47 protein-coding genes, 1 tRNA gene and 1 pseudogene (2 of these 49 cut by a window edge) are annotated in these 57,320 nt (G+C 70.9%); 24 read left to right on the forward strand and 25 right to left on the reverse strand.

From position 1 onward, the window contains the following. Positions 1-1,404, forward strand: the 3' portion of a protein-coding gene (locus ACIQWX_RS47965) for a hypothetical protein (protein ID WP_400886347.1). It extends 240 nt beyond the left edge of the window; only the last 1,404 of its 1,644 coding nucleotides appear in the window; its start codon lies off the left edge, out of view; it ends in the stop codon at positions 1,402-1,404. 10 nt (positions 1,405-1,414) lie between these two features. Here the strand turns inward: ACIQWX_RS47965 and ACIQWX_RS47970 are convergent, their stop codons facing one another. Both ACIQWX_RS47970 and ACIQWX_RS47975 read right to left on the reverse strand, forming a co-directional pair. Continuing rightward, the gene (locus tag ACIQWX_RS47970) at positions 1,415-3,484 is read right to left on the reverse strand and encodes an ATP-binding protein (protein ID WP_400886349.1); all 2,070 of its coding nucleotides are present in this window, start codon (positions 3,482-3,484) and stop codon (positions 1,415-1,417) included. Positions 3,485-4,423: 939 nt separating this feature from the next. Next, complete coding sequence (locus ACIQWX_RS47975; protein WP_400886352.1) at positions 4,424-5,203, reverse strand: NAD(P)H-binding protein; 780 nt, start codon at positions 5,201-5,203, stop codon at positions 4,424-4,426. A gap of 67 nt (positions 5,204-5,270) precedes the next feature. Between ACIQWX_RS47975 and ACIQWX_RS47980 the strand changes: the two genes are divergently transcribed. After that, on the forward strand, positions 5,271-5,630 hold the full coding sequence (locus tag ACIQWX_RS47980; protein ID WP_400886354.1) for a winged helix-turn-helix transcriptional regulator: 360 nt from the start codon (positions 5,271-5,273) through the stop codon (positions 5,628-5,630). Here ACIQWX_RS47980 and ACIQWX_RS47985 read toward each other — a convergent pair. The 3 genes from ACIQWX_RS47985 to ACIQWX_RS47995 form a co-directional block, all read right to left on the reverse strand. Beyond that, positions 5,609-7,171, reverse strand: coding sequence for a carbohydrate-binding protein (locus ACIQWX_RS47985; protein ID WP_400886357.1), 1,563 nt, complete (start codon positions 7,169-7,171; stop codon positions 5,609-5,611). The genes ACIQWX_RS47980 and ACIQWX_RS47985 overlap by 22 nt on opposite strands. Positions 7,172-7,286: 115 nt before the next feature. Beyond that, positions 7,287-7,733 carry a nuclear transport factor 2 family protein gene (locus ACIQWX_RS47990; RefSeq protein WP_400886611.1) on the reverse strand — a complete coding sequence of 149 codons (447 nt, stop codon included), beginning with the start codon at positions 7,731-7,733 and terminating at the stop codon, positions 7,287-7,289. Between the two features lie 5 nt (positions 7,734-7,738). Then, on the reverse strand, positions 7,739-8,614 hold the full coding sequence (locus ACIQWX_RS47995) for a TIGR03619 family F420-dependent LLM class oxidoreductase (RefSeq protein ID WP_400886360.1): 876 nt from the start codon (positions 8,612-8,614) through the stop codon (positions 7,739-7,741). Between the two features lie 147 nt (positions 8,615-8,761). Between ACIQWX_RS47995 and ACIQWX_RS48000 the strand changes: the two genes are divergently transcribed. Further along, positions 8,762-9,571 (forward strand): hypothetical protein, encoded by an 810-nt coding sequence (locus ACIQWX_RS48000; RefSeq protein WP_400886363.1) that lies wholly within the window; start codon positions 8,762-8,764, stop codon positions 9,569-9,571. Positions 9,572-9,635: 64 nt separating this feature from the next. On the opposite strand, the gene ACIQWX_RS48005 is transcribed toward ACIQWX_RS48000, so the two are convergent. Further along, positions 9,636-10,442, reverse strand: coding sequence for an Fpg/Nei family DNA glycosylase (locus ACIQWX_RS48005; RefSeq protein WP_400886367.1), 807 nt, complete (start codon positions 10,440-10,442; stop codon positions 9,636-9,638). Continuing rightward, positions 10,442-10,915 carry a ribose-5-phosphate isomerase gene (locus ACIQWX_RS48010; protein ID WP_400886369.1) on the reverse strand — a complete coding sequence of 158 codons (474 nt, stop codon included), beginning with the start codon at positions 10,913-10,915 and terminating at the stop codon, positions 10,442-10,444. The genes ACIQWX_RS48005 and ACIQWX_RS48010 overlap by 1 nt, the downstream gene beginning before the upstream one ends. Before the next feature lie 45 nt (positions 10,916-10,960). Between ACIQWX_RS48010 and ACIQWX_RS48015 the strand changes: the two genes are divergently transcribed. Continuing rightward, positions 10,961-11,683, forward strand: a complete 723-nt coding sequence (locus ACIQWX_RS48015) for a 2-phosphosulfolactate phosphatase (RefSeq protein ID WP_400886371.1) — start codon at positions 10,961-10,963, stop codon at positions 11,681-11,683. Further along, positions 11,680-12,489 (forward strand): MBL fold metallo-hydrolase, encoded by an 810-nt coding sequence (locus tag ACIQWX_RS48020; RefSeq protein ID WP_400886374.1) that lies wholly within the window; start codon positions 11,680-11,682, stop codon positions 12,487-12,489. The genes ACIQWX_RS48015 and ACIQWX_RS48020 overlap by 4 nt, the downstream gene beginning before the upstream one ends. Positions 12,490-12,525: 36 nt before the next feature. Here ACIQWX_RS48020 and ACIQWX_RS48025 read toward each other — a convergent pair whose 3' ends face one another. Further along, a complete protein-coding gene (locus ACIQWX_RS48025; RefSeq protein ID WP_400886377.1) occupies positions 12,526-13,146 on the reverse strand; it encodes a DsbA family protein in 621 nt (206 codons plus the stop codon). Between the two features lie 162 nt (positions 13,147-13,308). Between ACIQWX_RS48025 and pepN the strand changes: the two genes are divergently transcribed. Then, positions 13,309-15,876, forward strand: coding sequence for an aminopeptidase N (gene pepN, locus ACIQWX_RS48030; protein ID WP_400886614.1), 2,568 nt, complete (start codon positions 13,309-13,311; stop codon positions 15,874-15,876). A 255-nt stretch (positions 15,877-16,131) separates the two neighbouring features. Here the strand turns inward: pepN and ACIQWX_RS48035 are convergent, their stop codons facing one another. Together ACIQWX_RS48035 and ACIQWX_RS48040 are read right to left on the reverse strand one after the other, a co-directional pair. Further along, the gene (locus ACIQWX_RS48035; protein WP_400886380.1) at positions 16,132-16,620 is read right to left on the reverse strand and encodes a DUF5130 family protein; all 489 of its coding nucleotides are present in this window, start codon (positions 16,618-16,620) and stop codon (positions 16,132-16,134) included. Beyond that, positions 16,607-16,861, reverse strand: a complete 255-nt coding sequence (locus ACIQWX_RS48040; protein WP_400886382.1) for a hypothetical protein — start codon at positions 16,859-16,861, stop codon at positions 16,607-16,609. The genes ACIQWX_RS48035 and ACIQWX_RS48040 overlap by 14 nt, the downstream gene beginning before the upstream one ends. A 278-nt stretch (positions 16,862-17,139) precedes the next feature. Between ACIQWX_RS48040 and ACIQWX_RS48045 the strand changes: the two genes are divergently transcribed. After that, complete coding sequence (locus ACIQWX_RS48045) at positions 17,140-17,511, forward strand: hypothetical protein (RefSeq protein ID WP_400886385.1); 372 nt, start codon at positions 17,140-17,142, stop codon at positions 17,509-17,511. Between the two features lie 253 nt (positions 17,512-17,764). Here ACIQWX_RS48045 and ACIQWX_RS48050 read toward each other — a convergent pair whose 3' ends face one another. Next, positions 17,765-18,262 carry an HNH endonuclease gene (locus tag ACIQWX_RS48050; RefSeq protein ID WP_329044121.1) on the reverse strand — a complete coding sequence of 166 codons (498 nt, stop codon included), beginning with the start codon at positions 18,260-18,262 and terminating at the stop codon, positions 17,765-17,767. Positions 18,263-18,653: 391 nt separating this feature from the next. Here ACIQWX_RS48050 and ACIQWX_RS48055 point away from each other — a divergent pair, with 391 nt between their 5' ends. Then, positions 18,654-19,595: a mechanosensitive ion channel family protein gene (locus ACIQWX_RS48055; RefSeq protein WP_400886389.1), complete on the forward strand. Its 942-nt coding sequence runs from the start codon at positions 18,654-18,656 to the stop codon at positions 19,593-19,595. Positions 19,596-19,597: 2 nt separating this feature from the next. Here ACIQWX_RS48055 and ACIQWX_RS48060 read toward each other — a convergent pair whose 3' ends face one another. Beyond that, the gene (locus ACIQWX_RS48060; protein ID WP_400886391.1) at positions 19,598-20,110 is read right to left on the reverse strand and encodes a hypothetical protein; all 513 of its coding nucleotides are present in this window, start codon (positions 20,108-20,110) and stop codon (positions 19,598-19,600) included. 101 nt (positions 20,111-20,211) lie between these two features. On the opposite strand from ACIQWX_RS48060, the gene ACIQWX_RS48065 reads away from it, so the two are divergent. Both ACIQWX_RS48065 and ACIQWX_RS48070 read left to right on the forward strand, forming a co-directional pair. Next, the gene (locus ACIQWX_RS48065) at positions 20,212-20,613 is read left to right on the forward strand and encodes a globin (RefSeq protein ID WP_285985256.1); all 402 of its coding nucleotides are present in this window, start codon (positions 20,212-20,214) and stop codon (positions 20,611-20,613) included. After that, entirely contained in the window at positions 20,610-22,160 is a 1,551-nt protein-coding gene (locus ACIQWX_RS48070) for a glycoside hydrolase family 13 protein (RefSeq protein WP_400886394.1), read from the forward strand. Before ACIQWX_RS48065 ends, ACIQWX_RS48070 begins: the two co-directional genes overlap by 4 nt. Here ACIQWX_RS48070 and ACIQWX_RS48075 read toward each other — a convergent pair. The 8 genes from ACIQWX_RS48075 to ACIQWX_RS48110 form a co-directional block, all read right to left on the reverse strand. After that, complete coding sequence (locus tag ACIQWX_RS48075) at positions 22,157-22,570, reverse strand: hypothetical protein (RefSeq protein WP_400886397.1); 414 nt, start codon at positions 22,568-22,570, stop codon at positions 22,157-22,159. The two genes, ACIQWX_RS48070 and ACIQWX_RS48075, sit on opposite strands and share 4 nt — an antisense overlap. A 70-nt stretch (positions 22,571-22,640) precedes the next feature. Next, a complete protein-coding gene (locus ACIQWX_RS48080; protein ID WP_400886399.1) occupies positions 22,641-22,889 on the reverse strand; it encodes a hypothetical protein in 249 nt (82 codons plus the stop codon). A 53-nt stretch (positions 22,890-22,942) separates the two neighbouring features. Further along, on the reverse strand, positions 22,943-23,578 hold the full coding sequence (locus tag ACIQWX_RS48085) for a hypothetical protein (protein WP_400886402.1): 636 nt from the start codon (positions 23,576-23,578) through the stop codon (positions 22,943-22,945). Beyond that, positions 23,571-23,990 (reverse strand): acyl-CoA thioesterase, encoded by a 420-nt coding sequence (locus ACIQWX_RS48090; RefSeq protein WP_400886404.1) that lies wholly within the window; start codon positions 23,988-23,990, stop codon positions 23,571-23,573. The genes ACIQWX_RS48085 and ACIQWX_RS48090 overlap by 8 nt, the downstream gene beginning before the upstream one ends. Then, entirely contained in the window at positions 23,987-28,972 is a 4,986-nt protein-coding gene (locus ACIQWX_RS48095) for an NAD-glutamate dehydrogenase (RefSeq protein WP_400886406.1), read from the reverse strand. The genes ACIQWX_RS48090 and ACIQWX_RS48095 overlap by 4 nt, the downstream gene beginning before the upstream one ends. 581 nt (positions 28,973-29,553) lie before the next feature. Continuing rightward, complete coding sequence (locus tag ACIQWX_RS48100) at positions 29,554-32,202, reverse strand: hypothetical protein (protein ID WP_400886410.1); 2,649 nt, start codon at positions 32,200-32,202, stop codon at positions 29,554-29,556. A gap of 16 nt (positions 32,203-32,218) precedes the next feature. Further along, positions 32,219-33,895 (reverse strand): energy-dependent translational throttle protein EttA, encoded by a 1,677-nt coding sequence (gene ettA / locus ACIQWX_RS48105; RefSeq protein WP_400886412.1) that lies wholly within the window; start codon positions 33,893-33,895, stop codon positions 32,219-32,221. A gap of 117 nt (positions 33,896-34,012) precedes the next feature. After that, positions 34,013-36,031 carry a cytochrome c oxidase assembly protein gene (locus ACIQWX_RS48110; RefSeq protein ID WP_400886415.1) on the reverse strand — a complete coding sequence of 673 codons (2,019 nt, stop codon included), beginning with the start codon at positions 36,029-36,031 and terminating at the stop codon, positions 34,013-34,015. A gap of 56 nt (positions 36,032-36,087) precedes the next feature. On the opposite strand from ACIQWX_RS48110, the gene ACIQWX_RS48115 reads away from it, so the two are divergent. Then, on the forward strand, positions 36,088-36,726 hold the full coding sequence (locus ACIQWX_RS48115) for a phosphoglycerate mutase family protein (protein WP_400886418.1): 639 nt from the start codon (positions 36,088-36,090) through the stop codon (positions 36,724-36,726). On the opposite strand, the gene ACIQWX_RS48120 is transcribed toward ACIQWX_RS48115, so the two are convergent. After that, positions 36,700-37,851 carry a sensor histidine kinase gene (locus ACIQWX_RS48120; RefSeq protein WP_400886617.1) on the reverse strand — a complete coding sequence of 384 codons (1,152 nt, stop codon included), beginning with the start codon at positions 37,849-37,851 and terminating at the stop codon, positions 36,700-36,702. The genes ACIQWX_RS48115 and ACIQWX_RS48120 overlap by 27 nt on opposite strands. Positions 37,852-38,137: 286 nt before the next feature. On the opposite strand from ACIQWX_RS48120, the gene ACIQWX_RS48125 reads away from it, so the two are divergent. The 3 genes from ACIQWX_RS48125 to ACIQWX_RS48135 are packed head-to-tail and all read left to right on the forward strand — an operon-like array spanning position 38,138 to position 41,057. Then, positions 38,138-39,421: an MDR family MFS transporter gene (locus tag ACIQWX_RS48125; RefSeq protein WP_400886421.1), complete on the forward strand. Its 1,284-nt coding sequence runs from the start codon at positions 38,138-38,140 to the stop codon at positions 39,419-39,421. Then, a complete protein-coding gene (locus ACIQWX_RS48130) occupies positions 39,418-39,696 on the forward strand; it encodes a hypothetical protein (RefSeq protein ID WP_400886423.1) in 279 nt (92 codons plus the stop codon). Before ACIQWX_RS48125 ends, ACIQWX_RS48130 begins: the two co-directional genes overlap by 4 nt. Next, positions 39,696-41,057, forward strand: a complete 1,362-nt coding sequence (locus ACIQWX_RS48135; RefSeq protein WP_400886426.1) for a YcaO-like family protein — start codon at positions 39,696-39,698, stop codon at positions 41,055-41,057. Before ACIQWX_RS48130 ends, ACIQWX_RS48135 begins: the two co-directional genes overlap by 1 nt. Before the next feature lie 3 nt (positions 41,058-41,060). Here the strand turns inward: ACIQWX_RS48135 and ACIQWX_RS48140 are convergent, their stop codons facing one another. After that, entirely contained in the window at positions 41,061-42,224 is a 1,164-nt protein-coding gene (locus tag ACIQWX_RS48140; protein WP_400886428.1) for an MFS transporter, read from the reverse strand. Positions 42,225-42,310: 86 nt separating this feature from the next. Here ACIQWX_RS48140 and ACIQWX_RS48145 point away from each other — a divergent pair. The 4 genes and pseudogenes from ACIQWX_RS48145 (at position 42,311) to ACIQWX_RS48160 (ending at position 45,618) form a co-directional block, all read left to right on the forward strand. Further along, positions 42,311-43,328, forward strand: a pseudogene (locus ACIQWX_RS48145) (substrate-binding domain-containing protein). A 174-nt stretch (positions 43,329-43,502) separates the two neighbouring features. Beyond that, positions 43,503-43,877 carry a peptidase inhibitor family I36 protein gene (locus ACIQWX_RS48150; protein ID WP_400886430.1) on the forward strand — a complete coding sequence of 125 codons (375 nt, stop codon included), beginning with the start codon at positions 43,503-43,505 and terminating at the stop codon, positions 43,875-43,877. Positions 43,878-45,025: 1,148 nt separating this feature from the next. Beyond that, positions 45,026-45,102 (forward strand) — tRNA-Arg (locus ACIQWX_RS48155). A gap of 312 nt (positions 45,103-45,414) precedes the next feature. Next, entirely contained in the window at positions 45,415-45,618 is a 204-nt protein-coding gene (locus ACIQWX_RS48160) for a hypothetical protein (protein ID WP_400886433.1), read from the forward strand. A 222-nt stretch (positions 45,619-45,840) separates the two neighbouring features. Here the strand turns inward: ACIQWX_RS48160 and ACIQWX_RS48165 are convergent, their stop codons facing one another. Further along, positions 45,841-46,191 carry a hypothetical protein gene (locus ACIQWX_RS48165; protein WP_400886436.1) on the reverse strand — a complete coding sequence of 117 codons (351 nt, stop codon included), beginning with the start codon at positions 46,189-46,191 and terminating at the stop codon, positions 45,841-45,843. A gap of 307 nt (positions 46,192-46,498) precedes the next feature. After that, positions 46,499-47,887, reverse strand: a complete 1,389-nt coding sequence (locus ACIQWX_RS48170) for a nucleotide disphospho-sugar-binding domain-containing protein (protein WP_400886439.1) — start codon at positions 47,885-47,887, stop codon at positions 46,499-46,501. A gap of 669 nt (positions 47,888-48,556) precedes the next feature. On the opposite strand from ACIQWX_RS48170, the gene ACIQWX_RS48175 reads away from it, so the two are divergent. The 3 genes from ACIQWX_RS48175 to ACIQWX_RS48185 all read left to right on the forward strand — a co-directional run bounded on the left by ACIQWX_RS48175 (position 48,557) and on the right by ACIQWX_RS48185 (position 53,282). Beyond that, positions 48,557-50,656, forward strand: a complete 2,100-nt coding sequence (locus tag ACIQWX_RS48175; RefSeq protein ID WP_400886441.1) for a peroxidase family protein — start codon at positions 48,557-48,559, stop codon at positions 50,654-50,656. 35 nt (positions 50,657-50,691) lie between these two features. Further along, positions 50,692-51,807 carry a hypothetical protein gene (locus ACIQWX_RS48180; protein WP_400886443.1) on the forward strand — a complete coding sequence of 372 codons (1,116 nt, stop codon included), beginning with the start codon at positions 50,692-50,694 and terminating at the stop codon, positions 51,805-51,807. A 233-nt stretch (positions 51,808-52,040) separates the two neighbouring features. Continuing rightward, positions 52,041-53,282, forward strand: coding sequence for a cytochrome P450 (locus ACIQWX_RS48185; RefSeq protein WP_400886446.1), 1,242 nt, complete (start codon positions 52,041-52,043; stop codon positions 53,280-53,282). Positions 53,283-53,426: 144 nt separating this feature from the next. Here the strand turns inward: ACIQWX_RS48185 and ACIQWX_RS48190 are convergent, their stop codons facing one another. Beyond that, positions 53,427-53,687 carry a phosphopantetheine-binding protein gene (locus ACIQWX_RS48190; RefSeq protein WP_400886448.1) on the reverse strand — a complete coding sequence of 87 codons (261 nt, stop codon included), beginning with the start codon at positions 53,685-53,687 and terminating at the stop codon, positions 53,427-53,429. A gap of 240 nt (positions 53,688-53,927) precedes the next feature. Between ACIQWX_RS48190 and ACIQWX_RS48195 the strand changes: the two genes are divergently transcribed. The 3 genes from ACIQWX_RS48195 to ACIQWX_RS48205 form a co-directional block, all read left to right on the forward strand. Beyond that, positions 53,928-55,427, forward strand: a complete 1,500-nt coding sequence (locus tag ACIQWX_RS48195; protein WP_400886450.1) for a tryptophan 7-halogenase — start codon at positions 53,928-53,930, stop codon at positions 55,425-55,427. A 14-nt stretch (positions 55,428-55,441) separates the two neighbouring features. Continuing rightward, positions 55,442-56,782, forward strand: a complete 1,341-nt coding sequence (locus ACIQWX_RS48200; protein WP_400886453.1) for a condensation domain-containing protein — start codon at positions 55,442-55,444, stop codon at positions 56,780-56,782. Between the two features lie 178 nt (positions 56,783-56,960). After that, positions 56,961-57,320 carry the 5' portion of a dihydrofolate reductase family protein gene (locus tag ACIQWX_RS48205; protein WP_400886454.1) on the forward strand. 234 nt of this gene lie beyond the right edge of the window, so only the first 360 of its 594 coding nucleotides appear in the window; it begins with the start codon at positions 56,961-56,963; its stop codon lies off the right edge, out of view.

Consider the following 57,320-nt stretch of genomic DNA (forward strand, 5'->3'; position numbering starts at 1 on the left):
GTCGTTGCGCCGCACGGAGCCGGCTACAACCGGCTGGTGCCGTCGTCGACCGAGAGCGACGAGCACCCGACCGGCCTGGCGCCGATCCAGCTGACCACACCCTCCGGTGAGATCATCCCGCAGGTGATCGTCATGTCCCACGAGGACCAGATCGCGCTGCTGGCGGCGAGCGTGCCAGGCGCGGTCGGTCGGGCGGTGGTGGTCGGTGATCCGGTGTTCGACCGGATCGTCGCCTCGAAGAAGAGGCGGGAAGAGTTCCGGGATCGCTTTAAGGTCCGGCCCGGGCAGAAGCTCGTCGCCGTTACCTCGACGTGGGGCAAGAACGCCACTATGGCGACCGCGAAGCGGCTGATCCAGCTTCTCCTGGGGCAGCTGCCCATGGACCAGTACAGGGTGCTGCTAATCATGCACCCGAACATCTGGTCGGCGGACTCGCCAGCGGCGGTCAAGGACAAGCTGCGGGACGAACTCGACAGCGGGCTGGTGATCGTTCCGCCGCGGACCCCGTGGGAAGCAGGTCTGATCGCGGCCGACATCACACTGGGTGATCACTCGTCACTCTCGATCTACGCGGCGTCGATCGGGTGCCGTTTTCTGCTCGCTTCCGACGGGAGAGAGGAACTGGTGCCGGATTCGCCCCTGGCGCGGCTCTGCGCGCAGGCGACCATGCTCGACGTGGACGGCGACCTCCGCCGGCAGATCGAGGACCACCTCTCCCTGCCTCCCCGGTTTTCCGCCGATGAGATCGCGAGCACGATCTTTCAGGAGAAGGGGAAGTCCTGGGCGAACCTGCGTGCCGTCGTGCGAGGCGCGGCGGGACTTCCTGATCTCGCGGAGCCGCCCCGGATGACGCCGGTCGACGACCCGGAGCCCGACTTCGGCCGCCGGACGACGAACTGGCTCGCCACCGCGACATTCGGTGCGAGCGGCCGGACCGGAACCGACAGGGTCCACATCGAACGGTATCCCGGCGTCGTCGCCAGGACAGGGCTCTACCCTGAGGCCTGGCAAGTGGCCGATCACGCCGAAGTGGACAACGCGCGGACGCTCGGCTGCGAGATCCTCCTGCACACGCACCCGCTCGACCGGGTGGCGGGCGAGAAGTGGGCGGTCGAGGTCCTCGGGACCGAAGATGAGCACGGCACGGCGGGGGCCGAGGTGCCTTCCGTGGTACGCAGCGCCGGCTTGGCCGCCTACCGCCACGCGGGTGGATGCGCGATCCGGTTCGTCCGCGGGGTCTCCGATGGTCCGCGGCTCGAAACCGATACGGCGGACGTGTTCTCCGCGGCCGTGGTGCTGTACCGCCTGTGGTACGACGGGCATCCCCTGGACCGGCCGGGCACCATCAGCTACTGCTACCGGGACGGCGAGATCGAGAAGTTCTGCTACCGTCCGTCCCGGTGAACCCCGGCGCTCACGGCCGTTCCTCATCCAGCAGGCTCTTGGCCACGTGGACCAAGGGACTTCCAGCAGCCTCGTACAGCTGGACGAGCCGCTCGGCGGAGTCGTGCAGCAGTTCCCGGTCGTTGTCGTGCTGGGCGACCTTCACGAGAATCTCCAGGGCCTGGGCTTCCTTCACCGGTAGCTGGTTGCTGCGGGTCGTCAGCACCGCGGAGCCCAGCACCGACCGGGCGTCGTCGAAGCGCGCGAGGCTCTCGTAGGCGCTCCCGAGGGCGATCCCTACCTTCGCCGTGCACATGCTGTCCTGGATGCGCTCCGCGATGGTCATAGCCTCGGTGAGCGTGCGCAGGCCATCGTCCGTGCGACCGGCCTGGACCAGCATGTCCCCCAGCTGGTAGGTCTGGATGACCACACCGCGATCACTGCCCAGCTGGTGGTTGAGATCGCGTGCTCGCCGGAGGTTCGCTTCCGAGGCGTCGAACCTTCCCAGTGCTCGGAAGAGCAATCCTCGCGATTCGAGAACGACCGCTTCCGAACGCAGGTCGCCTTGGGCGACCGAGATCGCCGCCGCCAGCTGTTCGTCGGCGGATTCGAAATCGCGCAGGTCGATGAACGCTCTCGCGAGCTGGTTGCGAATCCGGGCTTCGGCCGGACGGTTACCGCACCGACGGGCTCCGTCCACGCCGAGCCTGTGCGTGTCCACCCAGTCCGAGTAGACCTTCATGTTGTAGTAGAAGGCCCACAGCGATTCGCAGAACATCCACACCGTCTCGTACATCTCGAGACGCCAGGCTTCGTGCACGGCGGCCAGCAAGTTGGACTGCTCGGCGGAAAACCAGGCCATGGCCGACTGACCGGTGAACTCCGGATCGGATTCGGCGCGATCACGATCGGAGACCCGCCAGCGGCCTTCGCCCATCACCGCCCGATCGGCTGCGGCGGCCGCTCGGGCGTACCACTCGACCATGAGCCGCACGGCGACGCCGACAGCCGGCGTCGATTCGTCGCGTTCGACCATGGTCCGCGCGTGCAGGTGGACCAGATCATGAAAGCGATAACGGTCGTCGCCGGATTCCTGGACGAGGTTCGACGTCAGCAGCACACCGAGCAGACCGTCAGCGGTGTTCGTGGTCAGACCGGCCATCGCCGCCGCCGTTTCCAGAGAAAACCGTGGACCGGGATGGAGCCCCAGCAACCGGTACAACCTGCGGGCTCCCTCGGGCAGTTCGCTGTATGCCGCGTCGAACATGGCCCGGACCCCGTCCTCACCCTCGAACGCCAGTCTTTCCAGCCGTTGCCGATCGTCCTGCAGGTAGCGTATCAGTCGTGGTATAGACCACTGTTTGCGCATTGTGAGCTGAGCGCCGGCCACGCAAAGGGCCAGCGGAAGCCCGCCGCACAACCGGACGAGGTCGCCGATGCACGCGTGGTCGTCGGTGTGCAGAGCGGGAAGTATCTCGGCGATCAGCTGCCGACCGTCCGGTGCCGTCAGCGGATCGACATCGATGAATTCGGCACCTTCGGTGATGAGGCCGCCGAGCTTGCGGCGGCTGGTGACCAAGACGACGCTCGCGCTGGAGCCTGGGATCAACGGACGCACCTGGGCGGCCTGGTCCGCATTCTCGAGCACGACCAGCAGCCGCTTGGTCAACGTCCGGGACCGGAACATGGCGGCGCGTTCCGGGAACGACGACGGCACGTAGTCCTCGCGGACGCCGAGGCCGCGGAGAAAGCTGCCGAGCACCTCGGACAGTTCGACACCGCCGGGACGCCGGTAGTCGGCGAGGTTGACGTACAGCTGACCTTCGGCGAAGCGGTCGCGGTAGTTGTGCGCCCACGTCAATACGGCCGCGGTCTTTCCGACACCGCCGAGTCCGCTCAACGCGATCACGGTCGCGCGGCCGTGGCTCGCTCCGGTCACCTTGTCCGAAATCGTCGACAGTTCACTGGTGCGGTTGACGAACAATGGTGGTGGCGGTGGAAGCTGCTGCGGGATCTCGCGCAGCTGCGCGGGTCCCGCTGGTCTGCGAGTACGATGAGTGATCGGTACTGGAAGCCTCTCCGGCTCCGTCTCAGCGCTCATTCGCTCGCTCCCCGCCGAGTGACTTCAACGCCGTCCGACGATCTGGAGCCTCCCACCCTACCGTGCTTCGGTGGTCGCTCTCCAGGGTCGATCCCATTTGCCGGAACATAACCCACCCTGGGTAGCACAACAAACAGAGATCCGCGCATTTGCGCCGGTCTCATTGCCCCATCGTGGTCACCGTTCAGGGCAAAAGGGGCAGCTGCGTGCCGACGGGCTGCGGTAACGCAGCGCTTCCCACCATGTCCGCCAGCCACTCGTGAGCGTTCACTTGAGTCACACCTCTGGCCCGGGCGTTCGTCGTCACGTCGCTCCAGGGTAACCCTTTTCCCTGAGAAGGTGCACGTGCATAGGCGTGAGCACGCAAACCGATGCGCGATGACGCACTCCTTTCGGGTGGACCAGGCCGCGCTATCGGCGGTGCGCGATCGCGGATTGCAGTGGATTAGTGCACACCATAGAGGCTGAAGAGGGGTCCCAGACGGTGGACGCGCTGACCTCGTTCGGGTGGCATCCATGGCGCTCACGCCTTCTGAGTGTCCTTCGGGGAGGGGATGGTGGTCATGAACCTGGAGTCGCGCCGCGTCCGGTTGTTGCTACAGCGATTACAGTGAGGAACCGAAGCTTGACTGCGTGGAGTCAGTGTCGCGCGGGGAAAGTGAAGTCCGGAACACCTCGATGAGAATCCCGGCAGACCCTAGATGTTATCTTATTGATACATGTTCGTGCCTTGAGCGTAATAAACAGTCGGGTTGGCGGCGACCAGTTCACAGCTTCGAAGTCACCGTACTCGAGGTGATCGAATCCGTCAGAAGGTTGATGACATTTCGCTTCGAAAATCGCGACTGCCGTGATCTGTCGATGAGGAGATCGCTGCTCGGTGAAGGAGCCCGCGCACCACCGGCTCGCCCGTCCCGACGTCTACATAGGACAGCTTGGTCACTTGAACGCCACCGCGTTCCTGGCCACCCACTCCGAGAAGGGACGCGGTGGGCGGCCCAGCACCCTTGCCACGTCCGGGCTCACCCGCTGCTCCGCCGGCGACGGTGTCCCCAAGATGTCCAGTGTTGCCTCCGCCACCTCGGGCGGCATGAACTCAGTGAATGAAGAAAGCGCTTCCGCGCGCGTTTGCGCGATGAACCGCACCGGCTCGCCCAGTGCCTCTCCGATTGCCGCCGCCTGGTCGCGAGGGGAAACCGACACCGGGCCCGTCAGTTCGTACGTGCGGCCTGCGTGCGAGGCGTCCAGGAGCGTCGCCGCTGCCACCTCTGCGATGTCCGACGGGTCGATCAGCGGCAAGCCCACGTCGCCGAACGGGGCCGCCAAAGAACGGGATGACCGCACGCTTTCCGCCCACTGCAACGCGTTCGATGCGAACCCACCCGGGCGCAACACCGTCCACTGAAGACCCGAGCCGCGCACTTCGTCCTCGAACAACGACGGGTGACGGCCGGTTCCGACACCCTGCGACGACAGCAGCACGACACGCGCGCCGTCGATCTGGTCCAGTACCGGCGCAAGCGGCCCCCGGAACCCCGGCGGCAGCAGCAAGAACACCGCCGACGCCCCCTCGAAAGCCGGACGCAACGTTGCCGCGTCCGTCAAGTCGGCCGGTACCGGCCCGCGGCGGGACACCGGCCGGACCTCCTCGCCCGCCGACTCCAAAGCCGCCACCAGCGGCCGTCCGATGTTGCCCGTAGCTCCCGTTACGACGATCATGGGAACGACGCTACATTCCGACGTATAGTAGGTACCTAGAGGAAAGTAATGGCTGGAGGCGCCGAAAGTGACCGGAACCACACCCGAGCTGGCCTGCCCGATCGCTCCCGTGGTCGACATCGTCTTCAGCCGGTGGACCACGCCGATCCTGTGGACGCTCAACGAATACGGGCGTCAGCGGTTCGTCGAACTCGAACGCCGCATCGCCACCATCACCCCGAAAGTGCTCACCCAACGACTTCGGCAGATGGAACGCGACGGCCTGGTCACGCGGACCTACCACGCCGAAGTCCCGCCGCGCGTCGAGTACGAGATCAGCGAACTCGGGCGCAGCCTCGGCCCGCTCTTCGCCAGCCTCGCCGACTGGTCGCCCAACCTCGACAAAGTCGAAGCCGCGCGACAGGCCTACGACGCCAAGTCGAGGTAGTCCAGGTTCGCCGGGCCGTCGGCCGTCGTCGCCGTCAAGCGGACCGTGTGCGGGCCCGCGCCCAATGCCACCGGACGCGACACCGTGCTCCACGTCGTCCACGCGCCGGTCGGTGGGAACGGCACACCCGTGGCGACGACCGTGCCGTCCACTGAAATGTCCACCGGGCGCGTCGCCGTTGTGCCGTTCGCATAGCCGAACGTCAGCGCCGAAGCCGGTCCCGTCACCTGCCACTCGACGTAGCTGCCGGCCGCGTTCGCGCCGTTCGCGAAGCCCGTTCCCGAGAACCCCGCGTGGTTCGAGTCGACCGTGCCGCCCGCCGACAGCGAAGCCGCCTCGGCCTCGTAGCGAGAAGTACCCGAGGAGACGCGGTACAGCACCGTCGCGTGCGAGGGCACCGACGCGCTGATCGTTCCCGACGTCGTGCGGACGGCCTTGCTCCACAAGTCCTTCAGCGTGTACGACGGCGCGCTGCCGATCCCCGTCGCCGACGCGGTGGTGCTGATCGTGGCCGTGGCGGCGGTTTCGTTGGACAGCGCCACCGCGCGGTCGCCGTTGGCCAGGACCTTGCTGTAGACGACGAGCCCGGCGTCGGCGCGCAGCACCGTCGCCTGCTTGCCCAGCGGGTCCTGGTCGAGCGCGATCACGTCGGTGTTCTTGAGGATCGAGAAGCTGTCGTCGGACGCCTTGCGCAGGTCGCTGCCGATGAGCAGCGGCGCGGCCATCATCGCCCAGAGGCTGAAGTGCGTGCGGTACTCCGCCGCGGTCATGCCGCCGTTGCCGACCTCCAGCATGTCCGGGTCGTTCCAGTGCCCGGGACCGGCGTACTGCGCGAGGCCGCGGTTGGCCTGCGCCTTGCCGATCATGCTCGACCACTTGTCGGAGATGTCACCGGTGGTGCGCCACAGGTTGCCGACCGGTGCGGCCCACGTCCACGGCTTGTTCTGGCCCCATTCGCAGATCGAGTACGCGATCGCGCGGCCGGACTTCGCGAGCGCGTCCCGCATCGCCTTGTACCGCTGCTGCGCGTCGACGCCCTGGTTGTTGCAGTTGTCGTACTTCAGGTAGTCGACGCCCCAGGAGGCGAAGAGGTTCGCGTCCTGCTGCTCGTGGCCGAGCGCGCCCGGGAAGCCCGCCTTGTTGCACGTGTGCGTCCCGGCGCTGGTGTAGATGCCGAACTTCAGCCCCTTGCCGTGGACGTAGTCGGCGAGCGCCTTGATGCCGTGCGGGAAGCGCGCCGGGTCCGGGACGAGGTCGCCCTTCGCGTCGCGGTCCGGCAGCGCCCAGCAGTCGTCGATGTTGACGTACGTGTAGCCGGCGTCCTTGAGGCCCTTGCTCACGAAGATGTCGGCGATACCTCTGATCATTGTTTCGTTGAAGTCGGCCTTGCACTGCGTGGAGTTCCAGTTGTTGAACCCCATCGGCGGCGTGCGCAGGAGCCCGTTCTCCAGCGCGGAAGCCGGGGTTTGACCGAGCACGGTGCCGCTGGCCGCGAGCGCGAACGCGGCCGCCGCGACCGCCGTGCGCCGAAGGAAGGACATGCTTGCTCCCTGGTGAGACGTCGGAGGTCTACACCAGTTAGTAAAGAGTCCTGCCTAACCGGAGGTCAAGAGATCATGTATCAGATATGAAATTCGGTTTCCGCTGGCCGGGACGCTAGTCCGTTACCTGCCGGGCGGTCGCCATCGCGCGCTCGGTCTCCCAGAACGCCCGCATCGATGTGATCAGCCCGTCTTCACCGACGCGGTAGACGAACACCCCGTCGGTGTCGACGCGGTAGCCGCCCGGCAGGTACGTCGTGATCGTGCCGACGTTGGCGCACTCGTCGCCCGCCGCGTGCGAGTCGCGGATCGTGAACTGGAAGCGCTCGACGTTGGCGATCGTCTTGTCCCAGAACGCGCTGATCCCGTCGCGGCCGTGGTGCCCCTTGCCCTCCTCGTCGAAGAACGACGGCCCGACGGGGTCTTCGACGACGCCGTCCGGAGCGAAGAGCGCCAGCCACGCCTCTTTGTCCCCCGCCGTCACCGCGGTCATCGACGCGAACGCCGCGCGCCGCGCGGGCGGCTGCTCCGCCGCCGTGTCCCAGCTGACCTGCACGCCCACGTCAGTCACCCCTCGAACTTCGCGATGATCTCGGTGCCGAACTTGCGGATCGCTTCGAGCTTCGGCTCGACCGGCGCGTCGAACCCGACGCCGTCGAACACCCACGGCATCGTGATGACGTCGGTGACGCCGACCTCGGCCTGCTCGCGGTAGCCGTTGAGGCCGAACTTGTCGATGCAGACGGCCTGGTACTCGAACGGGTCGTCGGCGCGGCCGCGCTCGGCCAGCAGCTCCTTGATGCGCGCGATGGTGTCGCGCAGTTCCTCGAGCTTCATCATCGCCGAGGACCAGCCGTCGGCGACGCGAGCCGCGCGCTTCAGCGCGACCTCGGTGTGGCCGCCGATGTAGAAGGGCACCCGCGACGGCGGCGCCGGGCTCATCTGGATCTTGTCGAAGTCGTAGAACTCGCCGTGGTACTCGACCATCCCGCCGTCGAGGATCAGCCGGAGGACGTCGATGGCCTCGTCGACGCGCTTGCCGCGCCGCTCGAACGGGACGCCGCAGTACTCGAACTCCTGCGGCAGCCAGCCGACGCCGAGCCCGAGGCCGAACCGGCCGCCGGTCAGCACGCTCGCCGAGCCGACCTGGCGCGCCAGCAGCACCGGGTTGCGCGAGCCGAGCTTGAGCACGGACGTGTAGAAGTGGATCCGGCTCGTGACCGCGCCCATCGCGGCGGTCGCGACGAGCGGATCCACCCAGGGTGTCTCCGCGGTCCAGAACCGGCTGCCGTCGGGGGTGTACGGGTAGTCCGTGTCCACCGTTTCGGCGTAGAAGAGCGAGTCCGGCAGGGCGATGGAGGCGAAGCCGGCCTCTTCGGCGGCCCGGGCGAGCTCGCCCAGCTGATCGAGGGGGTTCATCGCGATCGACAGGGTGAACTTCATGGTGTCGAACTATAACGTGTTCTAGTTTCTTCGGCCAGCTCTCACGGTGTGCCGGATCACTCGCCGGGAACCCTGCGCGTAGCGTCCGCGTTGTCCGGTTCAAAGGTGACTACCGGTCACCGAGCCCCGAACTTCTGGGAGTGGTCCATGGGCACCGCGATCTTCCTGATCGTGCTCGTCGTCGTGATCGTCGGTGGCGGCCTCTATTTCTCGCGGCAGCGCGCCGCGGCCCGGCAGCGGGAGCTCGACGACGCCAAGGCGGATGCCCGGCGCCTGGTCGAGCGGCTCGGCGGCCAGGTACTCAACCTCAGCGGCAACGACACCGCGTCGATGCAGGCGATGGCCGACGCCGCCGAGCGCTACAACGCGGCCGGTTCGCAGATGGAACAGGCCCGCACGATCGAGCAGGCCCGGCTGGTGAAGGACACGGCCGTCGAAGGCTTGTACTACGTCCGCGCCGCGCGGGTCGCGATGGGCATGGACCCCGGCCCGCAGCTGCCGGAGGAGGCCGAGCGCGAGCGCGCCGGCAAGGTCACCGAGCGCCGCGACGTCGACGTCGAGGGCCAGCACTACGCGGCCTCGCCGGACGCCGGTCAGGACACGCCGTACTACTACCCGGGCGGCCGCGTGGCCGGGCGGCCGGTGCCGCAGGGCTGGTACAGCGAGCCGTGGTGGAAGCCCGCGCTCGTCGCCGGTGCCTGGGGCCTCGGGTCGATGTTCCTCTTCAGCGCGATGTTCTCCGGCATGGGCGGCATCGCCAGCGCCTCGGCGTGGGAGTCGGGCTACGACGCGGGCCAGCAGGACGCGCTCGAATCCGGTGACGCGGGCGGCGACGGCGGCGGCGACATGGGCGGCGACGGTGGCGGCGACATGGGTGGCGGCGACTGGGGCGGCGGCGGTTTCGACGGCGGCGGCTTCGACGGTGGAGGCTTCGACGGCGGCGGTTTCGACTTCTGACGCGCGTCCGCACGTAGTGAATGACTCATTCATGTCGCCTGGCGACATAAATGAGTCATTCACGTCAGTTCTGGCAGCTGGGGCACCAGTACAAGTTGCGGCCCACCAGCTCCGAGTTCGCCACCGGCGTCCCGCACACCAGGCACGGCTCGCCGGCCCGGCGGTAGACGTAGACCTCGCCGCCGTGGCGGTCGACCCGCGCCGCGCGGCCCATCGCCTCCGGCAGGTGCTCGGGCCGGACCGTGTCGATGCGGCCGACGCGGACGCCGTCGCGCATCAGGACCACCAGGTCGGCCCACATGTCTTCCCACAGCCCGCGGTCCAGCGCGCGGCCCGGGGTCAGCGGGGCGACGCCGTGGCGGAACAGCACCTCGGCGCGGTACACGTTGCCGACGCCCGCCAGCACCGCCTGGTCCATCAGCAGCGCCGCGATCGACGTCTTCGAGCGTGAAATGCGCTCCCACGCCTGCTCGGGCTTCGCGTCGCGGCGCAGCGGGTCCGGCCCGAGCCGGGCCTTGATCGCGTCGGCCTGGTCCGGCGAAAGCAGCTCGCACCGCGTCGGCCCGCGCAGGTCCGTCCAGTGCGTCTTCCCGGCCAGCCGCAGCCGGACCTGGCCCACCGGCTCCGGCGCGGGCAGCGGCGATTCGCCGAACGTGCCGTAGAGGCCCAGGTGGATGTGCACGATCCCAACCGGGCCGTAGTCGTGGAACAGGTGCTTGCCGTACGCCTGCGCGCCGACGAACACCCGACCGTCCAAACGGGACGCCTCGGCGGCGAACCGGCCCTGCGGGCTGCTCACCGCGACCGGGGCGCCGGCGTACCGGCGCTTGTGCAGCCGCGCGAGCCGGTGGAGCGTGTGCCCCTCGGGCATCAGGCCTCCGGCAGCGCCGGCGGCGTCCCGGTGCGCTCGTAGTCCAGCAGCTGCTGCACGCGGCGGGCGTGCCGCTCCTCCGGCGAGACCTCGGTCGCCAGGAAGGCTTCGACGATCTCGGTGGCCTGCTCGGCGGTGTGCATCCGGGCGCCGACGCCGATCAGCTGGGCGTGGTTGTGCTCGCGGCACAGCTGGGCGGTCTCGACGCTCCACGCGAGGCCGGCGCGGGCGCCGGGGACCTTGTTGGCGGCGATCTGCTCGCCGTTGCCGGAACCGCCGACCACGATGCCGCGGCTGCCTTCGTCGGCCACGACGCGCAGCGCCGTCTCGACGCAGAAGGCCGGGTAGTCGTCGGCCGCGTCGTAGACGTGCGGACCGATGTCGGTGACCTCGTGGCCCTGCTTCTCCAGGTGAGCCACCAGGTGGTTCTTCAGCTCGTAACCGGCATGGTCGGATCCCAAGTAGACACGCACGGCTGGGAGTCTGCCACCAGGTCCGGTTTCGGGCATGCTCCGGGGGTGGGCATCTGGGAGCAATCCGGCTACGACGTCCGGCTCGACTGGGGCAGCGAAGGCGTGGCCGCGCTCGGCCGGGAATGCGCCGTGCTGGTCGTCGTCGACGTGCTTTCCTTCGGCACCACCACGGATCTCGTGGTCGGGCGCGGCGGGCGCGTGCTGCCGGTGCGGTGGCGCGACGAACGCGGGGTGGCCCAGGCGCGGGCGGCCGGCGCGGTCGTCGCGGGCGAGGGCGCGTTCACCCTCCGGCCGTCTTCTGTGACGGAGATCCCGCCCGGCACGCTGCTCGCGCTCCCCTCGCCCAACGGCGCCACGCTGTGCGACGCCGCCGCGGCGACCGGCGCGCACGTCCTCGCCGGCTGCCTGCGCAACGCCTCCGCCGTCGCCGCGAAGGCGCACGAGCTCGGCGGCCCGGTTGGGCTGATCGCCGCCGGGGAACGCTGGGGTGTGGACATCTTCGGCGACGGCGAGACGTTCGGGCCGCTGCGCCCCTGCGTCGAAGACCAGACGGGCGCCGGTGCGATCGCCGCCGCCCTGGCCGAGCTGGGTCTGAAGCTGTCGCCCGAAGCCGCGCTCGCCGCGCGGTCGGTGGACGTCGAAGCCCTGGCGACGTGCGTCTCCGGCCGCGAGCTGACCGAGGCGGGCCACGGCGGCGACGTCGCCCTGGCCTCCCGGCTCGACGTGAGCGATGCTGCCCCGATGCTGCGCGAAGGAGTACTGGCATGACCGGCCGCTGGATCGAGGTCGCCGACGGCGTGCACGCGCGCCGCTACGAGGAGCTGGACCTGACCGTCGGGCTGGTGCTCGGCGCCGACCGCTGCCTGGTCGTCGACACCCGCGGCGACCTGGAGCAGGGCGCCGAGCTGGCCGCGGCGGTCCGCGAGCTGACGCCGCTGCCGTGGGCGGTCGCCTACACGCACGCGCACTTCGACCACACCTGGGGCACCGAAGCGTTCGGCCCGTGCGCCGTCTGGGCCCACGAAGGCTGCCGCGCCGAACTGGCCGAGTCCGCCGAGGACGACCGGGCGAAGTGGATCGCCTACTACCGCGAACAGGGCAAGGCGGACACCGCCGACGCGATCGCGCGCACCACGTTCGTCGCGCCGGACCACCTGTTCACCGACCGGACCGAGCTCGACCTGGGCGGCCGGACGGCCGTCCTGCTGCACCCCGGCCGCGCCCACACCGGCCACGACGTCGTCGTGCACGTGCCGGACGTGGACGTCCTCTTCGCCGGCGACGTCGTCGAGAACGCCGAGCACGGCTTCAGCGCGTTCTCCTTCAGCGCCGGCTCGGACCTGACGGCCTGGCCGGACACGTTCGACCGGCTCCTCGAGCTGCGGCCGCGGGTGATCGTGCCCGGCCACGGCGACCCGGTGGACGCCGACTTCGTTCGCTACCACCGGCACGGCCTGCACGAGCTGATCGCGCTCAAGGCCGCCATGGGCCGCGGCGAGACGACCGAGGTGGCCGCCGTGGCAGCCTCCCGCTACCCCAGCGACGTCACCCTGGCCGCCCTCGCCACCCCCTGACGCGGCACTTTCACGTGAAAGTGCCGCCTGCGGGCCTCAGTCGAAGTTCAGCTCGCCCGTCCGGGTGCGCTTCAGCTCGAAAAAGTCCGGGTAGCTCGACAGCGCGACGGCGCCGTCGAACACCTTCAGGGCGTCTTCGCCGCGCGGGATCGAGTTGAGCACCGGGCCGAAGAACGCGACGCCGTCGATGTGGATCGTCGGGGTGCCGACGTCCATGCCGACCGGGTCCATGCCCTCGTGGTGGCTCTTCTTGAGCGCCTCGTCGTACTCGGTCGAGTTCGCGGCGTCGTACAGCTCGGCCGGCGCGCCGATGGCGGCCAGGGACTCCTTGATGACGTTGTCGAGGTCCTTGTCGCCCTGGTTGTGGTAGCGAGTGCCGAACTCGGTGTAGTAGTCGCGCAGCACCTCTTCGCCCTTGAGCTGCGACAGCGCGACCGCCACGCGCACCGGCCCCCAGCCCTTCGCCAGCTTCTGCTTGTACTCCTCGGGCAGCTCGTCGCGGCCGGAGTTCAGCACCGACAGGCTCATGATGCGGAAGTTCAGGTCGAGGTTGCGGTGCTTCTCCACCTCGAGGATCCAGCGCGAGGTGATCCAGGCGAAGGGGCAGATCGGGTCGAAGTAGAAGTCGACCTTCGTGGGCTGCTCGGCAGCGGTCATCAGGCACTCCTGTGCGAAGTCAGGTCCGGTCCCGGGGGCGGGCACACCCCCACACGACGGGCCAACACCGCCGGGCCCGGGCTTGTTCCCCATCGCCCGTCACCCCGTCCCCATGATTGGATGCGGGGAGTTGAAAACCGATACCAACGACCAGAGGTGCCTGTGCCCGCCCCCAACCTGACCCGCGACCAAGCCAAGCTGCGCGCGGACCTGCTCGACGTCACCGGATACGACATCGAGCTGGACCTCACCGACGGCCACGGCGGTCCCGGGGAGAAGACCTTCGCGTCGACGACGACCGTCCGCTTCTCGAGCGCCCGGGCCGGCGAAGACACGTGGGTCGACATCGTCGCCGACCGCGTGCACTCGGCCACCCTGAACGGCGCGGACCTCGACGTCGGCGCGTACGTCGAAGACAAGGGCATCGCGCTCGCCGGCCTGGCCGAGGCGAACGAGCTCACGGTCACCGCCGACTGCCGGTACATGAACACCGGCGAGGGCCTGCACCGGTTCGTCGACCCGGTCGACGACGGCGTCTACCTGTACACGCAGTTCGAGACGGCCGACGCCAAGCGCATGTTCGCCTGCTTCGACCAGCCCGACCTCAAGTCCGTCTACCGGCTCACCGTGATCGCGCCGAAGGACTGGAAGGTCATCTCGAACACCGCGGCCGAGTCCACCGAGGAGACGCCCGAAGGCGCCGTCCGGACGGTGTTCAAGGAGTCCGAGCGGCTCTCGACGTACCTGATCGCGCTGATCGCCGGGCCGTACGCCGAGTGGTGCGACGAGTACACCGACGAGCACAAGACCATCCCGCTGGGCGTCTACTGCCGCGCGTCGCTGGCCGAGCACATGGACGCGGACAAGCTGTTCACGGAGACCAAGCAGGGTTTCGCGTTCTACCACGAGAAGTTCGGCACGCCGTACCCGTTCTCCAAGTACGACCAGCTGTTCGTGCCGGAGTTCAACGCGGGCGCGATGGAGAACGCCGGCGCGGTGACCTTCCTCGAGGACTACGTCTTCCGCAGCCGCGTCACCCGCTACGCCTACGAGCGGCGCGCCGAGACGCTGCTGCACGAGATGGCGCACATGTGGTTCGGCGACCTGGTCACCATGCGCTGGTGGGACGACCTGTGGCTGAACGAGTCGTTCGCGACCTTCGCCAGCGTGCTCGCGCAGGCCGAGGCGACCGAGTACAAGAACGCGTGGACCAGCTTCGCGAACATCGAGAAGTCGTGGGCCTACCGGCAGGACCAGCTGCCCTCGACGCACCCGATCGCGGCCGACATCGTCGACCTGCACGCGGTCGAGGTCAACTTCGACGGCATCACCTACGCCAAGGGCGCGAGCGTGCTCAAGCAGCTCGTCGCCTACGTCGGGCTCGACCACTTCCTCGACGGACTGAAGGTGTACTTCGGCAAGCACGCCTGGGGCAACGCGACCCTGGCCGACCTGCTGGGCGCGCTGGAGGAGGCGTCCGGGCGCGACCTGTCGTGGTGGAGCGCGCAGTGGCTGGAGACGACCGGGCTCAACTCGCTGAGCCCGCGCTACGAGGTCGGCGCGGACGGGACGTTCACCTCGTTCGCCGTCGTGCAGTCCGGCGCGAAGCCGGGCGCCGGTGAGCTGCGCACGCACCGCGTCGCGGTCGGGATCTACGACGAGGACGGCTCGGGCAAGATCGTCCGGACCCAGCGCGTCGAGCTGGACGTCGACGGCGAGCGCACCGAGGTGCCGGACCTGGTCGGGCGGCCCGCGGGCAAGCTCGTGCTGGTCAACGACGACGACCTGACGTACTGCACGATGCGCCTCGACCCGGCGTCGCTGACGACGCTGATCGACCGCGTCGCCGACATCACCGAGCCGCTCCCCCGGACGCTGTGCTGGTCGGCGGCGTGGGAGATGACCCGCGAGGCCGAGCTGAAGGCCCGCGACTTCGTCACGCTGGTGCAGCGCGGCATCCACACGGAGACCGAGGTCGGCGTGGTCCAGCGGCTGCTGCTGCAGGCCCAGACGGCGCTGAACTCCTACGCCGAGCAGTCGTGGGCGGCGTCGACCGGCTGGCCGGCGTTCACCGCGCGGCTGCTGGAGCTGGTCCGCGGCGCCGAGCCGGGTTCGGACCACCAGCTGGCGTTCGTGAACTCGCTGTCGGGGTCGGTGCTGGACGACGCCACTTTGGCCGTGGTGGCCGGCTGGCTGGACGGGTCGGCGCCTTTGGAAGGTCTGACCGTGGACACGGACCTGCGCTGGCGCCTGCTGCACGCGCTGGTGGCGCACGGCAAGGCGGCGGCGTCCGAAATCGACGCCGAGCTGGCCCGCGACAACACGGCCACGGGCCGCCGCCAGGCCGAGCGCGCGCGTGCGTTGCGCCCGACGGCGGAGGCCAAGGCCGACGCGTGGCAGCGCGCGGTGTACGACGACGAGCTGCCGAACGCGGTCAGCGACTCGCTGATTTCGGGCTTCTCGCACCCGGGCCAGAAGGCGCTGCTGGGCTCGTACGTCGGGCAGTACTTCGAGGTGATCGACGAGGTGTGGCAACGGCGGTCCAGCGAGCGGGCGCAGCCGATCGCGATCGGGCTGTACCCGTCGTGGGCGGTGGCCCCGGAGACGGTGACGGCTTCGGACGAGTGGCTGAAGGGTGAGCACTCGCAGGCTCTGCGGCGGTTGGTTTCGGAGGGCCGGGCGGGGATCGTGCGCGCCTTGGCGGCGCGGGACTTCGACGCGCAGGCCTGAGTTCGGCCGGCCTGAGTTCGAGCGGCGGCGGGTCGTGCTCCGGCACGGCCCGCCCTCCCTGGGGGCTGCCCCCGCTTCCAGCGTATCGGCGGTGGCCGACGAAAAGGCCCGGACGAGCGCACGCGCGGCCCGGTTGTCCACATCACGGCGAAGATGTGGACAACCGGGCCGCTGGACATCAAAGAGCCCCGCACCAGCCGGTGCGGGGCTCTTCACGTCTACGTCAGCCGGGGTGCAGTACCCAGCGAACCACCGTCAGCGGGGCGCGGGGCCCGCCTGGTCGGACAGCATGCGCAGCGCGTTGACCAAGCCGTTGACCAGCCCGCGCACCAAATCGCCCTCCTTGAAGGACGCCACCATGCTCGCCACCGCCAGCTTGCACCCGCGGTCGGGCAGCCGGACGTACGCCGTCTTGCCCGTCACGATCTCGATCAGCTTCTCGCCCGGCGAGACCGCGATCAGGACCGAGTTCGCCGGGTCCGCCGTGGTCGAGTGCAGCTTCTCCGCCGCCACCCGGCTGTCCGCGCCCAGCTCGCCGAGGTACAGGCTGAAGTCCAGGCCCGTCTCGCGGCTCGCGAACGTCAGCGCCTCGTCGAGGCGGGCCAGCTGGCGCGTGTTGAACGGGCTCGTCGGCGCCTCGGGCTCGTACATCTTCGCGGCCGACACGCGGCCACTCGACGTCAAAGCCTCGCCGTATCCCAGTTCGGACTCGTCGACGCGCCTCGTCAGCTCACCAGTTGCCACGAGCGCCTCCCGCCGCGGTCGGGGCGCCCTCGGGCGCGCTGTTCTCGGCGCCGGCGTGCCGGTGCCCCGCGCCCACCCCTTCGGGGTTGGCGCTCCACCACATGGCCGGGTACTCCCAGGCCTGGCCGGACCGGTACCGCGGGGCGCCGGCGGACCTGCGCCGGAGCGTCAGCAGCCCGGCGAGACCGTAGATGGCCAGCGGGATCACGGCGAAGACCACGATCGTCTCGACAACGTTCACGGCGCTGAGCGTATCGGATGACCTCCGCGCCCACCGCGCGCGGCGCACTCGACCGTTCGTCGTAAGCCGAGTGCCGTCCGCCGCTTGGCTCGCGGCCACTGGAACGTTGGGGCGAAGACCGTCGGGCCGAAAGGTTGCAACTCAACGTACAGGCGGCCGCACCCGCCGCTGTCGTCTTGTCGCAGCCTTGAAATCCTCGTAGCTTTTTCACCTGTACGGGCCTTGCGCCCCGCTCCCCAGCCCCAGCAGGTAACGCACCGGTCCCAGGAGGCCTTGCCATGAACAGCGCCCACACCCCCGCACAGGCGATCACCGAGACCTTCTCGTCACCGAGCGACACCGAATTCGTGCCCGGCACCCGTGTGACGGCGGGCACAAGGGTTACCCGGGGTACACGCGTCACTCGCGGTACACGGGTGACGGCGGGCACGCGCGTCACCTGCGGCACCCGGGTGACGGCCGGCACGCGCGTCACGCGGGGTACGCGGGTCACCAGGGGCACCCGGGTCACGATGGGCACGCGCGTCACGGCGGGCACGCGCGTCACCTGCGGCACCCGGGTCACGCGAGGCACCCGCGTGACCCGCGGCACGCGCGTCACCATGGGGACCCGCGTCACCTGCCAGAGCGACTACGCGCTCGCTGCCTGAACCCGTACTCCAGGGCCGCACGCACTACCTGAACACGCGCAAGCACCCGGCTCGCCCCGGCCGCCGCACAGGCAGCCGGGGCGCCGTTATGCGTGGGCTCCGCCACCCGGAGCCCCCGAAAGAAGTCAGCGTTCTCCGGGGCTCCGCCCCGAGCCGGGGGCTCCGCCACCCGGAGCCCCCGAAAAACAGGTCAGCGTTCTCCGGGGCTCCGCCCCGAGCCGGGGGCTCCGCCACCCGGAGCCCCCGAAAGAAGTCAGGCGGCGGAGCCCAGATACGGACGCCAGAGCGGATCGGCCTCCTTGGAGTGCGCGAGCAGCCGCCAGTGCGGGCCGTGGGGCGCCCGCGGGACGACGCGCAGCCGCCAGCCGATCTCCGAGAGCAGCCGGTCCGCCTTGCGGTGGTTGCACTTGGCGCAGCAGGCGACGCAGTTGGTCCAGGCGTGAGGTCCGCCACGGCTGCGCGGGATGACGTGGTCGATCGTCTCGGCCCGCCCCCCGCAGTAGGCGCAGCGGTACCGGTCGCGGTGCATCAGCCCGGCGCGGGTGAGCGGCACCTGCGCCCGGTAGGGCACGCGCACGTACGTGCTGAGCCGGATCACCGACGGCACCGGCAGCGACACCTTGGCCGAATGCAGCTCGATGCCGCCCGGGTCGCCGTGCACCACCTCGGCCTTGCCGCACATCACCAGCACCACGGCCCGCCGCAGCGGTAGCGCGGTCAACGGCTCGAAAGTGGCGTTGAGCAGGAGCACGCGGCGCCGGCCCCAGGCCGGGGCGGCTCTACTACGCTGTCCGGGCGGGCGGTTGACTCCCCCTGGGCGGTTCCCCGCTCCGGCCGGGACGGGACCGCCGGATGCGGTACCCCCCGGATAGGCGCGCAGGACCACCTCTGGCGTCTCGTCGGCCATGGCTTGGCCGGAGGCGCCGCGGGGGCTGGGTTGTCGGTCTGGCACTCGACCACCTCCAGGGGCGTAGGCATAGTCGACCACAGAACAGGCCCCCAGCGCACGTGTGTTACAAGACGTGTCACATCCGCGCGACCCAACATCCACTTGAAGTTGGGCAGACCGACCTGATCGGAAGGATGATCGAACTCCCGTGTCCCCCTTGCTCCCCTCAGCCAAGCCGCCGTGCGTCGACGACGTGAGCACCTTCTGTCACCAGGTGTATCTGGCGACGAACAACGAGTGGCTGGCGGGTTCGGCGAACTGGCTCCTGACCAAGCCGCTCAAGATCCTGATGATCATCGTGATCGCGTTCGTCGTCCGCCTGCTCCTGCGGCGGCTGATCAACCGCGTCACCACCCTGCCGCGCGGCAGCGGGAAGCTCCCCGCCCTGCTGCGCCCCCTGCGTGAGCGCGCCCCCGAGGTGCTCGGCTCCGCCGTCATCGAACGCCGCCGCCAGCGCGCCCAGACCATCGGCTCGGTGCTCAAGTCGATGTCGACGTTCCTGATCTACGGGCTCGCGTTCATCCTCGTGCTGGGCGAGCTGGGCCTGAACCTCGGCCCGATCATCGCGTCGGCCGGCATCATCGGCGTCGCGATCGGGTTCGGCGCGCAGAACCTCGTCAAGGACTTCCTGTCCGGCATCTTCATGATGGTCGAGGACCAGTACGGCGTCGGCGACGTCGTGGACATCGGCGAGGCGACCGGCACCGTCGAGGCGGTCGGCCTCCGGATCACCACGCTGCGCGACCTCAAGGGCACGGTCTGGTACGTCCGCAACGGCGAGGTGCTGCGCGTCGGCAACTCGAGCCAGGGCTTCGCGGTCGCGGTCGTCGACGTCCCCCTCGGCTACACCGCCGACGTCGAGCGCGCGACGACCGTGCTCGGCGAAGCGGCTTCAACAGCGACGGAAAGCGACGCGCTGAAGGACAACGTCCTCGAGCCGCCGGAGATGCTCGGCGTGGAGAGCGTCAGCCCGGAGGGGCTCCAGCTGCGCCTGACCGTGAAGGTGCGGCCGGGCAAGCAGTGGGCGGTCCAGCGGGCGCTGCGTGCCCAGCTGCTGGCGGCCCTGGAAGAGGCCGGTTTCGAGCCCCCGCTCGGCCGCCTGTTCCCCAGCGCGGCGCCGGCCATCGAGAAGTGACGTCAGCCTGAGTGGTACTCGCGCAGCCCGGCGAGCCGGGCGGCCCGGTCGTGTTCGAGACCGGGGTCGTGCGCCAAGTGGTCACGCAGGTCGGCCACCACTTCGTCCCGGTCGGGGTGGTCGCTGCGCTCGACGTGCTCGAGCGTCGCGGCCACCCCGGCGGGGAACAGCAGGAAGGCGTCGAGCCCGCACGACGTGTCGAAGCTCGTGTACTTGGCTTCGCTGAGCTGCCAGACGTCCCCGGCTTCGCCGCACTCGTTCAGCAGCAGCGCCGCCAAGCCGAGGCTGTCCGCGTAACCCCAGTCGTCGTCGTGCAGCCGGATCTCCTGGTCCAGCAGGTACCGGAGGAACCCGGCGTCGGAGTCCCGGCGGTCCCGCAGCAGCAGGCCGAGGACGGCTTCCCGGGCCGCGTGGTGGGCGTCGCCGGGATCGCCGTCATCGTCGAGGACCCCGGCGAAGGCGAGCTCCTCCCACCGTTCCGGGTGGTCCCGCCAGGCGTCGAGTTCGGTGGTCACGGTCGGAAACCGTAGCCGGACGCCGTTACGCTGGGAAACGGGTTTGCGACCTACCGGAAGGAACGGGACCGGGCGTCGGGAACCCGTACCGGAAGGGCAAAATGGAAGGCGTGTCTGCAGTGAGCGAACCGGCGAACCTCTACGAAGCGGTGGGCGGCGAACCCACGTTCCGCCGGATCGTCGGGCGGTTCTACGAGGAAGTCGCGCGTGACGAGGTCCTGCGCCCGCTCTACCCCGAGGAGGACCTCGGCCCGGCCGAGGAGCGCTTCCGGCTGTTCCTGATGCAGTACTGGGGCGGCCCGCACACCTACTCCGACCAGCGCGGGCACCCGCGGCTGCGGATGCGGCACGCGCCGTTCAAGATCGGGCCGATCGAGCGGGACGCCTGGCTGCGCTGCATCCGGATCGCCGTCGACGAGGAGAACCTGGAAGAGCCGTACCGCGGGCAGCTCTGGGCGTACCTGGAGATGGCCGCGCACAGCATGATGAACAGCTTCGTATGAGACAGGACGCCTGGTGGCGAGAGGCCGTCTTCTACCAGGTCTACGTGCGCTCGTTCGCCGACTCGGACGGTGACGGCGTCGGAGACCTGGAAGGCATCCACTCCAGGCTCGGTTACCTCGAGCTGCTGGGCGTGGACGCGCTGTGGCTGACCCCGTTCTACCGGTCCCCGATGGCCGACCACGGCTACGACATCGCCGACCCGCGGGACGTCGACCCGATGTTCGGCACCCTCGGCGACTTCGACGTGCTGCTGACCGAGGCGCACAAGCGGAACATCAAGGTCACCGTCGACGTCGTGCCCAACCACACCAGCAACCAGCACGCCTGGTTCAAGTCCGCGATGGCGGCCAAGCCGGGCAGCCCGGAGCGCGACCGCTACATCTTCCGCGACGGCGTCGGCCCGAAGGGCGAGGACCCGCCCAACAACTGGGTCAGCGCGTTCGGCGGCCCGGCGTGGACGCGCGTGCCCGACGGCCAGTGGTACCTGCACCTCTTCGCCCCGCAGCAGCCGGACCTCAACTGGACCAACCCCGAGGTCGCCGCCGACCTCGAACGCACCCTTCGGTTCTGGCTCGAACGCGGCGTCGACGGCTTCCGCATCGACGTCGCGCACGGCATGGCCAAGCCGCCCGGCCTGCCGGACATGGACCCGCGCGCGAACGCGCTCGGGCCGAGCCACTACTACGACCCGCGCTGGGACCACGACGGCGTCCACGAGATCCACCAGATGATCCGCAAGGTGCTCGACGAGTTCCCGGACGCGATGGCCGTCGGCGAGATCTGGGTGACCGACGAGGAACGCCTGTCGCGCTACCTGCGGCCCGACGAGCTGCACCTCGCGTTCAACTTCCGCCTGGTGCTCACGCACTTCGACGCCGACGCCATGCGCACGGCCATCGAGCGCTCCCTGACGGTCCCGGCCCGCACGGGCGCGCCGGCGACGTGGACGCTCGGCAACCACGACGTCTGGCGGCAGGTCAGCCGCTACGGCGGCGGGGCGGCCGGCGTGCGGCGCGCGCGGGCGATGGCGCTCGTGGAGCTGGCCCTGCCGGGCGCGGTGTACCTGTACAACGGCGAAGAGCTGGGGCTGGCGAACGTCGAGCTGGCGCCGTCCGACATGGCCGACCCGCGCGCGAAGACGAGCGGCGCGGAGTTCGGCCGCGACGTCTCCCGCGTGCCGCTGCCGTGGGAGGGCGACCTGCCGCCGTTCGGGTTCTCACGCAACCCGCGGACGTGGCTGCCGATGCCGCCGGCGTGGTCCGGGCTGACGGTCGAGAAGCAGATCGAGGACGCGGATTCGACGCTTTCCCTGTACCGGCAGGCGATCGAGCTGCGCAAGACGCATCCGGCGTTCGGCGGCGACGAGCTGGAGTGGTACGGCGCCCCGGCCGGTTGCTTCGCGTTCCGGCGCAAGGGCGGTGGGCTGGTGTGCGCGTTGAACACGTCGGCGTCGCCGATCGCGCTGCCGCCGGGTGAGGTGCTGCTGTCGAGCAGCCCGCTGGTGGAGGGCAAGCTGCCGGCGGATTCGGCCGCCTGGCTGGTTTAGAGCGGCACCCACCGGCCGGGCTTGACGACGTCGGCCGGCTCGGGGGCGGGGCCGCGCGCGAGCTGGTTGACGCGCTGGTGCGACAGGCCGAGCAGGTCGGCGATCGCGCGCTGCGAGAGCTGGCCGTTCAGCGTGGAGACGAGCCGGGCGCGGACGCCTTCCCGCCACTCGGCGACGTCCTCGGCGATCCGGTGCGCCTCCTGGTACTGCAGGACGAGGTCGGTGGCGTCCTGGTCGTCGAACTCGTAGCGCCAGCGGAGGTAGAACCGCTCGGGTGGGAGGCCGGTCAGGTTCGCGATGATCTTGCGCATGCCCGGGTCGACGTCGGGGAACCGCTTGAACTCGCCCGCGGCTTCGACGCCGTCGGCCGCCTTCGCGATCCACTGGCCGGCCTCGCGGGTCACGGTCACGGTGAACGCCGGAAACCTCATCGCTCGCCTCTCGCCGTCCCTCCCACGGGAAGGCGCGGACTCTAGCACGTCAGCCGCTTTGGTCGCCCGAGCCGTCGTCGAACGCGCCGCTCGCGAGCCACGCGACGAGCGCAGCGGCCTGGAGGTAGGGCGCGGCTTGGGCGGCCGCCCGGCCCGCCGCTCGCGCGCGGCCCCACCTCTCAGGACGCTCGGCGCGCTCCGGCGCCTGCTCCCCCGGCGGACGGTCGCGCCGCCACGGCGTCTCCTCGGCGCGGACACCGTCGAGGAACTCCGCGGTCGGGTCGTCGTCCGGGGGCATGCTTCCAGGGTGCCACCGCCCGGTGAAGAGCGGTGGCCGCCGTAAGGAATCCGTCAGAACAACAACGGCAACAACGCGTGCCGCCGCCGCACGATGGCGCCGTACCGCGCGTCCAGGCGCAGCCACGAATCCGTCGCCGACACGCGGACGACGTCCTCGGTCAGGTCCGAATCCACGAACCCCATCCCGGACATCGCGAACAGGCAGCGCATCTGGACCTTGACCTCGGTCGCTTCGCCGGACACCGTCAGCACCGCCTGGTCCATCAGCGACGCCGGTGGGTTGCCGTGCGGACCGGCGTTGTCCCGGGCCAGTGTCACGCCCCGGTCGGCCAGCTCCGCGACGACGCGCGCCGGCAGCTCGTCGACCAGCGGCCAGCGGCCCGACGGGGGCAGCTCGCCGTGCCACAGCAGGTCACGGGCCGGGCCCGGGTCCATCTTCGGGCCGCCCGCCACCGTCAAGGCCGCCAAGAGCTCGTTGCCGGACACCGTGACGTCGCCGGGGGTGACGTCACCGGCGACCGCGCGCGTCGCGAAGCACTCGAACGGCGTCGCCGTCCATGCCTCGACCACGCCGTCACCGCGCTGGCGCAGCCGGACGGCGGTGGCGCCGTCCAGCCGGACCGCGCGGGCGACGAACGCGCCGAGGGTCTCCCGGTCGGCCGCGTCCGGCACGAACAACTCAGGCATCCGCGAACCCCTGCTTCAGAAACTCCGACTCGGCGGGGCTGAGCCTACGCGGCCGCAGCGCGACCGTGTCGTACGGCGCCAGCACCGTCTCCGCCGTCACCGCCACCGGGTCGTCCGCGGCCGGCCCGGTGTGGACCCGGTAGGCCAGCGTGAAGCTCGCCGCCCGCAGCTCCGTCAGGTCGATGTCCACGCGCAGCTGCTGCCCCGACACCACGATCGGCGCCTTGTAGGCCACCTCCAGCTTGACCACGACGATGCCCTTGGGCAGCTGCTCGAGCCCGGCCACGACGGCCCCTTCGAACAGCAGCGGGATCCGCGCCTCTTCGAGCAGCGTCACCATCTTCGCGTGGTTGATGTGGCCGTAGACGTCCATGTCCGTCCAGCGCGGGCGGACGTGCGAAACGTAGGTCACCGCACCGTGCTCCGGATCTGCCGCGCGGCCACCGAAAGCGTCGCCAGGTCGAGCCGGCCGGAGTTGTGGATCTCTTCCAGCGCGACGCGCGCCCGCTGCAGGCGTGAGGAGTTCGTCTTCTCCCACTGGGCGATCTTCGCGTCCCCGGACGAGCCGGGGTCGCTGTGCCGCAACGCGTCCAGCGTGATCGCGCGCAGCGAACCGTAGACGTCGTCGCGCAGCGAAAGCCGGGCGAGCGCGTGCCAGCGGTTGCCGCGTTCGAGCGCGCTGATCTCGGTCAGCATCTTGTCGACGTCCAGGTGGTCCGAAAGCGCGTAGTACAGCTCCGCGGTCTCGGCCGGGCTGTGCGTCGCGTCGACGCCGATCTGCTGCTCGGCGAGCTCGGCGACCTCGGTGACGTCCAGCAGGCCGAACGTGTGCAGCAGCAGCGAGACGCGGCGGGCCAGCCCGTCCGGCACGTTCGCGGCGATCAGCTCGCTCACGTGCTTCTCCACCGACTCCGCTTCCCGGCCGCGCAGCAGGTCGCCGATCTTCGGGACCAGTTCGCCCAGCACACGGCCGAAGCGCTTGATCTCCGACAGCGGCGCCAGCGGTTGCGGCCGGTTGGTGAGGAACCAGCGCGCGGCCCGGTCGAGCAGCCGGCGCGTCTCCAGCACCATCGCGTCGGCGACGTCGGTGTGCACGACGTTGTCGAGCGCGTCGATCTCCTGCCACAGGGCCGGCAGGTCGAACACGCGCGTGACCACGGCGTACGCGCGCACCGCGTCGGTCGCGGTCGCGTTCATCTCCTCCATCAGCCGGTAGACGAACGAGATGCCGCCGCCGTCGACCACCTCGTTGGCGATCAGCGTGGTGATGATCTGGCGGCGCAGCGGGTGTTCGCCGATCGCGGAGCCGAACCGCTCCTGCAACGGCTTCGGGAAGTACTCGGGCAGCCGGGCCGCGAACACCTTCGAGTCGGGCAGGTCGCTGGCCAGCAGCTCGTCCTTCAGCTCCAGCTTGACGTGCGCGAGCAGCGTCGCCAGCTCCGGCGAGGTGAGGCCCTTGCCCGCCTTCTCCAGCTCGCGGAACTCCGAGTTGCTCGGCAGCGCTTCGAGCTTGCGGTCGAACGCGCCCGCCGACACCAGCGCCTGCACCTGGCGCGCGTGCACCGACAGCATCGGCGCGGCGTGCGCCCGGCTGACGCCGAGGACGGCGTTCTGCCGGTAGTTGTCCTTGAGCACCAGGGCGCCGACCTCGTCGGTCATCTCTTCCAGCAGCTCGTTGCGCTGCTCGCGCTCCAGCTTGCCGGTCTGCACGAGGTGGTCGAGCAGGATCTTGATGTTGACCTCGTGGTCGGAGCAGTCGACGCCGGCCGAGTTGTCGAGCGCGTCGGTGTTGATCTTGCCGCCGCCCCGGGCGAACTCGATCCGGCCCAGCTGGGTGAGGCCGAGGTTGCCGCCCTCGCCGAAGACCTTGACGCGCAGCTGCTTGCCGTCGACGCGGATGGCGTCGTTGGCCTTGTCGCCGGCCGCGGCGTGGGATTCGGTCTCCGCCTTGACGTAGGTGCCGATGCCGCCGTTCCACAGCAGCTCGACCGGGGCCAGCAGGATGGCCTGGATGAGGTCCATCGGCGCCAGCGCCGTGACGCCTTCTTCGAGGCCGAGCGACGCGCGGACCTGCGGGCTGATCGGGATCGACTTCGCCGTGCGCGGGTAGATCCCGCCGCCTTCGCTGATCAGCGAGCGGTCGTAGTCGTCCCAGGAGCTGCGCGGCAGGTCGAAGAGACGCCGGCGCTCGGCATACGACGTCGCCGCGTCCGGGTGCGGGTCGAGGAACACGTGCATGTGGTTGAACGCCGCGACGAGCCGGATGTGCTCGGACAGCAGCATGCCGTTGCCGAAGACGTCGCCCATCATGTCGCCGATGCCGACGACGGTGAAGTCCTCGGTCTGGGTGTCCTTGCCCAGCTCGCGGAAGTGCCGCTTGACGCTCTCCCAGGCCCCCTTCGCGGTGATGCCCATGGCCTTGTGGTCGTAGCCGACCGAACCGCCGGAGGCGAACGCGTCGCCGAGCCAGAAGCCGTACTGCGCCGAGACCTCGTTCGCGATGTCGGAGAACTTCGCGGTGCCCTTGTCGGCGGCGACGACCAGGTACGAGTCGTCGGCGTCGTGCCGGACGACACCCGGCGCGGGCACGGTCTTGCCCTCGATCCGGTTGTCGGTCAGGTCGAGCAGGCCGGAGATGAACATGCGGTAGCAGGCGATGCCCTCGTTGAGCTGGGCGTCGCGGTCGATGCTCGCGTCGCCGGTCGCGGCGGGCGGGCGCTTCACGACGAAGCCGCCCTTCGCGCCGACCGGCACGATCACCGCGTTCTTCACCGCCTGCGCCTTGACCAGGCCGAGGATCTCGGTGCGGAAGTCCTCACGCCGGTCCGACCAGCGCAGGCCACCGCGCGCGACCTCGCCGAAGCGCAGGTGCACGCCTTCGACGCGCGGCGAGTACACGAAGATCTCGAACCGCGGCCGCGGCTCGGGCAGGTCGGGCACGCCGGCCGGGTCGAGCTTGATCGCCAGGTACTGCCGGGAGTTCCCGTCGTGGTCGCGGACGTGGTAGTTCGTCCGCAGCGTGGCCCGGATGACGGCCATCAGCCGGCGCAGGATGCGGTCTTCGTCGAGGCTGGTGACCTCGTCGATCATCGCGCTCAGCTCGCCGGCGAGCGCGTCGGTGGCCGCTTCGCGGTCGGCGTCGCCCAGGTGCGGGTCGAAGCGGGCCTCAAACAACCGCAGCAGCTTCGTGGCGACCTGGGTGTGGTTCACCAGCGTGTTCTGGATGTAGTCCTGGGAGAACGCGCTGCCGGCCTGGCGCAGGTACCGCGAGTACGCCCGCAGCACGGCCACCTGCCGCCAGGTGAGCCCGGCGCGCAGGACCAGGCCGTTGAGCCCGTCCACCTCGGCGTCCCCGCGCCAGGCGGCCTCGAAGGCGTCCTGGAACCGGCCGCGTAGCTGGTCGACCGCGTGGTCGTCGGTCTCGTCGAGCATCTTCTGGGCGACGCGCAGGCCGAAGTCGTAGATCCAGCAGGCGCCGCCGTCTTCGCGGTGCAGCTCGTACGGCCGTTCGTCGACCACCTCGACGCCCATGGCCTGCAGCACCGGCAGCACCTTGGACAGGGTCACGCCCTCGCCGCGCAGGTACAGCTTGAAGCGCCGTTCGCCCGGCTCGGCGTCGGACGGCCGGTAGAACGACAGCGCGAGATCGCCCTCGTCGGTCAGCGAGTCGAGGGAGCGGAGGTCGGCCAGCGCCTCGCGGGCCGAGAAGTCCTCCTTGTAGCCCTCCGGGAAGACGGTCGCGAAGCGCTGGCCCTGCTCGGTCGCCGACTCCTCGCCGAGGACGCCGACGGCCACGCCGCCGTCCGACTGCTCGCGGCGCTCGTCGAGGACCGCCTCGACCATCCGGTCGTCCCAGCTGCGGACGGCGTCGTTCAGCCGCTCCTGGATCCGCTGCGTGTCCGGCTCCAGCCGGCGCGCGGGATCGGTGTGGACCATGAAGTGCACCTGCGCGAGGACGGTTTCGCCGATCCGGGCGCTGTACTCGAGCTGGGTGCCTTCGAGTTCTTCGAGGAGGACTTCCTGCATCGCCAGCCGCGACCGCGTCGTGTAGCGGTCCTGCGGGAGGTAGACGAGGCAGGAGTAGAAGCGGCCGTACGGGTCGCGGCGCAGGAACAGCCGCAGCCGGCGGCGGTCCGACAGCGTGATCGCGCCGGTCGTCGTCGAGTACAGCGAGTCGGTGTCGGCGGAGAACAGGTCGGCGCGCGGCCAGTTCTGCAGCACCTCGAGCATCCGCTGGCCGGAGAACGACTCCATCGGGAACCCGGCGCGGTGGATGACCTCGCGGACGCGGTTGCACACCACCGGGATGTCGAGGACGTTCTCGTGCAGCGCGGTGGTGGTGAACATGCCGAGGAAGCGGTGCTCGCCGGTGACCTTGCCCTCGGCGTCGAAGGTCTTCACGCCGACGTAGTACGGGTAGACCGGCCGGTGCACGGTCGAAGGCGCGCTCGCCTGGGTCAGCACCAGCAGCGACGGCGCCAGCGCGGACGCGGCGGTGTCCGGGCCCGCGGTGAGGCCGCGGGCGGCGAGGCTGTCCTGGCGCAGCACGCCGAGGCCGGACGCGAGAACCGCGCGCAGGGCGGGCTCGTCGGCGTCCGGGTGCGGGTTCTCGACCAGCTCGTAGCGGCGGTAACCGAGGAAGGTGAAGTGGCCGTCGGCCAGCCACCGCAGCAGGCGGGCGCCCTCGGCGACCTCGGCCTGCGGCAGGTGCGGCGGCTCGGTTTCGAGCTCGCTCGCCAGCTGGCAGGCGGTCTGGGCCATCTTCTCGGCGTCCTCGACGACCTCGCGGACGTCCCCGAGGACGCTGGAGAGGCGGTTGTCGAGCTCGCGGGCCCGGTTCGGGTCGGTGACGAAGTCGATCTCGATGTACATCCACGACTCGGCGGCCGAGTTCGCGGGCGGCTCGGCCGGGTCGGCGTCGGGGTGGACGTCCTGCAGCTCGCCGGTCAGGTCGCGGCTGACGACGACGATCGGGTGGACGATCCGCTGCACCTGCACGCCGTCACGGGCGAACTCGGCGGCGATCGAGTCGACGAGGTAGGGCATGTCGTCGGTGACGACCTGCACGACGGTGGCTTCGCGCGCCCACCCGTCCTCGGCGACGGTCGGGTTCAGCAGCCGCACGGCCGGGCGGCCGGGCATCCGGGACTTGGCGAGCTGCAGGTGCGAGCGCACCGCGCCGACCAGGTTGACGGGCTCGTCGCCGACGATCTCCTCGGCCGGGATGTGCCGGTAGTAGAGCCGGATCAGCTCCCCGATCTCCGGCGCGAGCCCGGCGGCGGCGTCGATCAGGTCGTCCCTGATCTGCTCCGGGCTGGCCGGGGAACGCCGGCCGAATTCGGGTTCGGTGTCGGCTCCGGTTCCGGGTGGGGACGAGACTCCGGTCGAGCTCATTCGAGGCAACTCTCCAGTGTGCGTGGGTGGTACCGGTCCGGTTCGGCGGTGAACCGGACCACCCCACACTAATGCGCCGCGGCCGGGGATCGCAGGAAGACCCGGGGGTTCCCCAGCTCGGAAAAACCTTGCCCGGCCAGCGGATTCGCGTGATCGGTCAAGCTACTGACGGGTTGCCTTCCGGGGCGGTCCCCGGCGCTGACCAGCCGGGCTCGCCGGGCGTTACCTGCTGCGGAGCCGACGTGATCGGTTCAGACGAGCCGCGCGCGTGCCGTTCGGCGAAGGCTGTCGGCCGGTCGGCGACCCCGGAGTGCGACGCACGCCACTCGGTTCGGAGGTGCGGCAAGTCGGCGACGAATAGGGGTCCTTCGGCGCGCGGGTCCGGGTTCGGCGGAACGGGCGAACCCGCGTCAGTCGCCCGAACCGTGACGGCGGGAGTCCGGAACTCCGGCTCCGTGACCGTTGCGGCCGTGCCCGTTACGGCGGCCCGTGTCCTGCGAACCCAGCTGCTTCACGAGCGCGGCCGTGGCGCCCGCCTGGTGCTCCGCCGGCGCGCGGGTCCGGGTTCGGCGGAACGGGCGTCAGTCGCCTGAGCCGTGACGGCGGGAATCCGGGACCTCGGCTCCGTGACCGTTGCGGCCATGCCCGTTGCGGCGGCCCGTGTCCTGCGAACCCAGCTGCTTCACGAGCGCCGCCGCGCTCGCGGTGCCCGCCTGGTGCTCCGCCAGCGCGCGGGCGAGGAGGTCGGCGAGGCCCGCGTCCGGCGGGGGCTCGTCCTCCGCGATCGCGCGTGCGTAACTCTCGGGGAAGGGCGCCGTCGCCGGGGTCCAGTGGCCGAAGTCCTCCATCGGCTCCAGCGACGGCGGCATGCGCAGCCGCGGCAGCCAGGGCTCGGCTTCGTCGCGGTAGTCCGGCACCGACGGCGGTTCGTCCTCCGGACGCGGCGGCGGGGCCAGCTCCGGCTCGGGCCGCGGTGGCGGCTCCTCCGCGCGGCTCTCGGCGTCCTCGGCCCGGCGCCGTCCGCCGCTCGCGCCGCCCGACGAGGCGATCCCCAGCCGGTCCAGCACCGACCGGGCGGCCTCGGAACCGTGCTCGGCGTCGTGCCGCGTCGACGGCTGCGGTTCGCGCCGCGGCTCCCGCTCTTCGGCGGGCTCGGGCGCGAGCGGCAAGGCGGGCGTGACGCGCGTGGGCGCCGAATCCCGTTCGGCGGCGGTCTCCCGCAGCCGCGCTTCGGCGAGGGCCGCCCAGGAGAACTTGGGCTTTTCGCTTTCCGGCGGCGCCGGCTCGGGGGCGGGCGCCGGTTCGGAGCTGACTTCGATCGGCTCGTCGCGGACCTCCGGCGCCCGCCGGCGTCCGGACGCGGGTTCGGCGGGGATCTGCGGTGCCTGGCCGGGCGACTCACGCCGCCACGGCGGGTCGACGGAAGCCGATCGCGCCTCGATCGGCTCACGCCGGTACACGGGTTCGACGGGCTCAGGACGGCGTTCCGGCTCGACGGGAACCTCGATCGGCTCCAGCGCGGGCAGACGGGCCGGCTCCGACCGGACCTCGATCGGTTCCGGCTCACGCCGGCGCACGGGCTCGCTCGGAGCCGACCGCACCTCGACCGGTTCCGGCTCACGCCGGCGTGCGGGCTCGATCGGAGCCGACCGCACCTCGACCGGTTCCGGCTCACGCCGGCGTTCCGGCTCGGCCGGTGCCGACCGCACCTCGATCGGCTCCGCCGGGACCTCGGGCGCCCGCCGCCGCCCCGGCGGCTGGACCTCGGCCGGCTCGGGACGCCGCCGTTCCCCGACCACCGGCTCCGGGCGCACGCGCGGCTCGGCCGGTTCGTCCCGCACCGCCGGCATCACCGACGTCTCGGCGGCGTCCGCGGTCACCCGCGGCCGTTCGAACGACCACGCGGGTGCCGGCTGCCGCGGCTCCGGCGTCTCCTCGCGGCCGAACGACCAAGCCGGAGCCTTCGGTGCGGGTGCGGGCGAAACGACCGCGGGCTCGGCCGGAACCGGCCGCGACGGCACCCCGCTTTCGGCAGTCCGGGTGACGACGCCCCCGGCTCGAGGCGAAGCCCCGGAGGGCACCGCCTTCAGCACCTCGTCGAGGTCGATCGACGCCGGCTCGCCCGTGCCGAACTCGCCGGCCAGCACGTTGCACGCCTGCCGCCGGGACCGCGCGTGCAACTGCTCCGCGGCCCTCGAGCGATACAGGCACGCGATGGCTTCTTCGGCCTGCCCGAACCGTTCCTCCAGCTGCGCCAGCTCCAGCCACAACCGCGCGGTCACCGCGGACAGGCCGTGCCGGTCGGTGCTCGCGACGGCTTCGCGGACCTGCTCGGTGGCCGCCTCCCCGGCGCCCGCGGGCAGGTGGATGCGCGTCGCGACGGCCAGCCGCAGCCAGCCCATCGGCGCGACCCCGGCCGCGCGCACCGGCTCGGCCAGCACCGGCTCGGCGATCTCGTACGCCATTTCCGCGTCGCCGCGGTCGAGCAGCGTGCTGACCAGCAGCAAAACCAGCCGGATCCGGACGAGACCACCGTCGTCGGCCGGGTTGGCCAGCTTCTCCAGGAAGCCCAGCCCGGTCCGTGCGGCATCCGCCGCGGCCGTCAAATCTCCGTGGCGACGCCGGTGCGCCGCCGTGCCGACGCGCAGCAGCGCCCGCACCAGCAGCTGGGTGTCGGCGCCCAGTGACTCGTCGCCGAGGACGAGCTTGTCCGCCTCGACGAGCACGCGGTCCAGCTCCGCCTTGCGCCCCAGCAACCCGAGGCAGCCGACCAGGTGCGTCAACGCGGCGGCGCGGTGCACCGGCGAGACGACCGGGTCGGTGAGCACCGGCCGCAGCGCGGCGAGGCCGGTCAGCGGCACGCCCAGGCTGCGGGCGCAGACGGCGAGGTCGATGCGCAGCCGGGCGGCGATGTCGCCGTAGCCGGCGTGCTCGGCCGCGCGCAGGGCCGCGACCGCGCGCCCGACCGTGCCCGGGCGCATCCCGAGGCGGACGCGCGCGGAGACGACCAGGCTCTCGGCCCGGATCCACTGCTCGTCGGCGCCGGCGGCCTCCGAGAGCGCGGCCGCGCGCTCCCCGAGGACCAGCGCGAGTTCGGGCGCGCGCAGGTGCAGCGCGTCCGCGCGTTCGATCAGCCGGCCGACTGCGGAGAGGGTTTCCCCGGCATGGACGGAACGCCCGCCCTCCTTCTGGGAGAGCGGGCCCGTCCGGTGCTGTTCGCTGGCTTCCACGGGGAAACCCGCCCCCTCAGTCGCGGGTCAGCTTGCGGTGGGTGACACGGTGCGGGCGGGCGGCCTCGGCGCCCATCCGCTCCACCTTGTTCTTCTCGTACCCTTCGAAGTTGCCCTCGAACCAGAACCACTGCGAGGGGTTCTCGTCGGTGCCTTCCCAGGCCAGGATGTGCGTCGCGACCCGGTCGAGGAACCACCGGTCGTGGGAGATCACGACGGCGCAGCCGGGGAACTGCTCCAGCGCGTTCTCCAGCGAGCCCAGCGTCTCGACGTCCAGGTCGTTCGTCGGCTCGTCGAGCAGGATCAGGTTCCCGCCCTGCTTGAGCGTCAGCGCCAGGTTGAGCCGGTTGCGCTCACCACCGGAGAGCACACCCGCCGGCTTCTGCTGGTCCGGGCCCTTGAAGCCGAACGCGCTGACGTACGCGCGCGACGGCATTTCGGTCTGGCCGACGTGGATGTAGTCCAGCTCGTCGGAGACGACCTGCCAGACGGTCTTCTTCGGGTCGATCCCGCCGCGGTTCTGGTCCACATAGGACAGTTTGACCGTCTCGCCGATCTTGACCACGCCGTCGTCCGGCTCCTCGAGCCCGACGATGGTCTTGAACAGCGTCGTCTTGCCGACGCCGTTCGGGCCGATCACGCCGACGATGCCGTTGCGCGGCAGGTCGAACGACAGGCCGTCGATGAGAACGCGGTCGTCGAAGCCCTTCTTGAGCTTCTCGACCTCGACCACGACGTTGCCCAGCCGCGGGCCCGGCGGGATCTGGATCTCTTCGAAGTCGAGCTTGCGGTGCTTGTCCGCCTCCGCCGCCATCTCCTCGTAGCGGTCGAGCCGCGACCGGGACTTGGTCTGCCGGGCCTTCGCGTTGGACCGCACCCACTCGAGCTCGGTCTTCAGGCGCTTGGCGAGCTTCGCGTCCTTCTTGCCCTGGACCTCGAGGCGCTCGCGCTTCTTCTCCAGGTACGTCGAGTAGTTGCCCTCGTATCCGACGACGCGGCCGCGGTCCAGCTCCATGATCCACTGGGCCACGTTGTCCAGGAAGTACCGGTCGTGGGTGACGGCGAGGACGGCGCCGGCGTAGCGGGCCAGGAACTGCTCCAGCCACAGGACGCTTTCGGCGTCCAGATGGTTGGTGGGCTCGTCGAGCAGCAGCAGGTCGGGCGCGGACAGCAGCAGCTTGCACAGCGCGACGCGGCGGCGCTCACCCCCGGAGAGGTGCGAGACACCCTCCTCGGGCGGCGGGCAGCGCAGCGCGTCCATCGCCTGCTCGACGGTCGAGTCGAGCTCCCAGGCGTCGGCGTGGTCCAGCTCCTCCTGGAGCTGGCCCATCTCCTCCATCAGGGCGTCGCTGTAGTCGGTCGCCATCAGCTCGGCGATCTCGTTGTAGCGGTCCAGCTTGGTCTTGATCTCGCCGAGGCCCTCTTCGACGTTCCCCCGGACCGTCTTCTCCTCGTTGAGCACCGGCTCCTGCATGAGGATGCCCACGCTCGCGCCCGGCTGGAGGAACGCTTCGCCGTTGCTGGCCTGCTCGATCCCCGCCATGATCTTGAGAACGGTGGACTTACCGGCACCGTTCGGCCCGACCACGCCGATCTTGGCGCCGGGGTAGAACGCGGTGCTGACGTCGTCGAGGATGACCTTGTCCCCGACGGTCTTGCGCACCTTCTTCATGGTGTAGATGAACTCGGCCATACCGACGATCGTAGAGCGCACCTGATCGCGGCTCGACGCCGGTCACCGTCGGACTACCGAAAGTCAGTCCCGGGTCACCGGAAGCGCTGTTTTCCGCGCCCGGCCGAGCCCTCAACCTCAACTGGAACCCGAGGGTCGCTTCCCGTCCGCGAGGTTCTTCAGCATCGCGTTGTAGGCGTTCAGCTCCTCGTCGCCCGTCACCGCTTCGCGCCGATCACGCCGCTTCGCCTCGCGCTCGTCCTGGCGCGACCACTGCACCAGCAGCGCGATCAGCACGAGCAGCACCGGGAGCTCGCCGGACGCCCACGCGATGCCGCCGCCGAGCCGCTGGTCCGAGAGCAGGTCGGTGACCCACGGCAGGTGCAGCTGGCTGTAGAACGCCTGCCCGATCACCGTCTGCGTGCTCATCAGGATCACGCCGAAGAAGGCGTGGAACGGCATCGCGGCGAACATCATCCCGAGCCGGCCGAGGTACGGGATCCGCCGCGGCGAGGGGTCGACGCCGATCACCGGCCAGTAGAAGACGTACCCGGCGAGCAGGAAGTGCGCGTTCATCGCCAGGTGCGCCCAGTGGTAGTTCAGCGCGTTGTCGAACAGCCCGGAGAAGTACAGCGCGTAGAACGAGCCGACGAACAGCAGCAGCGCGACGACCGGGTGGGTCAGGAACCGCGACACCGGCGAGTGCACCGCCGCGACGATCCACTCGCGCGGTCCCGGCGGGGCGTCCTTGCCGGCCGCGGGCAGGGCGCGCAGCGCGAGCGTCACCGGCCCGCCGAGCACGAACAGCACCGGCGCCACCATCGACAGCAGCATGTGGTTGCCCATGTGCACGCTGAACATCGCGGGCGCGTAGCGGCCGATGCCCGACGACGTCGCGAGCAGCAGCACGACGCAGCCGACGATCCACGCGACCGTGCGGCCGACCGGCCAGGTGTCGCCGCGGCGCAGCAGCCGCCGCACGCCGGCCAGGTACAGGCCGCCGAGGACGAGCGCCAGCGTGCCGTAGACCAGGTCGAAGCGGGTGTCGAAGAGCAGCCGCCAGACCGTCGGCGCGCCGTCGAGGTTGTAGCCGATGAGCAGCTCGGTGGTGGACGGCTGGGTGACCGCGTCCGCCGGTGGCGGCGTCCTGGCCAGCCCGGAGGCGATCCCGATGGTGACGAACATGATCAGGATCTCGACCGCGGCCAGGCGCAGCAGCTGCGCGCCGCCCTTGCCGTCGACGAGGTCCTTGACGCCCTTCTGCCGCTGCTGGTGGCCGAAGACCCCGAGCAGCAGCAGCGCGACCGTCTTGGCGACCACCAGGAGGCCGTAATCGGTCGTGAAGAGGTCGTTGAAGCCGATCCGGACGAGCGCGTTGATCACGCCGGAGATCGCCATCACGATCCAGCACACCAGCGCCAGCCGCGAGAACCGCTGCGCGGCCAGGCTCAGGTGGCTGCCGCGGCGGTAACCCAGCGCCAGCAGGGCGACCAGGCCGCCGACCCAGAAGGACGCGGCGACGAGGTGGAACAGCAGGCTGTTGGTGGCGACGTCGTGCGAGCCGCCGCTGGCCGAGTGGCCGGTGACGGCGACCGGGATCAGCCCGCCGACGGCCAGGAAGAACAGCACGGCCGTCCAGCCCCAGGACAGCGCGAGCCGGCAGCCGAGAGCGACGAGGACGGCGATCAGCGCCGTCCACAGCCAGGCCTTCGGCTGCTCGATGGCGCCGACGAGGTCGAGCAGCGTCTGCGGGTCGAGGACGTCGCCGAACGGCTTCCCCGCGGTGTCGGCGGCGGTGAACGCGACCGAGAGCAGGGCCGCGCCGAACCACACCCAAGCGGCGACGCCGGCCGCGCGCAGGGCGCCGTAGCCCTCGGGGCCGAGCGTGCCCGACTTCTGCGGCGGCACCAGGAACGCGGCCAGCAGCAGCGAGCCGACGCAGATCACCGACGCGGCTTCGGACAGCACGCGCATGACCGTGATGCCGTACTTGGTGACCAGCCCCGGATCCGGCAGGCCGGCGATGACGTACCCGGCCCCGCCGGTGAGCGCGATCAGCCCGATCGCGACGACGGCGGCCAGGAGCACGCCGACCGCGAGCAGGGGCAGCACGCTGGCCCGGCGCTGGGTGGGGACGTCGGATTTCGTCGCGGACACGCCACTGAGGGTATGCCCAGCCCCGGTCAGGCCCGTGTGACGGGCAGGATGGGAGCGTGCGAATGATCCTCCTGCGGCACGCCGAGTCGCTCGGCAACGTCGACGAGCTCGCCTACACGCGCATCCCCGACCACGCCCTGCCGCTGACCGAAAAGGGCAGGCGGGAAGCGCTTGCCGCCGGTCCGGAGATCGCCCGGCTGCTCGACGGCGAGCGGCCCGCGGTGTACGTCAGCCCGTACCTGCGCACGCGGGAGACGTTGCGGCTGCTGGACATCCGGGCGTCGTGCGAGCGGCTGCTGCAGGAGCCGCGGCTGCGCGAGCAGGACTGGGGCAACCTGCAGGACCCGGCCGACCAGGAGGTCCAGAAGGCGCGGCGCAACGAGTTCGGGCACTTCTTCTACCGGCTGCCCTTCGGCGAGTCGGGCGCGGACGTCGACGACCGCGTCGCGGCGTTCCTCTCGGACCTCCGCCTGCGCGACGAAAGTCACCCCGAGACGGTCCTGATCGTGTCGCACGGGCTCACGCTGCGGCTGCTGTGCCGCCGGCTGTTCGGCTGGAGCATCGAGCTGTTCGAGTCGCTGTCCAACCCGGCGACCTGCGAGTACCGCGTCCTCTCCGAGTCCGACGGCAAGTGGTCGCTGGACCGCCCGTTCGCGCAGTGGCGCGACTCACCCGACGGGGAAACGCAGCTGTAGCGGCGCGGTCAGCACGACGCGGGTGCCCTGGCCGGGCGCCGAGTCGATCCGCGCGGTGCCGCCGATCTCGGCCATCCGGGCGTGGATCGAGTTCTCGATGCCGAAGCCGCCGCGGCGCGCGCCGACGTCGAAACCCGTTCCGTGGTCGCGCACGGAGACCGTCACGACGCCGTCGTGCTCTTCGAGGCACATGACGGCTTTCGACGTTTTCGCGTGCTTCAAGGTGTTTCGCAGTGCTTCGCGAGCGGCGTCGTGAAGTGAGTTGACGACGCTCTCGGGGACGTCGGACGGCTTCGCGAGCGGGACGAGGTCGACGCGCAGGCCTTCCGCCGTCATCTCGACCGCGAGCGCGCCGAGGCGGTGTTCGAGGCCGCCCGGCTCGGCGGGCGCGTCGCCGTCGAGGCTCAGCCGCAGGCGCAGGGCGTGCGCGCGGGCGATGCTGCGGACCTGGTCGAGGCTGCCGACCGGGTCGAGCGCGTCGCGGGGCGCCGGCAGCGCGAGCGACTCCATCACCTGCAGGACGGTGTCGTGGACGTCGCGGCGGTGCCGCTCGCGTTCGGCGGCCCGGCCGCGCTGCTCCCCCAGCCGGTGCGCGAACCGCATCGAGCCGGCGACCAGCATGACGATCGCCAGCGCCGTCGCGGCGGCCGCGACCAGGGCGAGCACGATCCACGTGGCGGGCGCCGCCGTCCCGGACACCACGGCCATGCCGTAGCGCAGGAGCACGGCGCCGGTGATCGCGATGGCCCCGGCGGGGGCGCCGCGCAGCAGCGTCCAGACCATGACCGTGCCCATGATGTTCGGCCAGGTCAGCGGAAGCAGACTCGGTGCGAACAGCGCCGCGGCGAAGCTCGTGACGAGCGTGTACGCGGTGTCGGCGGCGAGCACCGGCCGGATGCCGGTGCTGCGGTGGAAGACCCAGGCCACCTCGGCCAGGTTCGGCACGAGGTACAGCGCGATGGCCAGGCCGAGCACCGGCGCGCCCAGCGGGCCGCCGGCCCAGATCGCTTGCAGGAACAAGGCGAGCCGGAACGCGACCGGCACGAGCACGAGCCTCGGCACCGCCCCCTGCACGAGCGGGAGCCCGGCTCCGCCGGCGAGCGCCCCCGCGCCGCCGAGCAGCACAACCCTCACGACGTCCTCCCCGGGTCAAGGCCCCTACCCTGACCAGCCCACCTGAACTCGTAACGTCGGTTCATTCATTTCAGTTTACGACGCGCTCAGCTTGCCCCGCTTGGTTCCGCACTGTCAACGGGGCCACGGCGATAGGGGCCGCAATCGAAGAGACGTACGGGACGCCCGTCCGGATCCATGCTTTTTCCACGAGTTCGGGATGCGCCTCCCAGGGGAAATCCACACGGAAGGCAGCCGGCTCACCGGGAGATCCACAGGAGGAGAAGGGGGCCTGGCGGTGACGAACACGACAAAACAGCGCTCAGGCCCCCTCGACCTCCCACCGGTCTTCTGGTGGATCTGGGTCAGCGTCCTGGTCAACTGGGCCGGCGCCTTCACCCGCCCGGTGCTGGCGCTCTCGCTCACGGCGGGGCACGGCTACTCGGTGTCCTACGCCGGATTCGTGATCGCGCTGATCGGTCTCGGTGGCCTGCTCGGCACGGTCGTCGGCGGCGTGCTCGCCGACCGGCTGGGCCGACGGCCGACTCTCGTGCTGGCGCACCTGGTCACCGCCGTGGCGATGCTCGCGCTGGGCACGGCGGACGGACGCTGGCAGATCCAGGTGGCGGCTCTCGCGGTCGGGGCCGGCTCGACGGCCGCCCGGCCGGCGATGAACGCCGCACTGGCGGACGTCGTACCGCCGGCCGACCGGCCGAGGGCGTTCTCCCTCAACTACTGGGCGGTCAACGTCGGGGTCGCGGCGTCCGCGGCGCTCGCCGGACTGATGGTGACCCAGGGCTACACGCTGGTCTTCGTCGCCGACGCGGCGGCCACGGCGTTGTGCGCGCTGGTCGTGCTGCTGAAGGTGCCCGAAACCCGGCCCGTCCTGGCCTCGCGGGCACCACGCGAAGCACGCTCCCCGCTGCGGATCGACCGCCGCTTCCTGTTCTTCCTGCTCGCCACGCTGGCCGCCGCGTCGGTGTACGAGCAGAGCGCGACGACCCTGCCGATCGCCATGGTCGGCGCGGGGCTCGGCGCGTGGACCTACGGAGTCGTCCAGGCCTTGAACGGGCTGCTGATCGCGCTCCTGCAGATACCCCTGACGCGGTGGGCGCGCCGGCACTCCCGCCGGGCGATCCTCGTGGGCAGCGCCCTGCTGATCGGGTGGGGTTTCGGGCTCAACGCGGTCGCGGACGGGTTGCTCGGCTACGCGGTCGTCGCCCTGGTGTGGACCGTGGGAGAAATCCTGCAGATGCCCACCGGCAGCGCCGTGGCCGCGGACCGGGCACCCGGGCGCAGCCGCGGCCGGTACGCGGCTCTCTACACCGGAGCGTGGTCGGCCGCGGCCCTGCTCGGTCCCATCGGGGGCGGATGGCTGCTGGAGAGCGGCGGCCCGGCCTCGGTCTGGCTCGCCTGCGCCGTGCTCGGCGCTCTGGCCGCCGCCGGTTTCGCGTACGCGACCGGCAGCGGCACCAAGCTCCCGCGCGAGGTTGGCGCCTCTACCGCGCGGGACGGGGAGAACTCCCCGGCACCGGCCACCGAAAACGGTGGCGGGCAACCACTCGAAAGGATAGCACCATGATGCAGCAGCAGTACGTCGTCAAGACCTGCCGCACCGCCACCCTGACCCCGTCGAACTGCGTGCCGGCGAGCCTCGCGGTCAACACCTGCGTCGCGGCCCGCCTCGCGGTCAACACGTGTGTCACGGCCCGCCTCGCGGTCAACACGTGTGTCACGGCTCGCCTCGCGGTCAACACCTGCGTCGCGGCGAGCCTCACCGTGAAGACCTGCCGGTCGGCTTCGCTCCCGGCCGAGCAGCTGGTCGTCAAGACGTGCCGTTCGGCGTCCCTCTCCTGATGACCGCCGTTCACGAAGGGCTGCCCGGCCGGAGCGGCACTCGCCGCTCCGTGCCGGGCCCCGGCCCGATCGTCACGCAGCTGCGGTCCTTCGCCGGCTTCGCGGGCACCCCCGCGGAGCTGCACCTGGCGGTGGCCGACATCCGGGACGTGCGCGCGGAAGTCCCTTGGCAGGGCGACCTGCAAGGCTTCGGCACTTCCTGGGACGACCCCGGCCACGCCCGGCTTTCCGCCTGGGGCGAAGCGATCGAGCGCTACTGCGGCATCTGGCCGCCCGCCCCCGGGGAGCTGATCCACGGCACCTACGCCGACCTGGTCTCGCGCGGCTCGACCGCGCTCGCGCCCGACCGGCTGGCCCTCTACTCGGACCGCCAGTACGCCACCCCGGGGTTCCCCTTGACCCCGTTCTCCTCGTCGTCCCCGGTGCACTGGGTCCGCGCGACGTCACTGCGCGACGGCAGCGAGGTCCTCGTGCCCGCGTTCGCGGTCCACACGGACTGGCCGCACGTGGCCAAGCCCGTCGAGGAACCGGTCCACGCGTTTCCGGTGATCGGCGGCACGGCCGCCGGCCCGACCCTCGAAGACGCGATCCGATCCGGGCTCCAGGAGATCGTCGAGCACGACGCCACGACGATCTGGTGGCTCAACGGAGCGCCCCAGCCCACCCTGGCCCCGACCCCGCGGCTGGCCCGGCTCGCGACCGGTGAGGTCCACTTCTGGGCGATCGGCAACGCGTTCGACGTCCCGGTGCTCGCCGCCGCCGTCCGCTCCCCCGAAGGCTGGCTGACCGTGGGCACCGCGATGCGGCCCGACCCCGAAGAGGCCGCGCTGAAAGCGCTGGCCGAGGCGTACACGCTGCAGATCACGTGCCGGACGCTCGACGACCCCGACGCCGTGTCGGCGATGATCGCCGCCGGCAGTCCCCTGCGTCCGTGGCGGGCGGAACGGGACTACGCCGACCTGTACCGCGAGGACTCCGCCGACTTCGTCGAGCTGCTGTGCCACCAGCAGCTGCACCTCGACCCGCGCGCCGGGGAAGCCGCTCTCGCGTGGGCGACGGGCGGTCCCACCGTCGGCTGGGAAGCGATCCCGCGACCGGTCGACGACTCCTTGGCCGCCCTGCACGCGAAAGTCGCGGACGCCGGCCACGACGTCCTCTACGTCGACCTGACCACGCCGGAAGCGGCCGAGGACGGCGTCCGGGTGGTCCGGGTCCTCGTGCCGGGCACGGTGGGCACCGCGCCGGCCGCCTTCCCACCGCTCGGCGGGGGCCGCGTGCGGGAGCTGGGAGCCCGGCTGGGCTGGTACCCGCGGCCGCTGGGCGAAGACGCGCTGAACCGGCGTCCGATGCCGCACGGCTGAGGTTCAGCGAACACCCGCGGCCGCGTCTTCCCGGCGTCGGGCCCTCCGGGCACCGAGGGCGGCGGGCAGGATCAGCGCGGCGACCAGCGCGACGAACCCGAACGCCACGCCGTAGTCCGACACCTGCGCGATGCCGCCGACGATCGGTGGGCCGGCGAGGAACCCGGTGTAGGCGACGGCCGAGACGAAACCGATCTCGCGCTCGCCGCCGCCTCGTTTCCCGGCGTCGCCGGCCAGGCTCAGCGCCATCGGGAAGGACGCGGCCAGTCCCGCGCCGGCGAGCGCGAACCCGGCGTAGCCGACCGCGGCGACCGGGATCGCGGCCGCGGCGAGCAGCCCGACGGCGGCCAGGACCGACCCCGCGGCCAGGCAGCGGGTGGGGCCGAAGCGGCGTTGCGCGTACGTGCCGGCGAGCCGGGTCAGGGCCATGACCAGCTGGAAGCCGGCGAACGCGAGCGCCGCGGCGCCCTGGCCGACGCCGCGTTCGACCGTCATCAGCAGCGCGGACCAGTCCGACGACGCCCCTTCGGCGATCGCCGAGCACAACGCGACCCCGGCGAGCAGCCACAGCACCGGACGGCGGATCGGCGCCCGGCCCGGCTCGGGCTTTTCGCTGTGTTCGGGACGGCTGCCGGGGACCGCGCGAAGAACGGGCAGCAGCACCGCGACGGCGACGACGGCGGCCACGGTCAGGTGGCGCCCCGGGGACCAGCCGTGGCCGGCGGCGAGGCCCGCGGCCAGGGAACCGGCGAGCGCGCCGAAGCTGAACCCCGCGTGGAACTCCGGCATGATCGCGCGGCCGATACGGCGTTCGACAGCGACCGCGGCGACGTTCATCGCGACGTCGAGCATCCCAACGCTCGCGCCGATCAGGAGCAGGGCGCCGGCGAGCAGCGGCACGGTGGGCGCGAACCCGACGAGCACCATCGAGCCGGCCGCGCTCGCGGTGCTGCCGGCGACGACCACGCGCGCGCCGGCCCGTTCGATGATCCGGCCGGCCACCGACGCGGCGGCGAACATCCCGACGCTGGCGCCCAGCAGCGCCAGGCCGAAGACGCCGGGCGAGGCGTGCACCTGGGCCGCGAGCGCGGGGGTGCGCGACGCCCAGGACCCCAGCGCGAGGCCGTTGAGCGCGAAGACGACGAACACCGCGACCCGATCCCGCATGGCTCCCAGCGTGACTGAAGCGCTCCACGGCTGCACTGCGCGGATGAACCGGCCGCCGTCCCACGCTCGACGACGGCGCGTCCGCCGTGGGGGTCCCGCGGGCCACGGGCTCCAACGCGTACAACCGGCTGTCTTCCCAGCTGCGTGAGCAGGTCCTGCGGGCGGCCGCTTCGCTGGGTTGCGCCGGCCCGGACCCGACCGCGCGCACCCTCGCCACGAGCCGGACCTGGGCCGTCGCGGTGCTGCTGGACATGACGTTGTCGGCGGCGTTTTCCGATTCCGCGTCGCTGACGCTGGACGCGCTGGCCCGCGTGGTCGATCCACACGCGGTGCTGCTCCTGCCGGGCGGTGCTTCCGGCGGGCCGCCCGCTGACCGGGTGCTGACCGCCCAGGCCGACATCGCGGTGGCGTATTCGCTGGCCGACGGCGCCCCGGCGCTGGACGCGGTGCGGACGCGGTGCGGACGCGGGGGTTGCCGCTGGTGGTAATCGACCAGCCGCTGCTGCCGGGCTCGGCGCGGGTGGGCTGCGCCGCCCGGGAGGGGGCGGCGCTGGCGGCGCGGCACGTCGTGTCGCTGGGGCACCGGAGGGTCGGGATCTTCGCGGCTTGCAGCCGGGTTACGCCTGGTGGGGGCGCTTTGGCTGTTTCGGCCGCGCCTTCTGCTTCGTTCCGCGACACGCGCGAGCGCCTGGCCGGGTACCTGGATTCGCTGGCGCCGGCTTCGTTTCTGTCGAGGAAACGGCGGGGCTCAGCGTGGAGAGCGCGTTGCCGGGGGCGTTCGCGCTGCTGCGGGCGACGCCGCGGCCGACGGCGGTGCTGTGCATGTCCGACCAGCTCGCGCTGGCGGTGTTCGCGGCGGCGTGTCAGCTGGGGATCCGCGTGCCGGAGGAGCTTTCGGTGGCCGGGTTCGACGACAGCCCGCCGGCGTCGTGGTCGTCGCCGCCGTTGACGACGGTCCGGAAGGACTCGGCGGCGAAGGGCCGGATCGCCGGGGAGCTGGTGCTGCGGTTGCTGGGCGGTGGCTCGGTGCCTGCCGCCGCCGAGGTGCCGGTTTCGCTGGTGGTGCGGGGCAGCACGGGTTCGTGTAGCTCTGGTCCCGCGTAGCACCGTGTCCGGTCGTCCGCAAGACCGTTCGCGGATCTGTGGACAACCGCTCCCCGCCCGCCGACCTGTCCACAGATCCGAAATCGCGGGCTGACAAATCTTCCCCCGCCCGCCAATCTGGAATCACCAGTTCACCGCGGCCCGCAAGCCGCGAATCCAGAGGGGAAATCCACGATGTCCGCACGCCGTTTCCGCGCCCGCTTGCCGCACCTGCTGATCCTGGCCACGCTGGGGCTCTTGACCAGTGTCGGAACCGCTCAGGCCGCGTCCGATCCGGGATGTCAGAAGGGCGAATTCTGCCTGTGGTCGGCGAACGACTACGGCGGCGAGATCTCCCGATTCGACTTGCGCACGGCGAATCCGGGGGAATGCATTCCGTTGCCCGAGGGATTCGCAGGATCGTCGTTCGCGAATCTCCTGACGCGGGACGTGACGGTGTACCAGAGCGACGAATGCTCGACGGAGGGGGATTTCGTCACGTACCCGGGTGGAGGCACGTTCGTGCCGGACGCTCCGTTCCTGGTCCGCGGGATCCAGCTCTGGGAGTGAGGCCGCCCAGGCGGCACGAGGTACGCCACCGAACCGGCCCCAGGCCAACGCACCCTTACTGACCCGGACCACCTCAACGCAACCCGCCGATCCGGCCGGCACGGCAGCTCATTGACCCAGGCCATCTCACTTCAACCCACCGACCCGGGCCCGTACCGCTCGACAGGCGACCCAGACCTACCTCGCCCCAGCCAACCGACCGGGGTCAGCACCGCGGCGCCCAGTGACCCGAACCCACCCTCGGCACAGCCGGCCGACCCGGCCCGCACCCCGCAGCCCACCAAAACCAGACCCACGTCACCACAGCCCACCACCGACCCGGGCCCGCACCGCCGTCCGCTCCAAGGGAGGAGCCGGCTCGCGGCGGCGGCCGGACCCGACCGGGGCCGCTCCCCCGAAAGCGGCCCCACCCCGTGGGCGCGCCCCAGCGGCGGGGCGCGCCCACGGGCTTCCCAAAGCGACCACCAGCCGCGTCACACCCACCGGGCGACTTCAGAGGCCGTGGCGGGGTCCGACGCGGCCCTGGGGCGGCCAGCCGGGCTTCTTGGTCCTCCCCAGCCGTCAGGTCTGGCAACCACGCCAGGCAAGCCCACGGAAGGCCCACCTCAGCCCCAACCAACCACCGCGCTGCCCGCCCGCGCGGCGCAGGCCAGGTGCCCCTGGCCACCGCACCCAACCGGAGCAAGAGCCTTCTGATCTCTAGGTCGCAGATTCGAGTCCTGACGGGGCGCGCCGCCGTCGGCAACCGGCGTTTCGAACAGTGCAACACCATACACAGGCACCGCAAAACCGCAGGTGAGAGACCACCGCGCCGCCCGCCGCGGCGGGCAGGCAGCGGCGTGCGGACGCTCGCGGCGCTGCCTGCCCGGCCGCAGTGACGTGCGGGCGAGCGTGGTCGGGCTGGACACAGCAAGAGCCTTCTGATCGCCAGATTACAGGTTCGGGGCCCGTCCGGAAGCCCGTTCGGTCACCCTCAGCACCGCACCCGACACTCAAGGAGGTCTACACCACCCGGTCGACGCCGCTTCCCCCGAACTTCCGAATTCCGTCGAACGAGACCTGAAACGATTCGCCGGTGTCGAACGATCGAGAGGATGGCGACGACTAAGCTGCCAGTGCCGGGTTGCCGGCAGCAGCCGTCGGCGCGGGCCCTCGTAGCTCAGCTGGATAGAGCAAGAGCCTTCTAATCTCTAGGTCGCAGGTTCGAGTCCTGCCGGGGGCGCCACCAGGGAAGACGTCGTGCGCGGCTGCGCACGACGCCCCCTGAACATCCATGACCGGCCCCACGTCGGGGCCCTCTTCCGGCGCCGCGCGCCTACCCCCACTTTGGACGGTCGTCCGCGCCGGCGGACTCCGGAAGTCGCATCGTGCGAGCGGCCAGGTGGCCCAACGGTTCTGACCGAGCCCATCCCGAGACAACCTTGTTACCAACGGCGAGGCGCATCCGAGCCGCCACGCCCAGCTATGACACGCGTAGTGCGGCCCGCGCGCGAAAGACCACCCGATCGAGCGAATTACGAAGGAGGCGTACCACACCGTGGACCACCAAGAACCAAGCGGACGCCATCGGCGGCGGCGGGCCAACCGCGTCACGCGCGCCACCCTCGACGAAGCCCGGCGGGCAGGGCTCGTCCGGCGGCACCTGACGAAGCTGCGGCACCTGACCGAACGCGCCGCACGCGCACCCGCGCCCGAGCAGCCGGCCACCGACGGGCCTGCATCCACATCGGACGCCGCCTGAGCGCCGACGTGATGGCTGCGGGGAGGTGTTCGGAAACCCGCGAGTGCCTGACCGTGCGACCGCCTCGGGCGGGCGGCGGCCACCGGAAGGCAGCGACGGGCGCAAGTCGCGCTTTGGCCTCTCCACGGCCAGCTCGTCAGCCGGGGCCGGCCAAGCAGCCTCGGCGAGCTGTGTGACGAGCGCGGCGCTCAGACGCATAGCCCTACCGCCTCGTCGGCAGGTCTAGAGACCGGGCGGCTGTAGGCCCGGAGACCGTGCCGGATCGACTGAGCCGAACCGAACCGAACCGACCCAGTCGGGCCGAGCCGAACCGGACCGCCGAGTCGGGCCGAGCCAGACCGGGCCGGGCCGGGCCAGGCCGAGCCGGGCCAGGCCGAGCCGGGCCAGGCCGAGCCGGGCCAGGCCGAGCCGGGCCAGGCCGAGCCGAACCGGACCGAGCCGGACCGAGCCGGGCCGGGCCGAGCCGGGCCGAGCCAGACCGGGCGGGGCCGAGCCAGGCCGAGCCGAGCCAGGCCAGGCCAGGCCGAGCCAGGCCAGGCCGAGCCGGCCCGGGCCGGGCCGGGCGGACGCCATGCTGCCGTCGGGCGATCCTCACCGAGCTGCGCGACTGCGGTCGACGCCGAAACGGACGGCAACTCAGCCTCCCGCGCGGCGAATGCGGCCATTGTCGACGTCAGCGAACCGGCCGGCCATCTGCGGCGAGGCACAAGCACAGCCGCACGCACGACTTTCGGAAGCGCTTGCGGGTTACGACGTAAAGCCGAGACGCCCGGCGAGGCGGCTGCTTCCGCAGGGGACAGCCGCCGCCTCTGAGCCGAAACGACGCAGGACACCCGGTGGGCCGGCGGAGCCTTCGCTCGCGACGGCTCCGCCGGACCGGTCAGCGCCGCGCGGCGATGCGCTCGAGGGCCGGGACCACTTCCGACGGGTTGGGCATCGCGTCCCAGATCGCGTGGACCTTGTCGACGCCCTCGCGGTACGCCGGATCCGTCACCACCTGCAGGATGACCTTCGCGATCTCGTCCGCGGTCTGGGTCTGGTGGTCGAGCCGGGCTCCGGCTCCGCGGGCGATCAGGTAGTTGGCGTTGCGCGTCGCCTCGACCTTCTTTTCCGGAAGGACCCACTGGGTCGTTTCGGTTTCGGTCTCCTCGCGGACCCCGAACTCCTTGCCCACCTGGAAACTGCCCGCCGCCGGGGTGGTGTCGCGGACCTGGCGCATCAGAACCGACTCCTCCGTGTCGAGGATCAGCTGCGGCACCCGGAACGCGATCGCCGCCGCCGTCGTGCCCATGCCTCCGTGGTGGATGATCGCCGCACAGGTGGGCAGGAGCTGGGTGAGGTTCACCCAGTCGAGCACGCGGACGTTGGCCGGGATTTCCTCGATGCCCTGCAGCTGCAGCTCGTTCAGGGTGGCGACGACTTCGACGTCCAAAGTAGACAACGCCTCGAGGATCTTCGGGAGCCGGGCGTCGCCGGGAACGAAGCGGCGGGTCGACTCGCCGAGGGTGAGCGCGATCCGCGGGCGCTCCGGGTTCTCGTACAGCCACTCCGGAACTGCGGCGGCACCGGTGAACGGCATGAACCGCATCGGGATGGTCTTCGCGGCCAGAGGCGGGTTGAGGCCGGTCGGCATCTGATCGACGCTCCACTGACCGACCAGCAGCTCGTTGTCGATTTCGACGCCGTGGCGCTCCGCCAGCGGACGCAGGACATCGGCGAGGGGATTCTCCGACAGGCCCGCCGCGCGCAGCTCCGCGGCCCGTTCGGCCAGCTTGTCCACGCTGAACCCGAAGATGTCCGGCCCGAGCAGCAAGCGCACGTGCGCGGCACCGCACACCTTGGCCGCCACCGCACCGGACGCGAACGTGGCGTCCCAGACGACCAGGTCGGGCCGCCACGCCTCGGCGAACGCCACGAGGTCGCCGGCTTCCGGGAGGTCGGTGCGGAGGTAGTCCGACGTCGGGTTCAGCAGGTACTGGAAGAAGATGATCCACAGCTCGCGCTCGGCGGCGGTGAGGCCGAGCGCGTCGGCGTAGCGGAGGACCTCCTCGGGCGATGCGGGCTGCCGCGCGTCGTCGCGCATGCGTGGCTCGTTCGCGTCCGGGTCGCCCAGCCGGACCGGCGTCAGGCCCGTCTTCACGATGGCGTCGGCGAAACGGGCCTGGGAAGCCACCCGTACTTCATGCCCGGCGTTCTGCAACGCCCACGCGAGCGGGGCGATCGGCCACAGGTGGGCCAACGAGGGGTACGGGGTGAACAGGACGCGCATCGAGGCTCCTCATTCCGGTCGGTGGCGCCCGGGCGGGGCGAGCTCCCGGTCGTCGTGCGGGGGCAGCCGGCCGGCGTACCCGCACGGCGGTATCGTCCGCCCCATCGGGCCGGTGCCTCATCTCCCCCGTTGCGGCAGGACCGCTCCCCCGGCGCAAGACAGGGAACGAGCAACGTCGAAGGCGTGCCGCGATTGCTGGATTGTGCCTGTTCGTTCCACTTCGGACGGCCCCGTCACCTCGTCCGACCACGCCGGACCCTTCCCCGGTGCCCCACCGCAACACCGAAGATGCGGGGCCTGTGCCGAGGGACGATGGTGGCGTCCAGGGTTAGCGACGCCGGCACCGGGACCGTCTGGGGTGCGAGGAACTCGGCAAAGCCGAGGTCCATCGCGGAACCGGCTTCGGTACTCCTGCGAACAGATGTGACCGATTCGGGAAGAGCTCACGGGAACGGCCGGGCAGTACCCGGCAGACGGCGCGCCGGGGCATGCGGCGGTGAACGGTGCCGTCGGTGACCGCGAGGGCGAACTCTTTCCCGCCGGCGAATCCGGTGCCGCGCCGTTTCCCGGTGCGGCCGCCGGGCGGTACGGCGGGAGCCCCGGAACCGGCGCGGCCGTTGCGTCGCGGCGTATCGGCGTCCCTCCGAAGAACGCGAGAAAGAGAGTACAATGCCGGCTCCACACAGCGATGACAGCGACCTCGACGACATCTCGACGAACAAACCCGTTTCGCGGCGGGGTTTCGGGAAGACGACGCTCGGGCTCGTGGCCGCGGCCGGCGTGCTCGGCGCGGCGAGGAACACCGGTACGGCCGACGCAGCCCAAGCCGAAGGCGGCGAACGGCTCGTCCTCGACGTCTACGAAACCGCGCCGATCACCGGGGAAGGCAACAACAAGCAGCACCCGGAGTGGGGTGCCGCGATGACGAACTACCCGCGGGTGGCACCACCCGCCTACCCCGACGGCAAGTCCCAGATGCTCGACGGTCCCAACGAACGCTGGATCAGCAACCGCATCTTCAACGACGTCGGCGTGACGCTCTACTCGCCGCGCAACATCAGCATGTGGGGCTTCGTCTGGGGCCAGTTCCTCGACCACACCTTCGCGCTGCGCCTCGGGCGGCGGCAAACCGGTGAGGACGGCGAGAACGCCGACATCCCGACCGACGACAACGCGCCCCTGGAGCAGTTCCCCAACGCGCTCGGGGCCGTCCTGATGAACCGGTCCATCCCGGGCCCGGACAGCGGCGTGACGAACCCCCGCGAGCAGGTCAACCAGATCAGCTCCTACATCGACGCGGCCGCCGTCTACGGCAACTCCGATGTCCGGCTGAGCTGGTTGCGGGAAGGGCCTGCGGACGGCAACCCGCTGCACTCCGGCCCCAGGCTGTTCATGAAGGAGAACGGTTACCTGCCGAGGCGCAACAGCCGCGGGAACCAGGCCGCCGCGCCGTCGATGGTGTACGGCGCGATGCCGGACCCCGGTCTCGCGGCCGTTGCCGGTGATCAGCGCGCCAACGAAAACCCGATGCTGCTCGCCACGCAGACGTTGTTCGCCCGCGAGCACAACCGGATCGTCGACCGCCTCCCGAAGGAGCTGTCCGACGAGGACAAGTTCCAGATCGCCCGCGCGGTGGTCGTCGCCACGCAGCAGTGGATCACCTACGAGGAATGGCTTCCCGCCCTGGGTGTGCGCCTGCCCCGCTACACCGGCTACCGGCCGTCGGTCGACGTCGGTGCCACGAACGAGTTCGCCACGATCGGCTACCGGGCGCACAGCATGATCAACAACGCGCTCACCGTCGAAACCGAGGCGCGCCGATACGACCAGGACACCGTCGCCTGGCTGAAGACCCTGGGCATCACCGTGAACTACCACGGCGACAAGGTCGAGATCATCGCGCCGCACGGGTACCGCACGTTCTTCCAGCCCGATCTCATCGAGCGGCTCGAGCTCGGCCCGATGCTGCAGGGCGTCGGCCTGAAGCCGATGTGCCGGAACGACTCCAACATCAGCAACCTGATCCGCAGCCTCGTCGCCCCGTTCACGCCGGGCAAGCAGGTCATGAACGACCTCGCCGCGGTCGACATCGGCCGCGGGCGCGACCACGGCCTCCCGCGGTACAACGACATCCGCCGCGCGTACGGGCTCCGGCCGAAGACGTCGTTCCGCGACATCACCGGCGAGGACTCGGAGGACTGGCCCGCCGACCCGAAGCTGACCCCCGGCAAGGAGATCGACGACCCGGCCAGCCTGGACTGGGTCGCGCTCCGGGACATCCACGGCCGTCCGACGACCAAGGAGGCGGACAACGCGGTCGACGGCAGGCGCCGCACGCCGCTCGCCGCCCGGCTGAAGGCCGTCTACGGCGGCCGGATCGACGACGTGGACGCGTTCGCCGGGATGGTCTGCGAGCAGCACCTGCCGGGCCGGGAGTTCGGCGAGCTCCAGCTCGCCATCTGGCGCAAGCAGTTCACCGACATGCGCGACGGCGACCGGTTCTTCTACGAGAACAACCCGTTGCTGCGCTTCGTCCGACGGGCCTACAACATCGACTACCGCTCGTCACTGGCCGACGTGATCGCGCGCAACACCGACGTCGCGCGCCACGACCTCGGTCGGAACGTGTTCTTCGCCCGGGACAACGCAGGGAAGAAGAACTACGGTGCCGCAGCAGGCGGCGCGGCAGCGGCAGGCGGTGCGGCCGCCGCGGGCGCCGTCCAGGCGCCGGACCGCAAAGACTGGTTCTGCGGGCAGGCCGAGGTCTGAGGCCCGTGATTTCGGCAGCGGAGAGAGGAAGCACCATGCCCCAGCGACAGGACGGCGGCGGGTTCGCCTACCGCGGCGTCGGCTACGACACCGGCTCGACCTACTCGACGTACCAGGGCGACCTGTCCCGGAACGTCTGGAACACCGAACTCATGGAGGCGGAAGTCGGTCTGGTCAGCGACCGCCTGAACGCCAACTGCATCACCGTCTACGGCAGCGACTTCGGCCGGCTGACCGAGACCGCCACCGCGGCGCTCGATCGCGGCCTGCACGTCCGGCTCGACCCCCGGCTGGCCAACCACGGACAGGACGAGGTGATCGACCACATCGCCGGGGTCGCGCGGCTGGCCGAAGACCTGCGGACCAACGGCGGGGACGTCAGCCTGACGGTGGGGACCGAGCACTCGATCCTCACCAACGGGATCATGCCCGGCGACTCCTACCTCGAGCGCATGTTCGCCATCTACTTCGAAGGCGAGATGCGGTTCGGCGTCCGGGTGGGCAAACCGCTGACCCCGCAGGCGAAGGAGATCATCGCGGAGTCCGCTCCGCGGCTCAACGCCTTCCTCGGCCGGGCGGCCGCGGCGGCCCGCGGGGCCTTCCGCGGTGAGCTGTCGTACTCGGGTCCCGCGTGGGAGCAGGTCGACTGGACCCCGTTCGACCTGGTCGGGATCGCCCTGTTCCTGAACCCGGCCGCACTCACCCCCGAACAGCACCTCGCCGAGCTCGCGCGGTTCCGCGCGCACGGCAAGCCGGTCCTCATCGCGGGCTTCGGCGTCGGGAGCTACCGGGGCGCCGAGCGGAAGGGCTTCTTCAACTGGGACATCGTGGATCGCACCCAGGAGCCGCCGACCGTGCTGGACGGCTTCGTCCGGGACGAAGGCGAGCAGGCCGCCTACTACCGGAAGATGCTCGGCCTGTTCGAGGAGGCGGGCGTCCACGGGGTCGCGCCGGCGGACCTCGTCCACCCGACGCACCCGCATTCCGCCGACCCGAAGCACGATCTCGACATGGCGAGCATGAGCCTCGTCAAGTCCGTGCGTGACGACCACTTCGACCACGACTCGGCCTACCGCCGGGAGTTCAAGGAGTCGTTCCACGCCGTCGCGCAGTACTACGGCGCCGCTTCCGCGCGCGCCAGCGCCGCGTAGTCCGGGAGGGTCCCGTCGAGCCGCGCCCGGGTGGAAACCCGGGCGCGGCTCCCTTCGCGTCGGAGGACCACCGCGCAGCACTCGGGGAGACGCGCTCCGGCACGCGAAAACCTAGCCTGGGAACGGACGTCCGGGCCGGCGAGCAGCTCGGGTCGCGGGCCCGCGCCGGCGTGGCGGCGGCGCCCACCGGACGCCGGGCCACGGGAATTCCCGCTCAGCACGAGAGGACGGTCATGACCGCGACAGTCGAACCTGCGGCAGACAACGCGGACCTGCCGCACTACCCCCTCCAGCGGGAGTGCCCGCACAAGGCGTCGGCCAAGACGGCCGCGCTCCGCGAAGCCGGGCCGATCAGCAAGGTCCGGCTCTACGACGGCAAAGTCTCCTGGTTCGTGTCGGGCCCGGCGGAGGTGCGCGCGCTGCTGGCCGACCCCCGGATGTCCAGCCTGTCGACCTTCCCGAACTACCCGGTGATCGACGAGAGCCTGCTCCACATGCGGGCGACGCGCGAGATGGCGCGCGAGGTCGAGGGCGGGTTCCCGGAGGTGCTCTTCGGCGTCGACCCGCCGGAGCACACCCGGCAGCGCAAGATGCTGCTGCCCAGCTTCACCGTCCGCCGGATCGCCGGGCTCCGCCCCGAGATCCAGCGCATCGTCGACCAGCGCGTCGACGCCCTGCTGGAGGCGGGCCCCGGCGCCGACTTCATCTCGATCTTCGCCAAGCCCATCCCGATGATGGTGATCTGCCTGTTCCTCGGCGTGCCCTACGAAGAGCACGACATCTTCCAGGGCCCGATGCGCAACCTCCTGGTCCCCGAGCACGCGGACGAGGCGCTGGAGGAGTTCACGGCCTACCTGGACCAGCTGATCCGCGCCAAGGAGACCACGCCGGGCACCGGCCTGCTCGACGACATGATCGCCAAGTACGTCCACTCCGGCGACCTGCCGCGCGACGAGCTCGTCGCGATGGCGCTGGCGATCCTGATGGCCGGCACCGCGACGACCACCGGGGCCATCTCGCTCGGCACCCTGGCGCTGCTGGACACCCCGGGCCAGTACAAGACGCTGCACGCGGAACCGTCGCTGATCCCCGGCGCCATCGAGGAGATCCTGCGGTACGTGAACCTCGTCGAGCAGCTGTCGCGCGTCGCCACCGAGGACGTCGAGATCGCCGGGCACACCATCAAGGCGGGGGATGGCATCCTGCTCAGCTGCGCGGCGGCGAACCTGGACCCGGCGATCACGTCCCACCCCGAGGAGCTGGACGTGACGCGGCCGCCGACCGGGGCGCTCGCGTTCAGCCACGGCCTGCACCACTGCATGGGCCAGAACCTGGCGAAGCTCGAGCTGGACATCGTGTTCCGGACGCTGATCGAGCGGATCCCGTCGCTGCGGCCGGCCATCCCCGTCGTCGAGATCCCCTGGGAGTTCGACTTCATCGTGTCGCGGCTGCACTCGTTCCCCGTCACCTGGTAGCCGGGCACGGAAGCAGGGCCCCTCCGCGAACGTTCGCGGAGGGGCCCTGCTTCCGTCGCGGCCCGGCACGACCGCGGACGCGGATCGGCCCCGGCCTCCACGTCGGGAAGCCGGGGCCGGTGCGGCCGCGCGGTGGTCTCCGGATCAGGCGGCCTGCGCGTCACCCTTCTTGGCCGCCACGACGGCCGCGGTGAAGGTCGCCAGGTCGGGGTCTTCGAAGAGGATCCCGACGTCCACCGGCACCCCGAGCTCGTCTTCGACCCTGGCCACGATGCGCACGGCGGAGATCGACTGGCCCTCCAGATCGAAGAACGTGAGGTTCCCGCCGTCTTCCGGCACGCCGAGGACATCCCGCCAGATCTCCTCGACACGCTGTTCGATCGCGCGTGCGTCCTGTTCGGCCATCGGGTGCTCCCTTCCGGATTCGATGTCCTCCCATCGTCGGGAATCCGCCGCTCCGCGTCTTCCTCAGGCTTGCGCGCGGAAACCCTTGGCACAGCGAACCTTTCGCAGCTCTTGAGAAGCTTCGCGGCCCACCGGCGTGTGACGATGCCAGAGGAACGCACCGACGCGGTGGCGAGCGCGGCGTGGCCGGGCGCCGGGCAGGTCACGCCGACCTGCCCGCAGAACGGGAGGACGAGAGACGTGAGCACCGAGAATGACCCCGAGTTCGACGTCGTGGTGGTAGGCGGCGGCCCTTGTGGTTCGACCGTGTCGACCCTGGTCGCCATGCAGGGCCACCGGGTTCTGCTGCTGGAGAAGGAGAAGTTCCCCCGCTTCCAGATCGGCGAGTCGCTGCTGCCGGCGACGATCCACGGGATCTGCAAGCTGCTCGGGGTCTCCGAGGACCTCAAGAACGCCGGCTTCCCGATCAAGCGCGGCGGCAGTTTCCGCTGGGGCAAGAACCCCGAGCCGTGGGAGTTCTCCTTCTCACTGTCTTCGAAGTTCGTCGACGGCGCCTCCACCGCCTACCAGGTCGAGCGGATGAAGTTCGACCAGATCCTGCTGGAGAACGCGCGCCGCAAGGAGGTTGAGGTGCGCGAAGAGGCGTCCGTCGTGGACGTCATCGAGAACGACGGCCGGGTCGCGGGGGTGCGCTACACCGACGAGTCCGGCGTGACCCACCTCGTGCGCAGCCGTTACGTGGTCGACTCGTCCGGGAACAAGAGCCGGATCCACGGCCGGATCGGTGGCAAGCGCCACTACTCGGACTTCTTCCGCAACCTCGCGCTCTTCGGCTACTTCACCGGCGGCAAGCGGCTGCCGGCGCCGAACGAGGGCAACATCCTGGCCGTCGCCTTCGAACGCGGCTGGTTCTGGTACATCCCGCTGTCGGACACGCTGACCAGCGTGGGCGCGGTCCTGATGCCCGAGGAGCTGGACAAGGTCCAGGGCGACCGCGAGCAGGCCCTGCAGAACCTGATCAAGGAGTGCCCGCTGATCGCCGAGTACCTGGCCGACGCGCAGCGCGTCACCGAGGGGACGTACGGCGAGGTCCGCGTCCGCAAGGACTACTCCTACATCCAGGAGAAGTTCTGGCGGCCCGGCATGGTCCTGGCCGGCGACGCCGCCTGCTTCATCGACCCGGTGTTCTCTCAGGGCGTGCACTTGGCGACCTACGGCGGGCTGCTCGCCGCGCGGTCGTTGAACACCGCCCTCGCCGGCGAGGTGGACGAGACGGTCGCGTTCGACGAGTTCGAGACCCGGTACCGCATGGAGTACGCGCGCTTCCACGACTTCCTGGTCGCCTTCTACGACATGCACGAGGACGAGAACTCCTACTTCTGGAGCGCGAAGAAGGTCACCAAGAGCGGGGCGTCCCACGTCGAGTCGTTCGTCGAGCTGGTCGGCGGCGGCGCGTCCAACGAGGTCGCCCTGGTCGACTCCGAGCAGTACGTCAGCCAGCGGCAGCAGATGTTCGCCGAGCTGTCCGACGTGGTCGAGCGGCGGGCCCGCGGCGAGGCCGAGAACCACGAGCTGCTGAAGTCGAGCCTGATCCGTTCGGTGGCCCGGGAGGGGCACCGCGTGCAGATCCAGGCCGCGTCGGGCAAGAACGTCGACGAGGTCACGCCGGTGCGCGACGGTGGCCTGGTGCCCTCGCCGGACGGGTTCCACTGGGTCGAGCCGACCCGGCTGGCGAGCTGAGGCACGAGGCGAAGATGAGCGAATCGGACACCGGGACCGTGCGAGTCCCCCTTTCCCTCCAGCTGGACTTCCTGCGGATGATGGACGACGGGAGCGAGGGCGGCCCGTTCGGCCCGCGCTACACCCTCGCCGCCGGGTGGCGCGTGCGCGGCCCGATCGACCTGGACGCGCTGCGTGCGGCGCTCGACGACGTCGTCGAGCGGCACGAAGCCCTGCGCACGCGGATCGTGCTCGACGACGGTGAGCCGTACCAGGAGATCTGCCCGCCGGCGTCGCCGGACCTGGACGTCCGGGACCTCACCGCCGGCGCCGCCGGCCGGGAGGTCCGCACGGAGGAATTCATCAACGAGGTCGAAGAGAGCGTCTCGATCGGCCCGACGACACCGCGGTTGCGTGCCGTGCTGGGCCGGTTCGACCCGGAAGACGCGGTCCTGGTGTTCGTCGCCCACCACACCATCGTGGACGGGTGGGGACTGCAGGTCGTCTTCCGGGACCTGGTGCGGTGCTACACCGCTCGCGGCGCCGGCGAGACGCCGGACCTGCCACCCGCCCCGCAGTACCGCGAGTACGTGGCGTGGCAGCGCCGGCAGGCCGGCACCCCCGCCACCGCGCGGGCCCGCGCCTTCTGGCGCGAGCACCTCGACGGGGCGCGGGTGACCCCGGTGCCGACCGACCGGCCCCGGACCCACGACGGCTACGTCACGGGCTGGCACCGGTTCATGCTCGAGGACGAGTTCCGGACGGCCACCCTCGACCTCGCGCGCGAGACCCGCAGCTCGCCGTTCATGGTGCTGCTGGCGGCGTTCCTCGTCGTGCTGCGCGAGCGCACCGGGGAGACCGACCTGGTCGTGCCGACCCTGACCGCGGGACGGCCGGCGACGTGGATGCTCGACGTGGTGGGCGTGTTCTACAACTTCACGCCGCTGCGCACGGACATCGGGGGGTGCACGACGTTCCGCGAAGTCGTGGCCCGCGTCCGGACGGCCTGCCTGAAGACCTACCCGAACGAGCTGACCTTCCCCGAGGTGATCAGCGAAGCACCCGAACTGATGACGGCCGTGGCGGTGCCGGAGGCGGCGCCGGTCGCGTTCCAGGTCATCCAGCACGGCGTCGAAGCGGAGCCCGCCGCCGGGGTCCGGTTCGAGGCGGTGCGCCGGCGGGTGGTCTCGACGCCGGTCGGTTCGCAGATCCCCGACGGCATCCTGGCCGAGCTCGACCTGCACCCCGAGGGCGGCATGTTCGGCAAGGTCGCGTACACGAAACACATGTTCGACGAGAGCACCGTGGTCGGCCTGATGAGCGACCTGCGGGCAGTGCTCGTGGACGTGGTGATCGGCCGGGAGCAGGCGGCCTGACGACCGGACCCGCGGACCCGGCTCGGAGCTTCCGAGCCGGGTTTTCCGCCTGCCCGGCGCGTGGAGTGATCGAGCGAGCACACTGGGAGTTGCCGCGCTCACCGACGGCCGCGAAGCTGGGCGGGCAAGGGGCGGATGGCCGGCATCCGCCGTCACCCGAGCGTTTCAGGAGCAGCCCATGGCCACCGTCATCGCCGACGTCTCGATGTCGCTGGACGGCTTCATCGCCAACCTCGACGACAGCGTCGGCCCGCTCTTCGACTGGTTCCAGAACGGCCACGTCGACGTACCGAGCAAGGACCCGAGGTGGCAGTACAAGACCACCGAAGCCAGTGCCGAGCACCTGCGCGAGGGCTTCGTCAAGGTCAAGTCCCTCATCTGCGGCCGCACCCTGTTCGACTACGCCCACGGGTGGGGCGGCAACCACCCGGCCGGCGTGCCGCTGTTCGTCGTCACCCATTCGGTGCCCGACGGCTGGCCACGCGAGGACTCGCCGTACAGCTTCGTCACCGACGGCGTCGAATCGGCCGTGAAGCAG

This window comes from Amycolatopsis sp. NPDC098790, from assembly GCF_044759945.1.
Taxonomy (GTDB): Bacteria; Actinomycetota; Actinomycetes; order Mycobacteriales; family Pseudonocardiaceae; genus Amycolatopsis.

Excerpts from the sequence above, each read along its gene's own strand:
- ACIQWX_RS47970 (WP_400886349.1), bottom strand. The coding sequence starts at position 3,484 with ATGAGCGCTGAGACGGAGCCGGAGAGGCTTCCAGTACCGATCACTCAT.
- ACIQWX_RS47975 (WP_400886352.1), bottom strand. The coding sequence starts at position 5,203 with ATGATCGTCGTAACGGGAGCTACGGGCAACATCGGACGGCCGCTGGTG.
- ACIQWX_RS47985 (WP_400886357.1), bottom strand. The coding sequence starts at position 7,171 with ATGTCCTTCCTTCGGCGCACGGCGGTCGCGGCGGCCGCGTTCGCGCTC.
- ACIQWX_RS47995 (WP_400886360.1), bottom strand. The coding sequence starts at position 8,614 with ATGAAGTTCACCCTGTCGATCGCGATGAACCCCCTCGATCAGCTGGGC.
- ACIQWX_RS48000 (WP_400886363.1), top strand. The coding sequence starts at position 8,762 with ATGGGCACCGCGATCTTCCTGATCGTGCTCGTCGTCGTGATCGTCGGT.
- ACIQWX_RS48005 (WP_400886367.1), bottom strand. The coding sequence starts at position 10,442 with ATGCCCGAGGGGCACACGCTCCACCGGCTCGCGCGGCTGCACAAGCGC.
- ACIQWX_RS48020 (WP_400886374.1), top strand. The coding sequence starts at position 11,680 with ATGACCGGCCGCTGGATCGAGGTCGCCGACGGCGTGCACGCGCGCCGC.
- ACIQWX_RS48025 (WP_400886377.1), bottom strand. The coding sequence starts at position 13,146 with ATGACCGCTGCCGAGCAGCCCACGAAGGTCGACTTCTACTTCGACCCG.
- ACIQWX_RS48045 (WP_400886385.1), top strand. The coding sequence starts at position 17,140 with ATGAACAGCGCCCACACCCCCGCACAGGCGATCACCGAGACCTTCTCG.
- ACIQWX_RS48065 (WP_285985256.1), top strand. The coding sequence starts at position 20,212 with ATGGAAGGCGTGTCTGCAGTGAGCGAACCGGCGAACCTCTACGAAGCG.
- ACIQWX_RS48070 (WP_400886394.1), top strand. The coding sequence starts at position 20,610 with ATGAGACAGGACGCCTGGTGGCGAGAGGCCGTCTTCTACCAGGTCTAC.
- ACIQWX_RS48080 (WP_400886399.1), bottom strand. The coding sequence starts at position 22,889 with ATGCCCCCGGACGACGACCCGACCGCGGAGTTCCTCGACGGTGTCCGC.
- ACIQWX_RS48085 (WP_400886402.1), bottom strand. The coding sequence starts at position 23,578 with ATGCCTGAGTTGTTCGTGCCGGACGCGGCCGACCGGGAGACCCTCGGC.
- ACIQWX_RS48095 (WP_400886406.1), bottom strand. The coding sequence starts at position 28,972 with ATGAGCTCGACCGGAGTCTCGTCCCCACCCGGAACCGGAGCCGACACC.
- ettA (WP_400886412.1), bottom strand. The coding sequence starts at position 33,895 with ATGGCCGAGTTCATCTACACCATGAAGAAGGTGCGCAAGACCGTCGGG.
- ACIQWX_RS48130 (WP_400886423.1), top strand. The coding sequence starts at position 39,418 with ATGATGCAGCAGCAGTACGTCGTCAAGACCTGCCGCACCGCCACCCTG.
- ACIQWX_RS48135 (WP_400886426.1), top strand. The coding sequence starts at position 39,696 with ATGACCGCCGTTCACGAAGGGCTGCCCGGCCGGAGCGGCACTCGCCGC.
- ACIQWX_RS48140 (WP_400886428.1), bottom strand. The coding sequence starts at position 42,224 with ATGCGGGATCGGGTCGCGGTGTTCGTCGTCTTCGCGCTCAACGGCCTC.
- ACIQWX_RS48150 (WP_400886430.1), top strand. The coding sequence starts at position 43,503 with ATGTCCGCACGCCGTTTCCGCGCCCGCTTGCCGCACCTGCTGATCCTG.
- ACIQWX_RS48165 (WP_400886436.1), bottom strand. The coding sequence starts at position 46,191 with ATGGCGTCCGCCCGGCCCGGCCCGGGCCGGCTCGGCCTGGCCTGGCTC.
- ACIQWX_RS48170 (WP_400886439.1), bottom strand. The coding sequence starts at position 47,887 with ATGCGCGTCCTGTTCACCCCGTACCCCTCGTTGGCCCACCTGTGGCCG.
- ACIQWX_RS48175 (WP_400886441.1), top strand. The coding sequence starts at position 48,557 with ATGCCGGCTCCACACAGCGATGACAGCGACCTCGACGACATCTCGACG.
- ACIQWX_RS48180 (WP_400886443.1), top strand. The coding sequence starts at position 50,692 with ATGCCCCAGCGACAGGACGGCGGCGGGTTCGCCTACCGCGGCGTCGGC.
- ACIQWX_RS48185 (WP_400886446.1), top strand. The coding sequence starts at position 52,041 with ATGACCGCGACAGTCGAACCTGCGGCAGACAACGCGGACCTGCCGCAC.
- ACIQWX_RS48190 (WP_400886448.1), bottom strand. The coding sequence starts at position 53,687 with ATGGCCGAACAGGACGCACGCGCGATCGAACAGCGTGTCGAGGAGATC.
- ACIQWX_RS48200 (WP_400886453.1), top strand. The coding sequence starts at position 55,442 with ATGAGCGAATCGGACACCGGGACCGTGCGAGTCCCCCTTTCCCTCCAG.